The 57671-nt window shown below is 72.0% G+C and carries 50 protein-coding genes and 2 pseudogenes (2 of these 52 cut by a window edge); 30 read left to right on the top strand and 22 right to left on the bottom strand.

Translation table 11 applies throughout. From position 1 onward, the window contains the following. From OG948_RS50435 to OG948_RS50420, 4 genes are all read left to right on the top strand, one after another. Positions 1-765 carry the 3' end of a hypothetical protein gene (locus OG948_RS50435; protein WP_331771792.1) on the top strand. 1674 nt of this gene lie to the left of the window's left edge, so the window shows 765 of its 2439 coding nt (coding positions 1675-2439); its start codon lies off the left edge, out of view; its stop codon occupies positions 763-765. Positions 766-875: 110 nt separating this feature from the next. Further along, complete coding sequence (locus OG948_RS50430) at positions 876-1154, top strand: hypothetical protein (protein ID WP_331771791.1); 279 nt, start codon at positions 876-878, stop codon at positions 1152-1154. 310 nt (positions 1155-1464) lie between these two features. Then, positions 1465-2334 carry a PhzF family phenazine biosynthesis isomerase gene (locus tag OG948_RS50425; protein ID WP_331771790.1) on the top strand — a complete coding sequence of 290 codons (870 nt, stop codon included), beginning with the start codon at positions 1465-1467 and terminating at the stop codon, positions 2332-2334. Positions 2335-2547: 213 nt separating this feature from the next. Continuing rightward, positions 2548-3765, top strand: coding sequence for a serine hydrolase domain-containing protein (locus tag OG948_RS50420; RefSeq protein WP_331771789.1), 1218 nt, complete (start codon positions 2548-2550; stop codon positions 3763-3765). Positions 3766-3800: 35 nt separating this feature from the next. On the opposite strand, the gene OG948_RS50415 is transcribed toward OG948_RS50420, so the two are convergent. Next, complete coding sequence (locus OG948_RS50415; protein WP_331771788.1) at positions 3801-4157, bottom strand: metalloregulator ArsR/SmtB family transcription factor; 357 nt, start codon at positions 4155-4157, stop codon at positions 3801-3803. Positions 4158-4256: 99 nt separating this feature from the next. On the opposite strand from OG948_RS50415, the gene OG948_RS50410 reads away from it, so the two are divergent. Then, positions 4257-5393, top strand: coding sequence for a cation diffusion facilitator family transporter (locus OG948_RS50410; protein ID WP_331771787.1), 1137 nt, complete (start codon positions 4257-4259; stop codon positions 5391-5393). 68 nt (positions 5394-5461) lie between these two features. On the opposite strand, the gene OG948_RS50405 is transcribed toward OG948_RS50410, so the two are convergent. After that, positions 5462-6115 (bottom strand): class I SAM-dependent methyltransferase, encoded by a 654-nt coding sequence (locus tag OG948_RS50405; RefSeq protein WP_331771786.1) that lies wholly within the window; start codon positions 6113-6115, stop codon positions 5462-5464. A gap of 339 nt (positions 6116-6454) precedes the next feature. Then, positions 6455-6796, bottom strand: coding sequence for a hypothetical protein (locus OG948_RS50400; protein WP_331771785.1), 342 nt, complete (start codon positions 6794-6796; stop codon positions 6455-6457). Between the two features lie 308 nt (positions 6797-7104). Between OG948_RS50400 and OG948_RS50395 the strand changes: the two genes are divergently transcribed. The 4 genes from OG948_RS50395 (at position 7105) to OG948_RS50380 (ending at position 12193) form a co-directional block, all read left to right on the top strand. Then, the gene (locus tag OG948_RS50395; RefSeq protein ID WP_331771784.1) at positions 7105-9105 is read left to right on the top strand and encodes a hypothetical protein; all 2001 of its coding nucleotides are present in this window, start codon (positions 7105-7107) and stop codon (positions 9103-9105) included. Between the two features lie 133 nt (positions 9106-9238). Continuing rightward, positions 9239-9646 carry a VOC family protein gene (locus tag OG948_RS50390; protein ID WP_331771783.1) on the top strand — a complete coding sequence of 136 codons (408 nt, stop codon included), beginning with the start codon at positions 9239-9241 and terminating at the stop codon, positions 9644-9646. Positions 9647-9991: 345 nt separating this feature from the next. After that, positions 9992-11680, top strand: a complete 1689-nt coding sequence (locus tag OG948_RS50385; RefSeq protein WP_331771782.1) for a helix-turn-helix domain-containing protein — start codon at positions 9992-9994, stop codon at positions 11678-11680. 75 nt (positions 11681-11755) lie between these two features. After that, a complete protein-coding gene (locus OG948_RS50380) occupies positions 11756-12193 on the top strand; it encodes a DUF6314 family protein (RefSeq protein WP_331771781.1) in 438 nt (145 codons plus the stop codon). Between the two features lie 171 nt (positions 12194-12364). Here the strand turns inward: OG948_RS50380 and OG948_RS50375 are convergent, their stop codons facing one another. Then, positions 12365-12877, bottom strand: coding sequence for an Imm15 family immunity protein (locus OG948_RS50375; protein WP_406300700.1), 513 nt, complete (start codon positions 12875-12877; stop codon positions 12365-12367). A 44-nt stretch (positions 12878-12921) separates the two neighbouring features. Beyond that, entirely contained in the window at positions 12922-13737 is an 816-nt protein-coding gene (locus OG948_RS50370) for a methyltransferase domain-containing protein (RefSeq protein WP_331771779.1), read from the bottom strand. 28 nt (positions 13738-13765) lie between these two features. Here OG948_RS50370 and OG948_RS50365 point away from each other — a divergent pair, with 28 nt between their 5' ends. The 13 genes and pseudogenes from OG948_RS50365 (at position 13766) to OG948_RS50305 (ending at position 28836) form a co-directional block, all read left to right on the top strand. Further along, a complete protein-coding gene (locus OG948_RS50365) occupies positions 13766-14185 on the top strand; it encodes a MerR family transcriptional regulator (protein WP_331771778.1) in 420 nt (139 codons plus the stop codon). A gap of 216 nt (positions 14186-14401) precedes the next feature. Continuing rightward, positions 14402-15344, top strand: a pseudogene (locus OG948_RS50360) (endonuclease/exonuclease/phosphatase family protein). A gap of 208 nt (positions 15345-15552) precedes the next feature. Further along, positions 15553-16761 carry a hydroxymethylcytosylglucuronate/cytosylglucuronate synthase gene (locus OG948_RS50355; RefSeq protein ID WP_331771777.1) on the top strand — a complete coding sequence of 403 codons (1209 nt, stop codon included), beginning with the start codon at positions 15553-15555 and terminating at the stop codon, positions 16759-16761. Positions 16762-16853: 92 nt separating this feature from the next. After that, positions 16854-17843 (top strand): cytosylglucuronate decarboxylase, encoded by a 990-nt coding sequence (gene blsE / locus OG948_RS50350; RefSeq protein WP_331771776.1) that lies wholly within the window; start codon positions 16854-16856, stop codon positions 17841-17843. Next, the gene (gene blsF, locus OG948_RS50345; protein ID WP_331771775.1) at positions 17831-18904 is read left to right on the top strand and encodes a CGA synthase-related protein; all 1074 of its coding nucleotides are present in this window, start codon (positions 17831-17833) and stop codon (positions 18902-18904) included. The genes blsE and blsF overlap by 13 nt, the downstream gene beginning before the upstream one ends. 217 nt (positions 18905-19121) lie before the next feature. Continuing rightward, a complete protein-coding gene (blsG, locus tag OG948_RS50340; protein WP_331771774.1) occupies positions 19122-20288 on the top strand; it encodes an arginine 2,3-aminomutase in 1167 nt (388 codons plus the stop codon). Next, positions 20285-21463: a DegT/DnrJ/EryC1/StrS family aminotransferase gene (locus OG948_RS50335; protein ID WP_331771773.1), complete on the top strand. Its 1179-nt coding sequence runs from the start codon at positions 20285-20287 to the stop codon at positions 21461-21463. The genes blsG and OG948_RS50335 overlap by 4 nt, the downstream gene beginning before the upstream one ends. Continuing rightward, entirely contained in the window at positions 21460-22701 is a 1242-nt protein-coding gene (locus OG948_RS50330; protein ID WP_331771772.1) for an ATP-dependent carboxylate-amine ligase, read from the top strand. The genes OG948_RS50335 and OG948_RS50330 overlap by 4 nt, the downstream gene beginning before the upstream one ends. Further along, positions 22698-24008, top strand: a complete 1311-nt coding sequence (locus tag OG948_RS50325; RefSeq protein ID WP_331771771.1) for an MFS transporter — start codon at positions 22698-22700, stop codon at positions 24006-24008. Before OG948_RS50330 ends, OG948_RS50325 begins: the two co-directional genes overlap by 4 nt. Positions 24009-24098: 90 nt before the next feature. Next, the gene (locus tag OG948_RS50320) at positions 24099-25982 is read left to right on the top strand and encodes a hypothetical protein (protein ID WP_331771770.1); all 1884 of its coding nucleotides are present in this window, start codon (positions 24099-24101) and stop codon (positions 25980-25982) included. A gap of 43 nt (positions 25983-26025) precedes the next feature. After that, entirely contained in the window at positions 26026-26643 is a 618-nt protein-coding gene (locus OG948_RS50315) for a class I SAM-dependent methyltransferase (RefSeq protein ID WP_331771769.1), read from the top strand. Positions 26644-26752: 109 nt separating this feature from the next. Beyond that, positions 26753-27271: a nucleoside 2-deoxyribosyltransferase gene (locus OG948_RS50310; protein ID WP_331771768.1), complete on the top strand. Its 519-nt coding sequence runs from the start codon at positions 26753-26755 to the stop codon at positions 27269-27271. 83 nt (positions 27272-27354) lie between these two features. Next, positions 27355-28836 carry a M1 family metallopeptidase gene (locus OG948_RS50305; RefSeq protein ID WP_331771767.1) on the top strand — a complete coding sequence of 494 codons (1482 nt, stop codon included), beginning with the start codon at positions 27355-27357 and terminating at the stop codon, positions 28834-28836. A 39-nt stretch (positions 28837-28875) separates the two neighbouring features. On the opposite strand, the gene OG948_RS50300 is transcribed toward OG948_RS50305, so the two are convergent. Both OG948_RS50300 and OG948_RS50295 read right to left on the bottom strand, forming a co-directional pair. Beyond that, positions 28876-29295: a MarR family winged helix-turn-helix transcriptional regulator gene (locus OG948_RS50300; protein ID WP_331771766.1), complete on the bottom strand. Its 420-nt coding sequence runs from the start codon at positions 29293-29295 to the stop codon at positions 28876-28878. Between the two features lie 79 nt (positions 29296-29374). Continuing rightward, positions 29375-30217 carry an NAD(P)H-binding protein gene (locus tag OG948_RS50295; protein WP_331771765.1) on the bottom strand — a complete coding sequence of 281 codons (843 nt, stop codon included), beginning with the start codon at positions 30215-30217 and terminating at the stop codon, positions 29375-29377. A gap of 134 nt (positions 30218-30351) precedes the next feature. Here OG948_RS50295 and OG948_RS50290 point away from each other — a divergent pair, with 134 nt between their 5' ends. Together OG948_RS50290 and OG948_RS50285 are read left to right on the top strand one after the other, a co-directional pair. Beyond that, positions 30352-30846, top strand: a complete 495-nt coding sequence (locus tag OG948_RS50290; RefSeq protein WP_331771764.1) for a MarR family winged helix-turn-helix transcriptional regulator — start codon at positions 30352-30354, stop codon at positions 30844-30846. 74 nt (positions 30847-30920) lie between these two features. After that, entirely contained in the window at positions 30921-32678 is a 1758-nt protein-coding gene (locus OG948_RS50285; RefSeq protein WP_331771763.1) for a hypothetical protein, read from the top strand. Positions 32679-32731: 53 nt separating this feature from the next. Here the strand turns inward: OG948_RS50285 and OG948_RS50280 are convergent. Continuing rightward, a pseudogene (locus OG948_RS50280) lies at positions 32732-33136 on the bottom strand (YybH family protein); the annotation flags it as partial. A gap of 686 nt (positions 33137-33822) precedes the next feature. After that, on the bottom strand, positions 33823-37080 hold the full coding sequence (locus OG948_RS50275) for a BTAD domain-containing putative transcriptional regulator (protein ID WP_331771762.1): 3258 nt from the start codon (positions 37078-37080) through the stop codon (positions 33823-33825). A gap of 242 nt (positions 37081-37322) precedes the next feature. On the opposite strand from OG948_RS50275, the gene OG948_RS50270 reads away from it, so the two are divergent. Then, a complete protein-coding gene (locus tag OG948_RS50270) occupies positions 37323-38174 on the top strand; it encodes a polysaccharide deacetylase family protein (RefSeq protein ID WP_331771761.1) in 852 nt (283 codons plus the stop codon). Positions 38175-38735: 561 nt separating this feature from the next. Here the strand turns inward: OG948_RS50270 and OG948_RS50265 are convergent. The 13 genes from OG948_RS50265 to OG948_RS50205 form a co-directional block, all read right to left on the bottom strand. Continuing rightward, entirely contained in the window at positions 38736-39554 is an 819-nt protein-coding gene (locus OG948_RS50265; RefSeq protein ID WP_331771760.1) for a class I SAM-dependent methyltransferase, read from the bottom strand. A gap of 76 nt (positions 39555-39630) precedes the next feature. Beyond that, positions 39631-40467 carry an ABC transporter ATP-binding protein gene (locus OG948_RS50260; RefSeq protein ID WP_406300699.1) on the bottom strand — a complete coding sequence of 279 codons (837 nt, stop codon included), beginning with the start codon at positions 40465-40467 and terminating at the stop codon, positions 39631-39633. Continuing rightward, a complete protein-coding gene (locus tag OG948_RS50255) occupies positions 40446-41501 on the bottom strand; it encodes an iron chelate uptake ABC transporter family permease subunit (protein ID WP_331771758.1) in 1056 nt (351 codons plus the stop codon). Before OG948_RS50255 ends, OG948_RS50260 begins: the two co-directional genes overlap by 22 nt. Then, on the bottom strand, positions 41498-42535 hold the full coding sequence (locus tag OG948_RS50250; protein WP_331771757.1) for an iron ABC transporter permease: 1038 nt from the start codon (positions 42533-42535) through the stop codon (positions 41498-41500). Before OG948_RS50250 ends, OG948_RS50255 begins: the two co-directional genes overlap by 4 nt. A gap of 22 nt (positions 42536-42557) precedes the next feature. Next, positions 42558-43640, bottom strand: coding sequence for an iron-siderophore ABC transporter substrate-binding protein (locus tag OG948_RS50245; protein WP_331771756.1), 1083 nt, complete (start codon positions 43638-43640; stop codon positions 42558-42560). A gap of 213 nt (positions 43641-43853) precedes the next feature. Continuing rightward, complete coding sequence (locus OG948_RS50240) at positions 43854-44918, bottom strand: isocyanide synthase family protein (protein ID WP_331771755.1); 1065 nt, start codon at positions 44916-44918, stop codon at positions 43854-43856. 120 nt (positions 44919-45038) lie between these two features. Beyond that, entirely contained in the window at positions 45039-46304 is a 1266-nt protein-coding gene (locus OG948_RS50235; RefSeq protein WP_331771754.1) for a cytochrome P450, read from the bottom strand. Positions 46305-46416: 112 nt separating this feature from the next. Then, positions 46417-48258 carry an asparagine synthase (glutamine-hydrolyzing) gene (gene asnB, locus OG948_RS50230; protein WP_331771753.1) on the bottom strand — a complete coding sequence of 614 codons (1842 nt, stop codon included), beginning with the start codon at positions 48256-48258 and terminating at the stop codon, positions 46417-46419. An 899-nt stretch (positions 48259-49157) separates the two neighbouring features. Then, positions 49158-50303: a DUF6596 domain-containing protein gene (locus OG948_RS50225; RefSeq protein WP_331771752.1), complete on the bottom strand. Its 1146-nt coding sequence runs from the start codon at positions 50301-50303 to the stop codon at positions 49158-49160. A gap of 8 nt (positions 50304-50311) precedes the next feature. Then, the gene (locus OG948_RS50220) at positions 50312-50719 is read right to left on the bottom strand and encodes a YciI family protein (protein WP_331771751.1); all 408 of its coding nucleotides are present in this window, start codon (positions 50717-50719) and stop codon (positions 50312-50314) included. Positions 50720-50858: 139 nt separating this feature from the next. Further along, complete coding sequence (locus OG948_RS50215; RefSeq protein WP_331771750.1) at positions 50859-51446, bottom strand: fused DSP-PTPase phosphatase/NAD kinase-like protein; 588 nt, start codon at positions 51444-51446, stop codon at positions 50859-50861. 32 nt (positions 51447-51478) lie between these two features. Further along, on the bottom strand, positions 51479-52822 hold the full coding sequence (locus OG948_RS50210) for a PEP/pyruvate-binding domain-containing protein (protein ID WP_331771749.1): 1344 nt from the start codon (positions 52820-52822) through the stop codon (positions 51479-51481). 321 nt (positions 52823-53143) lie between these two features. Next, complete coding sequence (locus OG948_RS50205) at positions 53144-54055, bottom strand: class I SAM-dependent methyltransferase (protein WP_331771748.1); 912 nt, start codon at positions 54053-54055, stop codon at positions 53144-53146. A gap of 48 nt (positions 54056-54103) precedes the next feature. Between OG948_RS50205 and OG948_RS50200 the strand changes: the two genes are divergently transcribed. From OG948_RS50200 to OG948_RS50180, 5 genes are all read left to right on the top strand, one after another. Then, complete coding sequence (locus OG948_RS50200; protein ID WP_406300698.1) at positions 54104-54697, top strand: helix-turn-helix domain-containing protein; 594 nt, start codon at positions 54104-54106, stop codon at positions 54695-54697. A gap of 112 nt (positions 54698-54809) precedes the next feature. Beyond that, positions 54810-55310 (top strand): hypothetical protein, encoded by a 501-nt coding sequence (locus tag OG948_RS50195; protein ID WP_331771746.1) that lies wholly within the window; start codon positions 54810-54812, stop codon positions 55308-55310. Positions 55311-55466: 156 nt separating this feature from the next. Further along, positions 55467-56096 carry an RNA polymerase sigma factor gene (locus tag OG948_RS50190; RefSeq protein WP_331771745.1) on the top strand — a complete coding sequence of 210 codons (630 nt, stop codon included), beginning with the start codon at positions 55467-55469 and terminating at the stop codon, positions 56094-56096. Next, positions 56093-57121, top strand: a complete 1029-nt coding sequence (locus tag OG948_RS50185) for a CU044_5270 family protein (protein WP_331771744.1) — start codon at positions 56093-56095, stop codon at positions 57119-57121. The genes OG948_RS50190 and OG948_RS50185 overlap by 4 nt, the downstream gene beginning before the upstream one ends. A gap of 5 nt (positions 57122-57126) precedes the next feature. Beyond that, on the top strand, positions 57127-57671 hold the 5' portion of the coding sequence (locus OG948_RS50180; RefSeq protein WP_331771743.1) for a hypothetical protein. The gene runs 1354 nt beyond the window's last position; the window shows 545 of its 1899 coding nt (coding positions 1-545); the start codon lies at positions 57127-57129; its stop codon lies off the right edge, out of view.

The raw sequence follows: 57671 nt of genomic DNA, 5'->3' as shown, positions 1-57671 counted from the left end.
GACCCCCGAGTGTCGCGGGCCGTGCTCGCGCGGATCAAGATCCACAGCGAGAACGGGCGACTCCGGCTCCTGGTCGCGCTGTGGGAGCGGCACGGTCCGGTCGCCGTCCGCGAGTTGCTCGACGAGACGCACTTCGAGGGACGACGCGGCGCCAAGCATCCGTTGCCCGCCAAAACCCGGCGGATCGCCTCGGCGGCATTGCAATCCTCCGACGGACTCGGCGAACTCAGGTTCCTTCTGGCCGAGTTGGACTCCCCGGAGGCGATCGTGGGGCTGTTGCGCCGCTACACCGGGAAGGGCGAGGAGCCGATCCGTCACCTGCGGGCGGAGGGCGGCACGCTGCCCTGGCCGGAACTGATCGCGGCGCATCGCACGGAACCGTTCCACCGCGAGATCCTGCACACGCTTGTCGGCCGGCCGGACTGCCCGCGCGAACTGCTCCTGGTCGGACTCGACTCGCTGCGACTTCTCTCGCACGACGGCGATGTGCAGGACTGGTTGGCCCGAGCGCTCGACCGAGGCGTGGTCACGCCGGAGGACGTGGTGCGGGTCGGCAACCCCGCCCGCGACGCGCTCGACGTCCTGGGTCGCCGTCGGCGGCGGGACTCCACCCCGTGGCATGCACCCGTGCGACTTCTCGCGCAACTGTCGCGGGCGCATCTCGGCTCGGACCCCCAGGCGTGGACCGTGGCCCTGCACCTGTTCGCGGACTTCACCGGCACCGTCCCGGAATTGCTCGCGACCGCCGGGGCGGTGGCCCGGTAAGGCCACATTCGCCATGGATGTGACACAGGTCACATTCTTCGTGTCATACCGAAAGGCGCCACCGACCGTGTACGGGATGTCCACACATCGTGCTTCGAAGGGACATCGTCATGCGTCTCCGCAACTTCGTACTCGGTCTCGCCACCGGTGGCGCCATCCTCATCGGCACCGTGCTGGGTGCGGCTCCCGCCCAGGCCGCCCCCGCGACGGTCGCCTGCGACCATCCCTGTCACCCGCCGGCCAGCCCCGGCTACACGTACATCACCGACTACTACTGGGCCAGTGCGTGCAACGACACGGGCAACCAGGGGATCAACGCTCATCGCTGGTCGACCTACCAGTGCACCGGTGGCGGCCAGTTCGAGAACTACGAGTTGTGGGTGAAGTAGCCCTCGAAACCCCGGCAACCCCGGCATCTCGGCACGCACTCCGTACGCATCGAGGCCCCACGGTCTCCTCGGGCCGTGCCGCCACTCGGGCGTCGTCCCCACCGCCGACACATTCGGGCGGGGACGACGCCCGAGTCCGTCGAGGGTCGGGGCGCGAGTCGGCCATCCCCGGGGGTATGGCGGCGGATCCGCACCGGCCCCCCGGCGTACCGAACGGCCGTACGGCCCGCCGGCGCGTCAGGCCAAATGGAAATCGCGCCACCGATACGGTACTTCGTATGACTTTGTTTGCCCGACCGTGCCGCCGCCGGTGAGTGGGCGCGGTCTGCCCGTCGCGATCGTCCGCGCGTGCCTGCGCGAGGGTGACGGCGGCAGTCCCACCGCGGTGCTGGACGAGGCGCCGCTGACCGACGACGAGCGTCGGCGGGTGCCGGGGGTGGCGGGTACGTCGCACGCCGTCTTCGTCGACGTGCACGACGACCATCCCGGCGAACCCGTGGTCTCGCTGCGCTTCTTCACCTCCGCCGGGGAACTGCCCGCGTGCGGACACGGGACGGTTGCCGCCCTGGCCTTCCTGGCCGAGCGTGCCCGAGGCGAGGTGTACCGGGCCACCCTGCGCACGACGGGGCGGGTCTTCACCGGCCGAGCCATATGGGAACGGGGCGCGTTGCACGCGGACTTCGAGTCCGGTCCCGTCGACCTGCGCGAACCCACCGCTTCCGAACGCGAGTTCGTCCTGCCCGCACTCGGCGTCACTGCGGACACCCTCGCTCCGGGCATGCGCGTCGCCTCCGTGGGGCGCTCGCGAATGCTGATTCCGGTCGATTCGCGGTCCGTTCTCGCCGCGCTCGCCCCGGACTTCGAGCGACTCAGGGCCGCCTGTGACCGACTGGGCCTCCTGGGCTGCTACGTGCACTCCCTACCCACGCCCGAGGGCCGCGTGGCCGCCCGGATGTTCGCCCCGTCGATCGGCGTCCCGGAAGACGTCGCCAACGCCAACAGCACCGCCTGTCTCGCCGCCCACCTGGCGGACCGGGGCATCACCACCGTCGCGGTCGATATGGGCGACGCCCTCGGCAGCCCCGCCACGATCACCGCCATCGCCCGGCAAGGCCCGACCGGGCCACTGATCCATGTGGGCGGGCAGGCGGCGGTCACCCACAGCGTGCGTTTGCCGTAACCCCTCGCGGATTCGCATGCGGATGCGGGTGTACGCGGCCGGTCGCTCCCTCGGCCGGGGGATCCGTGTGCCCTTCTTTCCCCCCGAGCGGGGAACCCAGGTTGGCTCGGATGCGGGAAGACGCGCGGTTCGCGGATTCATAGCGTTGTCGGGAACGACGCGGAACGTCCGCGTCCGGACTTCGGGGGAAACGCCATGCTACGGATCTCACGTGTGCGACGACGTCGGTTCGCGTTCCTGGCCGGGGCCTCGGCAACGGCGCTGATGCTGGCGGGCTGCTCGGGCGCCAACGACGACCACGGGCCCTCGGGGTTGCCCGCGCGTACGAGCGGGGCAGCCGGCGCACCCACCGCAACCACGCAAGCCACTGCGGCGGGCACCGCCACGGCCGCCCCGCCGACGTCCGCACGGGCGACCGCCGTCGCCGCGTATCTCGACAAGCACTGGCCGTCCGGTGCGGGTGGGGCGATAGCCACCGCTCGGAACGGCGAACTCGTGAGCTGCCAGGGGCGCGGCCGAGCGAACATCGAGGCGGGCGTCGATGCCGGATGCGACACGGTCTTCGACATCGGTTCGATCACCAAGTCCTTCACCGCCGCGGCGATCCTGAAGCTGGAGACGACCGGTGCGCTGCGGGTGACGGAACCGATCGGCACCTATCTGGGACCCGTCCCCGCCGACAAGCGCGGCATCACCGTGCACCACCTGCTCACCCACACCTCGGGCCTGCCCGAAGGCCTCGGCGACGACTACGATCCGGTGAGCCGCGACGACATGCTCGCCCGCGCGCTCGCGGCTCCACTGGACTCGGCGCCGGGCAAGACGTTCGGGTACTCCAACGTCGGCTACTCGCTGCTGGCCGCGATCCTCGAGAAGGCCTCCGGCACGAGTTACTCCGAGTTCCTCACCCGGAACCTGTTCACCCCGGCTGGGATGACCCGCACCGGCTATCGTCTTGCCGACCCGCGCCGCGACGACATAGCCGTCGAGTACGACGCGGACGGCCACGCCCACGGCACCCCGCTGGACCACCCGTGGGCTCCGGACGGCCCGTACTGGAACCTGCGCGGCAACGGCGGCCTGCTGTCCACCGCGCGCGACATGTACCGCTGGTACCGCGCGCTGGACGGCGAATCGATCCTGCCCGCCGCCGCGAAGGCGAAGATGTTCACGCCGCACGTCCCCGAGGGCCCCGACACACCGCAGTCCTATGGCTACGGCTGGAGCATCCTGCCCTCCGCGTCCGGCCCGATCGCCACCCACGACGGCGGCAACGACTGGTCCTACGCGCGCTTCCTGATCCGTCCGGCCGACCGCACCATGGTCTTCTGGGTCAGCAACCACGTGGCCCGGGAAGGCAAATGGAACCTCGAGGAACAGGACCGCGAACTCTCCCTCGACCTCCTCGCCCTGACCGCGACCACGACCTGACGGGCGTCGGCGCCTCGAGGCGGTGGGCTCCGGGGTCAGTCGTGCGGCGGGAGATCGCCGATGCGGTGATCGGCGACGCGCAGGGCCTCGTCGACCAGGCGGTTGATGTGGCCGTGCGGCACGGCGTACACGACGCGGCGACCCTCCTTGCGGGTGGTGACGAGGCCGGCCAGGCGTAGCCGGGCCAGGTGTTGGCTGACCGAGGTACGGCTCGCGCCGCACGCCTCGGTCAGCGTGCCCACGTCGGCCTCGCTCTCGGCCAGGCGTCGCAGCAGGGCCAGTCGGGTGCGGTCGGCCAGCAGGGTCAGGACCTCCACCGCTACCGCGTATCGCTCGCTTTCGTCGTGCACCTGCGCATCGTACGCACTTGATAGGTGCATGCGTGCGCTCATACGCACATAATTGATGGCGGGGTCGGTGGCCCACCGGCCCGACCCGCCTCACCGAATGCCGCCGATCCGCGCCGAACGCCGACCCCGAGGACACCGACCGTGCCCGAGAACGCCGCGCACCACCATGGACACCACCACCCCCACGGCCATCCGCACCGGCATCCGCACGGCCCGCACGAACGCGGCCACGGCCACGGCCACGAGGAGCGCGACTTCGCTCCCGACCACGACCACGCCGGCGGGCGGTGGTCGCGGCTTCGCCATGCCTTGGCACACACGTTCTCCCCGCACTCGCACGACGCGTCCGATCGGGTCGACTCGACCCTGGAGGCCTCCGCGGACGGCATGCGTACCTTGTGGATCTCCCTTATGGTCCTGGGCGCGACCACCGTCCTACAGGCCTTCGTGGTGCTGATGTCCGGATCGGTCGCGTTGCTGGGCGACACCGTCCACAACGGCGCCGACGCGCTGACCGCGGTGCCGCTGGGCATCGCGTTCCTGCTCGGGCGGCGCGCGGCGACCCGACGCTTCACCTACGGCTACGGCCGCGCCGAGGACATCGCCGGGATCGTCATCCTGCTCACCATCGCCGCTTCCTCGGCGTTCGCCGGGTGGACCGCGATCGAGCGCCTGTTGAATCCCCGGGAGATCTCGCACCTGCCCGTGGTCGCGCTCGCGGCGCTGATCGGCTTCGTCGGGAACGAGTGGGTGGCCCGCCTCCGCATCCGCACCGGGCGCCGGATCGGCTCCGCCGCGCTGGTCGCCGACGGACTGCACGCGCGCACCGACGGCTTCACCTCACTGGCCGTCCTGCTCGGCGCCGCCGGTGCCGCGCTCGGGTGGCCGCCGGCCGATCCGATCGTGGGACTGCTGATCACCCTGGCGATCCTCGCCGTCCTCAAGGACGCCACCCGGGAGGTGTTCCGGCGCCTGATGGACGCCGTGGACCCGGCTCTGGTCGACACCGCCGAGGCCACGGTGCGCGCGGTGCCGGGTGTGCTCGACATCGGAGAGTTGCGGATGCGCTGGATCGGCCATCGCCTGCGCGCCGAGGTGGCCGTCGTCGTCGACGCCGACCTCAACCTGCGCGACGCCCACACCGTGGCCGTCGCCGCCGAACACGCCCTCCTGCACGCCCTCCCCCGCCTGAACGCCGCCTTGGTCCACACCGATCCCGCAGCCCTCGCCGACGGCAACGATCCCCATGCGGCCTTGGCCCACCATGCCCGGACCTGATCGGCCGCGTGCACCGGGAGCGTCGAAGGGTGGGGCCCTGCGCGGGCACGGCCGGGTCCGGGTTGTGGTCAGGTCCGGGCGACCAGGGCGTAGCGCTCGTCGGTCACCGCGCGCCCCCACAGGACGGGGTCTTGGTCCAGGGGTTCGACGTGCAGGTCCGCGACGAGCGGGCGCACGGCGCAGGACAGGTCGTGTGCTCCTACGCCGCCGTGCCAGGGCAACGTCTCGGCGCCGGCCACGTACGGGACCCCGCTCTGGCCGGCCTCACGCCAACGCCCCTCGATCAGCAGCAGGGTGCCTCCCGGGCGGACTCGGGTCACCCATTCCCGCAGCGCGGCGTGCGGGTCGGGCAACGTCCACAACAGGTGGCGCGACACCAGCACGTCGTAACGCTCGTCCCCGGTGGGCGGCGCCGCGGCGTCGCCCACGAGGAATCGGGCCGACAGGCCGCCGGCGGACAACTTGGCCCGAGCCCGTTCGATCATCCGGGGCGACAGATCCACACCCGTGACCCGATGGCCCGCCTCCGCGAGCAGCCGCGCGAGCGACCCCGTCCCACAGCCCACGTCCAACACGTCCACCGGGCCGGCCGGCAGCAGCCCGGCCAGAAGTCGCGACCACGCGGCACGCGTTTCGCCGGCGCGCAGACCGTGGTCCGGCTCGTCGTCGAAGGCGGGAGCGGCGGCGTCCCAATAGGCGGTGATCGCGAGGGGGTCGGTCATCCCTCGATCCTCTCAACCGCCACCGACACCCTGGGCCGGGCCGACCGCGATCGGCCGAAGCTCCTTCCGAGAAGGAAGGCCACCGCCGGCAGAGGAAAGGCCACCGCCGGCAACGGACCCGAAGTCGTCGGGTTCGTACCCCGGGCGATGGCATGCCCCGCGGGCTGCACACGGATCGACGGACACGCGAGCCCGAGTGGATTCGCGGCGATTACATCGATTGCACCGATGACACCGATCGCACCCATCGCACCCCATCCCACCGATGGCACCCGACTCCACGGCCGACGGCGATGAGCGCCCCTCGACCGGGCCCGGCCGCGGTCGAGGGGCACGCGGTCATCGACGAGTGCGGTGCCGGCGCGACACGATGATCGGCGCGACGGTGACGCCGCGGCGGGTGAGGCGGTGGGCGAGTCGGCGGGCGAGGGCTTCCGTGAGCCCGGCCGCCGCCACGCACACCACGTACAGGGGCAGGACGACGGCGATGCCGTCCGGGTCGAACCCGGCCTGGGTCGTCTGGGCGATACCGACGTAGGCGAACCCGTAGACGGCATCGCGCCATTGCGACCGGGAAACGTCGAACTGCGGGGCGCCGTCCGAGGGACGGTCGCGCACCGTGGGGACCTCTGGCTCCGGAACGGGCTTCGGGTTACCGTCGGCGGTGGAGATCTCAGGCATATGCGCTCCTTGGGCAACTATGCCGGGCCCGGGGCGACCGCAGATCGCGCCGAGCCCGTCTTCGAGATGGGTCCTCGAGGTCCGCTCGGATCTCGGGGACCTGTTCGGATCCCGAGGACCTCTTTCGTTCGCATTCCTCATCGTGGTCGGCCCCACCTGCCCCGACAAGCGTGTTCGGGCTGTCCGCGACACTCCGCACGAAGTCGTTTGTGCAGGTCAGGACGCTCTCGATGGGATCGCGTAACGGGCTGGGCACGCATCTCCACGTGTGTGATACGCGGCCTCAACAGCGCTGTTAACGTTCCGGAATGGACCCCGGGGAGCGTATGACCGCCGGCGGCGTCGACCGTGATGCCGCGAGGCCGGGCGAGGACCGCATTCGACATCGCGTCGACGACATCGACGACGTGGGGCAGTTGATGCGCTACGCGCTGGCGGCGCAGCTCGCCCGCCTCGAGCGATACGGCATCTCGCAGAACGCCGTGGCGCGCGGGGCCGGCAGTGCCCCGGCGAAGGTGACAGGCAGCCTGCGCGCCGCGACCACGACCACGACCACGACCACGACCACGACCGCCAAGTCGAACTCGAACGGGAAGGCCGCGAATCGGCCGAACACCCGGGAATCGGTGGCGCTGACGGGCGACTGGCTGCGCAACCTGGACCGGGCGATGGTGGCGCTGGCCCCCGACACCGAGTCCCTGGGCGGCCTGAACTCGCTCGGCATCCGGCTGCGCGGGCTCACCCGCAACGACAGTCTGCCCGCGCACCTTCCGGCCGGTTGGACGTGGGAGATCCTGCAGGACGACGCGGACACCGAATTCGCGGTGCTGATCCAGGCCTCCGCGCTGTTGTCCCTCTTCATGCCCGTCGACCACGCCAGGCGCTCCTCCTCGGAGCTGCGGCAGAAGTACAAGAAGAAGATCCATGCGATCGCCGAGCGGCTGGCGTTGATCGGAGGCGCGCCGCCCACTCCGCGCAACATCGACGCGCTGGTGTTGCTGGGCAGCCTCACCAAGTACGCCTACGATCCCGATCTCGGCGACCTCATCGGTGGCGGGCTGCGCACGTCGCCCCTGGGCTTTCGGCACTGGCGGGTGCTCACCCAACTGGTCCACCTGTGCCAGGACAACCTCGGCTCCACCTCGCATCTCAAGGGTTGGGTCATCCGGCTCCTCAAGGATGCCGAGGAGCTCCGGCGCAGGAGCGTGTGCCCGGGACGTTCGTTGGACCTGGAGTTGGCCGTCGCGATTCCCGAACCGTGGTCGCCGCCCGAGGACGACTGGGTACGGGACCTGCTGCTCACCCGGGCGACCGATCCCCGTTCGACGACCCGGGAACGCGGAACGGCGGCGCTGGGATTGTGGCAACGTACCCTCGCGCACAATCCCCTCCACCGCGAGGACGACGCACAGGCTCGCCGCGTCGGCGAGGTCGAGACCCGACTGCGCGAACTGGTGGCGTGGTTGCGGGACCAGGGCACCGGCCAGGACGCGGGCGGTCTGCGCTGGACGGCGGCGACCCTCGAGGCCGTACTCGATGCCGGGACTCCGGTGTGCAACGTGTGGCCGACTCCCGAGCCCCGGGACGAGTCCTGGTTTCGCGTCGTGCGGGGCGCGGCCGATTCGCTGGATTCCCAGGAGATCCCCGAACGCATTCTGCAGCCGACCAAGGCCCTCCTCCTGCATGTCCTGTTGCAAAATGCCGTGGTCCAACGGCGAAAGGCGATCGACACGCTGATGGCGAGCGGGTGGAGCGGCGCCGTCGTGCACGCGCTGGAGCATGTGCTCGAACACGAGAAGGAACAGTCCTGGCTGCGGGTACGGGCGCTGTTCGCGATCGGATTCCTCCAGCGCCGGGACAACACCGTGGCGCAGATCCTGGTCCAGGCCTGCAAGGAGGCCCACGACAAACTCGCCAATGGGCCGACGGACGCCCAGATCACCGAGATGCACGCGGTCCTGTTCGCCATCGGGGATTGCTTCGGGGCCGGCTTCGGCGCGCGGGATCGCGGAAACCTCAAGACCGTCCGCGCCGGAACCGCCGTGACCATGCGGGAACTTGCCACCGGAGACATCACCAGGGGCGACCCCCGGTTCTATCCGGTGGCCAGAGCACTCGCCTACCAGTTGACCTTCACCGCCCAGGACCGCCGCGCCGGGACCAAGGATTCGTCCGAGGAGTTACTGGAGGCGCTTCGCGCGCACCCCGACGACACGACCCGCGAGTTCTGCGAATGGGCGCTGCAATACCGATTCGGCGACGACGGCAAGGTGCGATCCCTGCTCCACGCGGCCGACACCGACGACTGATGCCGCGCCCGGCGGATCTTGGCGGGCCCGGACGGCGGCGCGAATCGGGTCGCGGAGCATGCGGTGGGTCACTACGGTGTGACGCCACACGGGTTCGAAGCCACCGCCGCCCCATCGTTGTCCCGGAGTTGCCATGCCCTCACAGATGAAGCTGACGGCGATCACCCTCGACTGCGCCGATCCCGAGGCGCTGGCCGAGTTCTACCGGCAGGCCACCGGGCTCGGGCTCCATCCCCGGTCCGACGGTGACTTCGCCGGGCTCACTCGTGCGGACGGGCTCTTCATCGGCTTCCAACGGGTCGACGACTACCAGCCGCCGCGCTGGCCCGAGCAGAGCGTGCCGCAGCAGATCCACCTCGACTTCGCGGTCGAGAATCTCGGCGAAGCCGAGGCTCTGCTCCTGGAGTTGGGCGCGACCAAGCCGGAACAACAACCGGGCGCGGACAAGTGGCGAGTCCTGATCGACCCGGCCGGACATCCCTTCTGCCTCACCGAGGACCGAGTTCGCGGGGCGACGTCGCGAGCAGACCTCGCGGGTTGACCCCGCGAGCCGACTTCGCGATCCGACTTCGCAAGCCGACTTCGCGAGCCGACCTCGCAACACGAACGGCCCGCCGTCGCGCCCGGTGACGACGAGCGCCGTTCGCATACCCGCGGTCTCGCGGTGCGCGGTCTTGAAGCCGCCGCCGACGGCCCCCGTCCGGTCTCCCCCGTCGGCGCGGCGGGATCAACTGTGGTCCCCGGCACGGCCGATGACCAGGGTGATCGCGTCCCATCCCGGCATGGGACGGGCATCCCAGGGCTGACCTGCACAATCGCGGCGGGGCTGGGACGGGCTTGCCATACTGACGCGGAAATGGAGAGCGCCGTCACGGGGGTGGGCCGCATGGACGAGGAACAGGACAGGGCAGCAGCAGTTCGCGAGTTGTCCGCCGTATTGGCGGCGCTGAAGCGGCGCAGTGGTCTCAGCTATCAGGACCTGGGGCGGCGGGTCTTCACGAGCAGTTCCTCCCTGCACCGGTACTGCCGAGGCAAGTCGGTGCCGCCGGACTACGCCCTCGTCGTCCGGATCGCCAAGGAGTGCGGGGCCTGCCCGGACGACCTGAACACGTTGCTCAAGTGCTGGAACGCGGCAACCGGACAGGGACAAGACCCGGTTCCCGCCCCGGTGGTCGCCGAGCCCGATGTGCCGACCGACCCCGAGGTCCCGACCGACCCCGCGACTCCGGCCGGCACGCGGGCGGCAGGCCGCCCGCCGACGCGTCGGCGCCGCTCGGCGGTGCGGGTGGCGGCCGCGGTGGGCGTGGTGCTCGTCGTACTCGCCACCGCCGTCGCGAGCACCCCGCAGGAGCAGGGGCGGCGGGCCGAGCGCGTGCCCGTCGAGGCCACGAGTTGGACGCGGGCTCCGTCACCGGTGCCCGCCCAGCTCTTCGGCGTCACGATGAACAGTTCGAGCGGGGCGATGCCGTCGTTCCGGGTCGGCGCCTTGCGGTTGTGGGACAGCGAGACCCGCTGGGCGCAAGTACAGCCACGGCGGGACGAGTTCGATTGGTCCACGCTCGACCGACTCCTGGACGGCGCGCAACAGCAGGGCCTGCCCGCGCTGTTCGTGTTCGGCGGTACGCCGGCCTGGGCGGCACCGGAGGCCCGCAAGGCCGCCTACCCGGACGGGTCGCGAGCGGCGCCGCCGGACGACCTGGCGGACTGGGACGGCTTCGTACGGTCCCTCGTGCGACATGCGGGCGACCGGATCGACGCGTACGAACTATGGGTGATGGCCAACCACGAACACCACTACAACGGCAGCGTGGAGACCCTGGTCGAGATGACGCGCCGCGCGAGCGCGATCGTCCGGGCGGACGACCCGAGCGCCACCGTGGTGTGCCCGTCCATCACCGAGCTGTGGAAGCGGCAGTCGCACGACTACCTGCTGAGGTTCGCCGAACTGGGTGGCTACCAGTACTGCGACGCCGCCGGGGTCAAGCTCTACCAGCGGCAGGTCACCGACCCGCCGGAGACCATGTTGGCGGCCGTGAACGACGTGGACCGGACCTTCCAGCAGGCCGGTTACCACCTGCCGCTGTGGAATACGGGTACCACCCAATCGTTGCCGCTGAACGACCCGCTGGACCCGGACACCGCCGCGGACTTCGCGGTGCGCTTCTACCTGACGGGCCTGTACGCCCGCAATCGGGGGCTGGAACGCATGTACTTCTATGCGTGGGGCAACGGCAAGATCCCGCTTGTGCTCCAGGCCGAAGGCCGGCAGCCGACCCGCGCCGGGCTGTTCGTCGACCGCCTTCAACAGTGGCTCGCGCACGCACGAATCGTCTCCTGCGGCAGCGGCGACCAGATCGGCCTGCCGGAGAACGTGTGGCAGTGCGAGTTCGTCGTCCCCGACGAGCACGGCACCCCGCGCGGCGCCCGGATCCGCTGGACCGACACCGGCACCGCGGACGTCCGGGTGGGCGCCGGAGCGACACGAGTACGTCGGCTCGACGGGAGCGCCCGCAGCGTGGACTCCCGGGACACCGTGCGGGTCACGGAACGACCGCTCCTGATCGACTACACCTGACCCCGACGGCCGCTCGGGCCGGCCCACGGCACACCGGGTGTGATCCGAGCGGGCCGGCCCGGGCATCATGGGAGGATGCGTCCCGTTCCCGACACCGCCGCCTATCTCGTCGGCCGCTGGTCCATCGACCGCGCCGTGACCGACGAGCGCTCCGGCGCGCGGGGCACCTTCGTGGGGACCGCGGTCTTTCGCCGCACCGACGACGAGCTGCTCGAAATGGAGTCCGGCGAGTTCGTCTGGGCCGGGACGGCCAACCCGGCGAGCCGCACCCACCGCCTCGTGCCACGGGCCGACGGCACGGTCGACGTGCTCTTCGCCGACGGGCGACCGTTCCACCACCTCGACCTGCGCACCGGCCGATGGCATACCCGACACCCCTGCGCCGCCGATCGCTACGACGGTGAGTTCACCGTCGTGTCGCAGGACGAGTGGCACCTGCTGTGGCGCGTGGAGGGCCCCACGAAGACCCAGACACTGACGTCCGTGTACCGACGCATACACACCGTGTCCTGAACGACACACCCGAGCCCGGGCCCGACCGCTCCCGCCGACGCCGACACCGAGTGCATGTCCTCGCACCGGCGAACCGTCGATCCGGTGACCGGGTGATCCCCGACCCCCGCCGGCACCTCACCGGAACCGTAGGCGACACGCGAAGTGCCTTTCAGTCACCGGCGGTTGCGGTCACGGCCAGGCAGCAGGGCGCACGTAGACCCGCCAAATCGCGGCGTCCACCCCCGCCTCGTCCTCCGTGACCGGGAGGTTCGGGTCGTGATCGAGGGCCTCCGCCACGAACCGGCCGCGGTCGCTGGTGACCGGCGCGAAGCGGAGGTAGTCCAGGATGCCTCGCGGGTCCGCGGGGTCGGGCCGGGTGCGCGGATCGGCATACCAGAAGGCCGGCCGGAGCAGCCCGCCTTCGTCGAACTCGTCCCAGCCCAGCACGGTCGACATGCAGACGAAATGGTGTCCGCGGCCGTGCTCGACGATCCGGGGCAGGTGGGCCGCGGCGGCTCGAATGAGCAGGCGGTTCTTCTCCTCGACGGGCAGGCCGTCCAGGAAGGTCAACCGATCGTAGCGGGACCACAGCGGCGGCTCGTCGAAGAGTTCGACCGGTCGCAGGAAACCGTCGAAATCGTCGAGCCGTTCCTGCCGGATCAAACGCGCGAATCCGTCGGCGTACTTCGGATCGACCTCCATCCGGCGAGAATACGGGAGTCGCGCCCGGCCCGGTTGCCGAGCGGTCACCGAGGCCCCGCGCCTCGATACGCGGCGATGGGATCGCTGCCGGCACGACGCGGCGCGGTGCCTGCGGCCACGAACATCGGCAGGGCGACGAACATTCGGTCGGCTTCGGCGCGTTCGCGCTGCTCGGCAATCCACGCGTCGGGCCGTACGCGAGTCACCGCGCCGGTCGCGCAGGCCTTCTCCGCGAGCCCCGCCACCATGGGAAGCATCGGGGCATCGGTGAAGATCTCCATCCGCGCCTCCACCGTGACATCCCCGAATCCGGCGTCCAGGAGCAGATTTCGATAGCGCCGCGCGTTCCTCGGCCCGGCGATCGGGTCGGCGCGCGCCCACACGATCGTGCGGGTGAGCGCCGGGTCGTCGGAGTCGATCACGAAGGCGTCCCAGTCCTGACCGACCAGCACGATCCGCCCACCCGGGGCCAACACGCGCCGGGCCTCCACCAACGCCTGCTCGGGCGCACGCAGTTCGTGGAACACCTTGTCCGCCAGGTACCCGTCGACACAGGCGTCCGGCAGCGGCAGCCGCCGCGCGTCGGCACGCCTGAAGTCCCGCTCCGGCCACCGACTTCGCGCCACCTCGATCATGCGCTCGTCCGGATCCACCCCGACGACCTCGACGCCGCGCCGGACCGACTCGTCGACCGCGCGGCCCGCGCCACACCCCACGTCCAGCACCCTCGATCCCGGCCCGGCACCCAGCAACTCGTAGGCGCGCTTGCGCAGTTGCCGGGCACCCGACAACTCCTCGGCCGCGTCGAGCAAGGCGACGAGAGCAGGCGTCGCGCGTTCTTCGTTCCGTTCCTTGGACATGTCCTCAAGGCTCCGGCTTAATGTCGGCATGAAGTCAAGCGGGTCGAACGAGACCCTGAGCATCGGCGCCGTCGCGGGGCGTTTCGGTCTGCCCACACACGTCCTGCGCCACTGGGAGACGATGGGTCTGCTCAGCCCGGCGCGCGACACGGCCGGTCGGCGCCGATACGGCACCGACGCCCTCACCCGTGTCGCCGTGATCCTGCGGGCCAAGGAAGCGGGCCTGAGTCTGGCGGGCATCCGATCCCTGACCACGGCCGACTCCGCGGCGCGCCGGGAAATCCTGCGCCGGGAAGCCGAGGCCGCGCGCTCCGCGATCGCCGCCGCCCGATCCAGACTCGATCTCATCGAATGCGCCTTGGGCTGCGACCACGAGGATGTCGCCCGGTGCCCGCATTTCCGCCGCGTGCTCGCCGAGCGGATCGATACCGGGAGCCCGTCCCCGTGAACGGTGATCGATGAAGGGTGATCGGTGAACCGTGATCGGTGATCGGTGATCGGTGATCGGTGGCCCATCCTCGGTTGCGCGCAATTGCGCGGCGCCACCTGCGCGTTCGCCGCGGCGTGGGCGTGAATTTCGCCGAGCGCCTTACGTGCGGTCCGCACGGGCCGAAACACTGGGAACTCCGGTCCTCGGCATCACCGTCGGGAGCAGCTCGTGAGGGTGACCATCGGCACGTGGAATCTGGAGAACCTCTTCCGCCCCGGCGACCCGGATGGCCCCAAGGACGACGCGACCCATCAGGCGAAGTTGGCCGCGCCGGCGTCCACGATCGGCCGGCTCGAACCCCACCTGCTCGGCATCCAGGAGGTCGGCAATCCGGACGCACTCGCCGACCTGGTCGGCCTGTTGCCCGGCCGTTGGCACACCGCGCTGTCCGCCCACCCGGACAGGCGCGGCACCGGGTCGGCTTCATCTCCCGTACGCCGCTCACCACCGTCGCCGACGTCACCGCGTTCCCCGCCCCGTTCGCGCCCGTGCAGACCCAGGACACCGGCGCCCCGGCGAGCGGCATGGGCCGAGGCGGCCTCGCCGTCACCACGGAACCCGCGGCCGGCCACCCCTGACCGCGGCCGTCTGCCACCTCAAGTCCAAGCTGCTCACCTACCCCGGCAACCGCCATGCCCCGCGCGACGAAGGCGAACGCGCCCGCTACGCCGCCTACGCCCTGTCCCGGCGCGGCGCCGAGGCGGCCACCATGCGCGCCCTCGCCGACCGACTCCTCGCGGGCGACGGCCGCACCCACGACGTCGTGCTGATGGGCGATCTCAACGACCAGCCGCACGCCGCCACGACCCAGATCCTGTACGGCCCGCCCGGCTCGCAGATGGGCACACCCGGCTTCACCCACCCCGACCGGGGCGACGCCTCCCGGCTGTGGAACCTCGCCCCGCGCATACCCGAGGACCAACGCTTCTCGCGCGTGTTCGAGGGCCAGGGCGAACTCATCGACCACATTCTGGTCAGTCACGCCCTCCTCGCCCGCGTCGAGTCCGCCGGTACCGGAGCCGACCACCCGCTGCCATCGGTGAGCGCCCGGCCCGCCGAACGACAAGGCAAGCCCGGCTCGGACCACGCACCGGTGTTCGCCCGACTCGCCTACTGACCGGGCGGTCGCCGCCGACACAACCGCTCCAGGAAATCCCCATCGACGCTATTCGTCGTATAAACAATCCTTCGCATCGAATAATTGAATGCGTTTTCGGAATCCATCGCGCACCTCGACAACGACCGACAAACCGGTTGCATGGATCCGGAATATCGACCTATATTGATTCCGCCAACTCGCCCGCCCGGAAGTCGAGACGGATTCAATGCGCACCGATTCCAATGCACGAACCGTGGTCGTCTCCGGTGTGGAATTCGGCTGGGGCAGTACGGGAAAACTCGGCGCGATCCTGTCTGCCGCACGAGAACGATCGACCGAGCCGCTGCGCTTCGTCGGCCTGGCCTCCGAACTCGGCCGCCCCGTGTTGTCCGAACACGCCATCGACCGCTGGTACGACCTGCCGGACGCCGAGGAGGACGTACCCGCCACCATCGACGCCATCGCCCGATCGGAACGGGCGGCGGCCGCGGTGGTCGTGCTGGACGGCGCGCTCGCGAAGACGCTGGAGGCGTCCGGCGTACCCACCGTGTTCGTGGACAGCCTGCCCTTCATGTGGACCGAGGGCGACCGGGATGCGCTGCCGCTGGACGCCACGGCCTACTGCGCGCAGAAGTGCGTCGACCTTCCCCCCGAGTGCCGGGACGTGCTGACGTCCGTCCGGGCCCTGCGCTGGGTGGAGGCCGTCGTCGGCGCACCGTCGGTCGCCGAGCCGAGCACACCCGCCGCCGGCCCGTACCGCACGGCTGTGGTCAGTCTGGGCGGTCTGCGCGCACCTCGACTCCCCGACTGGACGGCCTACCCGCGCATCGTGGTTCCGGCCGTCCTGGAGGCGCTCGCCGCGTACGGGATCCACGAGGTGCACGTGGCCGGGAACCTGCCCGCGGACCTCGCCGGGCAGCTCGTGGACGCGTCGATCACACCCCCGCACGTGAGCACGGGAGCGCTCGCGCACGGCGAGTTCCTGGACCGGGTGGCCGGCTGCGACGTCCTGCTCACCTCCCCGGGCCTGACCACCCTGCTCGAAGCCGGTCGGCTGCGCGTGCCCACCATCTGCCTGCCGCCGCAAAACCTCAGCCAGATCTTCAACGGACGATTCCACAGCCGTGCGATCGGCGCCGAGACCCGAATCGCCTGGCCCAAGGGGGTGTTCACCGAGGAGGAGGCGCTGTCGCTGCGCTCTCGCGGCGAGGACCACGCCTTGGAACTGATCTACGCGGCGATCGCCGCGGTGGCCGCCGACCCGGACGGCCGGAGAACGACCGTCGCACTTCGCGACGACATCCTGACCGCGCTGCGCGGCCCCGCCGACGGCACCGACTGGGGCGCGTTGACCGCGACCGTCGGTGTCGACGGAGCCGCCCAGGTGGCCGACGCCCTGCTCGCGATCCTGCCGGGCCCGCCCGGACCCGCCTGATCATCGCCTCGACCCAGCCTGACCATCGCCTCGACCCGCCCTGCCGTCACCTCGACCCGTCCTGCCCGCGACCGGCCCGAAGGGGTCCCCCTGTGCGTGAGCGTCACCGATATCTCTTCGTCAGGATCCTGGAAGCCTGCAACGCCGACTGCTTCATGTGCGACTTCGCGCTGTCGCGCGACACGTTCCGCTTCTCCCGGGAGGACTTCGAAGACCTGTTGCCGAAGGCCCGAGACGCCGGCGTGGCCTATGTGCGGTTCACCGGCGGCGAACCGCTCATGCATCCGGACGTGGTCGAGTTGGTGCGCTCCGGCACGGCCGCGGGAATGCGGATGTCCCTGATCACCAACGGCTCGATGTTGCCGAGGATGGCCGAGAGCCTCGCCGAGGCGGGCCTGGCCCAGGTGATCGTCAGCCTGGACGGCGCGTCCGCCGAGACCCACGACGTGTACCGCCGCTCCCCCGGCATGTTCGACAACGGACTGCGCGGGCTGCGCGCCGCCGCGGACCTCGGGGTCCTGCCCAGGGTCAACACCGTGGTCGGGCCGCACAACTACGCCGAAATGCCGCTGCTCCAGGAGGTGTTGACCCGCGCCGGGGTCCGACAGTGGGAACTGTCCGCGCTCAAGCTGGATCGCAGCATCACCTACCCCGACCCCGACGACGTGCGCCGGGTGTGCGACCGCGTCTACGACGCCGATCCGAACTCCTCCCTGGTGCCGATGGGCAAGCGCTTCTACGGCGACGACCCGGAGGAACAGGCACGCTACTTCGCCGAATCGGTCACCCCGCGTGCGTCGCTGCCACAGTGCCACGTCACCGACGACGTGATCTACATCGACGGCAAGTACGGGCGGATGTACGCGTGCAGTTGCATTCCGCACCGTGAGGGCGAGGACGGCCCGGGCGGGGCGCCGCTGCGCCAGGCGGGCGTGATCGGCCTGGACACACCGGCGTTCCGCGAGCACGCCGACTTCTACCGCGAACGCGGACCCCTGGTGTGCAACGGCTGTTCCACCACGGCCGCCGGCTACAGCGACGACGTCGCCCGGCTGGGGTCGGTGAGCCCATGGCAGTACTGACTCCCCGGGAGGGGCCGGACACACGACGGCCGGACCCGCGACGGACAGCCACCGACGGGTCCGAACTCGGGCCCACCGAGCCGGCTCGCCGAATCCTGCTGGTCTCGCGCGACGACCACCTGGACTCGCTGCTCGCCCGGCGACGCGTCGCCGCCCACCTCGGCGACCTGCGACCCGTGCGCGACCCGACCGGGCAACCACTCCCGGACGTTGCGCTGGTCTGCGACGACGAGGACACCACGAACCGGCTGTTGGAATCGGGCGTGCCGGTGGTGCATCTGTCCTCGGGTCACGAGGGCACGACCGGAACAACCGGCGTGACCGGGACGAGCGGCACGACCGGGACGAGCGGCACGACCGGGGCAAGCGGGTCGAGCGCGGCGACCGGGGCCGCCGGCAGGGCGCTGCATCGCGTCCACCGGCCCGGCTGGCTGCCCGGCCCCGCACCCGCGTCGACAGGCTTTCGCCCCACCGGCGTTCGCCCCACCGGGCTGCTCGCCCCCGCCCGCTCCGCCCGCAAGCGCGAACGCGCGGGAACCCTGCTGTTGTTGTCCGCGTGGGACGTGCCGGACGCCGAGGCGGACACGTTCATCGCCGGGACGCTGCCCGCGCTGGTCCGGGAGGCGCTGCGTCGCACCGGCCGATGCGACGTGGTCGGGGACACGCGGCTGACGCCGATCCGCGCCGCGCTGGCGGGACTTGCCGGTCGCCGGGAGGTACGGGTGAGCCGCGCGGTCGACGTGGACGTGGACGCGCTGCACGCCGGGGCCGAGGTGTTCCTGGCCGCGCCGACCCTGGGCGCCCTGGCGCTGGCCCAAGCGCGGCGCGCACCCCTGGTGTTCCTGCCCGCGCTGGGCGACACCCAGCGCGACCTGGCCGCGTGCGTACGGCACCTGGTCCCGGTTCCGCCCGCCGACGATCCCGAGGACGACGCGATGTGGCTACCGCCCGAGCGGAAGGCCACCGCGCTGTGGAGCGTGCTCGACCCCGACCTGGACGACCTGCGTGGCGCGCAGCGCGTCGCCCGTACGCTCCGCCAACTCTCGCTCGCCCCACTGTGAACAGCCCGCCGTGAACAGCCAACAGCCCACTGTGAACAGCACGCCGTGAACATCTCGCCGTAGGCATCCCGCGCAGACATCTCGCCGTGGACGCCCCCTCCGAACGGCCCGCGACACCGCGACCCACCCACCGCCCCCACGACGCCGGCACGGCAGCCACGTGCGCCCCGACCGAACGCCTCGCGTCGCCGAAGGCCCGTCAACCCTGGAGTCCGCCATGTCCGCCACGCCCCTCGAAGCCACCACCTCGGTCGATCCCAAGATCGCGCGACCCCGCGTCCCCGACACGGACTGGGACGACTGGCGTTGGCACATGCGGCGACGCATCACCAACGTCGACAAGGCCCGACAATGGATCAACCTCAGCCCCGACGAGGAGAAGGCGATCGCCGGGGTGGCGGGCAAGTACCGCTGGAGCGTCACGCCGTACTACGCCTCGCTGATGGATCCGGACGACCCCCTGTGTCCGGTGCGGCAGCAAGCGGTGCCCGCCGCCGGGGAGTTGGCGGAGTTCTCCGGTGCGGAGGTCGACCCGGTCGGCGACACGTACTACCGCAAGACCAATCGTGTCGTGCACAAGTACCCCGACCGGGTGATCATGCTGATCACCGAGGCGTGCCCGGTCTACTGCCGGCACTGCACCCGCAAGTTCCACACCACCGACGTCACCGGCACGTACTTCCGGGACGACGAGGGCGAGTCGTTCGACGAGGATCTGCGCTACATCGCCGACCACCCGGAGATCCGGGACGTGTTGCTGACCGGCGGGGACCCGCTCTCCTATCAGGACGGCAAGCTCGAGGAGATCATCTCGGGGCTGCGGGCGATCCCGAGCGTGGAGATCATCCGGATCGGCAGCCGTTTCCCGGTGTTGTTGCCGCAACGCATCACCGACGATCTGTGCGCGATGCTCGCACGCCACCACCCGGTGTGGGTGAACACCCATTTCAACCACCCGAAGGAGATCACCCCGGAGGCGACCGCGGCGGTGGACCGCATGTTGCGCCACGGAATCCCGGTGGGCAACCAGACCGTGCTGCTGCGGGGCATCAACGACGACGTCGCCACCATGCGCACCCTGATGACGGACCTCCTGCGCATCCGGGTGCGGCCGTACTACCTCTACCACTGCGACAACGTCACCGGCGTCTCGCACTTCATGACCTCCGTGGCCAAGGGCTGGGAGATCATGGAGGGCCTGCAGGGTCACATCACCGGCTTCGGCGTGCCGCAGTACGTGCTGACCACCAGGATCGGCAAGATCCCGATCGCGCAGCCGTACTTCACGATCACCCCGGAGGGCCTGCGCCTGCGCAACTTCCGGGGCGAGGAGATGCTCCTCGACACCACGGCATGCCCGATCACGGAGGCGGACGCACGATGACCCTGGACAAGCGTCTCGGACAACGTTTCCTGCCCTACGGTGCGAACTACCTCGACTGGTCCGACATGGCGGAACTGCGCGAGGCGATCGACCATCGGGTGCTGTTCCGCTACCAGACGGAAACCGAGAGCATGGCCTCGCGGTTGGAACGTGAGACCTGCCGACACCTGGGCGCGGCCCACGCGTTGGCCGTGCACAACTGCACCGAGGCGCTGCGGCTCGCGCTGATCGCCACCCGCCCGTCCATCGGCGACCGGGTGTACATCCCCGCCGTGACCTTCGTCGCCGTGGCCGGCGCGGTGTTGTCCTGCGGCCTGATCCCGGTGCTGGTCGACACCGACGACTCGTTGTCCTTGGACCCCACGCTGCTGCCGCCGGACGCCGAGCGGGTGATCGTGGCCCACATGGAGGGCACGGTGGCGCCGCTGCCCCAGGGCGTGCGGTACGTGATCGAGGACTGCGCGCAGTCGCTCGGCGCCCGCTTCCCGGACGGACGCGCGGTGGGAACCGCCGGCTACGCGGGGACCTTCAGCTTCCACCACAACAAGGTGCTCACCTCGGGTGAGGGCGGCCTGGTGGTCACCAACGACGAGCAGGCGTGGGCGACGATGCGCTGCTATCACGACCACGGCTCGGCGCGCGTACCCGGCCGCTACCCCACCTGGAACGAGGACGCCTACTACGGCGAGAACTTCGTCACCAGCGAGCAGGTCGCCGCGGTCCAGTGCCAACAGTTCCGTCATCTCGGCGAACTCCTCGACGGGCTGGAGCGCATGTACGCCATCGCGATGCGCGAACTCCCCGACCGCGCGGACCTGAAGGTACGGCCGCGCGCGGCCGGTGACGTGAAGGTCAGTCTGCGCTTTCGCTGCCGCGACCGCGCCCTGCGCGACGCCGCCGTGGCCGCGCTGACCGCCGAGGGCATCGCCAACTGGACGCTGAACAAGTACCTGTTGCCCGAGCATCCGGTGCTCACCGGCCGGCGGTCGCTCTACGCCGACGGCTTCCCCTGGAACCACGCCCCCGAAGGCTCGCTCGCGCTCAGCCACGACGGATTCGCACGCACCCGGGACCGGTTGGACCGCACCCTGTGCGTCCCGCTGTCCCCGGAGTTGCCCGAGTCCGAACAGGTCGGCGCGGTCAAGGCGATCCGGCGCGTGCTGGAGGCGGTGTGAGCCCGCGTCCCGTGCTGCTGATGGTGGACGACCGGGCCTCCTCGTTCACCCGCTACGCGGCCCGGGCGCCGGGCGAGGACCTGGTGCTGCTGCGCTTCGCCGAACTTCGCGGCGACCTGAGCGAGGACTACCTGCGCGAGACCGCGCACCTGCCGGCGTTCTGGGTCCGCGAAGGAGTGGCCCTGGCGGAGGAGGCGCAACGCTACCGGGAATGGGCGACCGAACTGCCGCAGCCACCCACCCGCTTCTGCAATCCCTCCGAACCACGCCAGCACGTCGCGCATCGTTTCGCCGCCCTGGTCGGGCTACCCCATCTGGACGAACGCCAGGTGGCCTGGGTGCGCGACAAGGTCGCCATGAAGGAGCGGTTCCGCGAACTGGGCCTGCGTACTGCCGCGTTCACCCGGGTGCGGTCGGCCTCGGAGGTGGAGCGGTTCGCCGCGCGCCATGGCTGGCCGCTCGTCCTCAAGCCGGTGGACTCGTTCGCCTGCGTGGACACCTATCTGCTCCCGGGACCGACCGCCGCGGCCGAGATCGACTACGACATTCGGGACTTCATGGTCGAGGAGCATCTCGGCGGCACCGAGTGGGAGGTGTGCGCGCTCATCCACGACGGCGAGGTGCTGACCGCCTGGCCCAGTGCGATGCCCTGTCGTCCGCTGGACATCGTGGACGGCGCGATGAACGCCAACATCAGCGTCGGCACCGACGAGGGTCCTCCCGTGGACCTGCGCGAGTTGCTCCAACGCATCGTCACCGGCATGGACATCGACCACGGGTACGCGCACATGGAGTTCTTCGTGGTCGACGGGCGGGTGTTCGCGGGCGAGATCGGGATCCGGTTGGCGGGCTGCGAGATCCCCGCCAACCACGGACACGCCTACGGATTCGACGTGTTCGCGGCCACGCTGGACGTCTACCTGGGTCGCCGCCCGCGCCTGGACTACCGCGAACGCCGCTGCGCGGGCGACCTGCTGTTGCCCCTGCCCGGATCGGGAACCGTGCGCCGCGTCACCTCGGCGGACGAACTCCTGCGCCTGCCGGGCGTCGTCGAGGCCGTCCTACGCACCGGCGTCGGCGACACGGTGGCGGCCCGCCGGGCCTCGCACAACGCCTCGGGCCACGTCCATGTCGTCGGGGACTCGATCGCGCGGGTCGAACAACGCATGCGGGCCGTCCTGGACGCCTTCACGATCGAAGTGACCCCGGCCCGCGAGCCCGATCCGGTGGCCCGATGACCGCCGGTCCGCGCCGCGAGGGCGAACCCGCGTCCGCGCAGAGCCCACCGGAACCGGCGGCGCCCTCCGGGACCGGCGGCCTGCTCGGGCGCTTCCGCGCCCTGCTCACCCGCCCGCAGGTCGCCCCGGCGGCCGGGTGGAGCGTCGTGGCCAGGCTGCCCGTCTACCTGATGTCCCTGGCCATGGTGCTGACCATCCGCGAACAGGGCGGCAGTTACGCACAGGCCGGCCTGATCGCCGCGCTGTACACGCTCGGCATGGCCCTGGGCAGCCCGCTGATCGCCCGTCACCTCGACCGCAGCGGCCGCCGAGGCGTCCTGGTGGTCGCCGGCCTGGCCTACCCGGCGGCGCTCGCGACGCTGGTGTGGGCCACCCGGCCGGGCTCGTGGGCGCAGCCCGTCCTGGCCGTCGCCGCGGGTGTCGCGCTCCCGCCGACGAACGCGTGCATGCGCTCGTTGTGGGCGCGCATGCCGCTCGCGGACGAGGAACGCGAGACCGCCTATCTGTGGGAGGCGCTGCTCACCGAGGTCCTGGTCATCGGCGCGCCGCTGATGCTCGCGGCCCTGATGTGGTCCGGATCCGCCGGGGCGGCGCTGACCACGGTCGCCGTCGTCGGCGGCGCGGGAGCCCTCGGCCTGGCCTGTGTCCGGCTGCCGGCGAGCAGCGAAGCCGCGGCCCCGACCGGCCCGCAAACCGCCGACGCCCTGGGCATACCGCGCCACCCGCTGCGCGATCCCTCGATGCTGGTGCTCCTGGGCGTGATGACCGCGTGCGCCGTCCCGATCGGACTGATGACGCTCGCCATCCCGGCCTTCGTGTCGGCCCACGGATCACCGGACGGCACGGGTGTGGTCTACGCGTGCTGGGGCGTCGGCAGCGCCGTGGGCGCCCTGTGGTTGGGGCGTGCCCCCTCGCGGGTCCCGATGCGGGTGCGTTTCCCGCGCCTGGTGCTGGCCTTCGCGGCCGGCACGGGACTGGCCGTGCTGAGCACATCCCCGCTGACCCTGGCGGTCGCCCTGGCCGTCGGCAGCATACCGATCGCCCTGGTGTCGGCGGCCGAGATGACCCTGGTCGGCGCGCTCGCGGACAAGCGTCTGCTGGCCCAGGCGTTCACCTGGGCGTCGCTGGCCACCGTCCTGGGGGACGCGGTGGGTCAGCAGGTCGGCGGTCTGCTGATCGAACCGATCGGCCCACGCGGCGTGTTCACCCTCGCGTTCGGCGTGGCCCTGGCGGGAGCGGGACTGGCCTTCGCGGGCCGCCGGTTGCCGGCGCCCGATGCCGCCGCCCCCGCGCGGTGCGCGACCTGATCGCCGCCGGCGGTGCGTGAAGCCCGTCTGCCCCACCCCGGTCGACCCGTTCCCGGCCGGGTCAGCCCACAGAACGCGAGGTCACCCGTCATGAACGCCCCCGTCGTCACCGAAGCACACGACCGCTCGGATCCAACCCCGGCCCCTGCGCTGTTCGGTGTGGTCGGCTTCGAGCAACTGCCCGAGGCCGTGGCGCGGTTCCTCGCCGCGCCCGCGCGCACTCCGGTACCCGTGCCGGGCGTGGGACGCCCGGATCTGACGCACGCCGTCGACCTGGCCGCCCGCCTGTACGCCGGCGTCGAACTCCCGCGACCGCTGGACGTCGGCGTCCTGCTCGGCCCGCGGGACCTACCCGACGGCGTACCGGCGCTCGCCCGCCCGCTCGCCCGTACCTGGGTGGCCGAGGAGGAACTGGCGGACGCCGCCGAGTTCCGGCGTCGACACCCCGGGACGCTGCTGATGGTCGGCTGCTACGACCGGCTCAACCTGGATCCGGTCCGGGCGTTGCTGCTGACCACCTACCGTGACCGGGAGCCGGGACTGACCCTGCTGAGCGGACGCGACGCGGCCTCGGTGGCCTGGAACGTGGCCAAGCAGTACGCGACCGCGGCGACCGGCGTCGACGCGATCGGACTGTTCACCGACACCGACCGGCCGCCGCACCCGGACGGTGTCCGGGTCTTCGACGACCGCGACTTCGAACGCGTCGACATCCAGGCCGAGATCCTCGGCACGCGCTGGCGCCGGGTGGCGTTCCAGGGCCACGGCAAGGACGACAGCGTCAACCTCGGCGAGTTCACCATCTGCGGCCTGAACCCCGCCGCCCCCGCCCGCGCGGGACTGCTCGGCCCGCGCTGCGCGTACGGACTGCCCTGCTACAAGCCCGAGGACAAACTGGTCCCGCTCAACCGGGTGGAGGCCGTCGAGGTGGTGCTCAGCGCCTGCAACAGCGGCCCGCTCGCCGATCTCGCGCTGTACGACCCCAGGTACCAACTGCTGCTCAACGCCCTGGACGGCCCGGCCCGCACCGTCGTCTCCGCCGTCTCGGTGCACGATTCCGACCGGCCCGAGAACGTCGCGTGGATGCGCGCGGCCCTGTCCGGCGCGGACTCCGTGGACACCCTCAACGCCAGCCTCGCCGGGTCGCACCCCTACCCCGCGTTCATGCGCTTCGGCCTCCCGCAGGGCGACGCACCCGCGCCACGGCCCCCCGCCGAGCACCGCCCCGACCCGCTCGTACTGACCGTGGGACGACGCCTGACCACCCTGCTCACCTCGGAACTGCTGCCGCACAACCACGCGTTGCGCCCGAGGCTGGTCAAGCTCGCGCGCAAGGTGGACCTGTGGGTGTCCCGCCCGACCCATCTCGCCGACCAGTCGCCCGACGAGATCCGTTCCTCGCTCACGGCGGACCTGCAGTCGCTCGACCACGTGATCACCGAACAGGTCGCGGCGAACCCCGAGAACGAGATCATGAGTTACCCCGCGCACTTCGGCGACCGCAGTTCGCTGGACCCGCAGGTGCGCGAGGTGACCTGCCATTGCGGCCGTCCCGCCCAGGAGTTCATCCGGCGGGGCCTGCTCCCGCACGTGTCGGACACGATCTGCGCGGTCTGCATGCGCTGCGGCGACGTCACCTTCCGGGTCCCCGAGGCCCCTTCCCTGCTGGCCTACGCCTGCGACGAGGTCGAGCAGGGCGGCGTGCTGGAGGTGCGCGCCACCCTCACGGTCACCCGTACCGGACCCGTGCGGCTGGGGCTGTTCGTGCCCACCTACCTGCGCGAGGACACCACGGTGGAACCGGGCGTGGTCAAGATCCGGGCCGGGCACGACCGGCCTCGGGACGTGGCCTTCCGGGTGCGCTTCGCCGCCGACACCGCCCCACAGGCGTACTACTTCACCGTCTTCGCCGTCCAGGACCTCGCCGTCTCCACGGCCCGCCGGCACTTCGGCGTCGTGCCGCGCCGTAGCTGAGCCGAACCCGACCCCCACCCCGCCACAACAAAGGACGAATGTGATGGAAACCCGTTCCAAGCCCGAGATCGAACTCGTCGAGACCGATGGCGAAGTGACCCTGAACATCGGCGGCGAGCAGGCGATGCAGGCCTGGGAGCGCGATCTGATGTGGGCGAGCGCCGACATGTTGTGCGAGTACGGCCGGGACTTCTACGAAGTCGGCCTGGGCCTGGGGCTGTCCGCACTGCGGATCGCGGGCAACCCGGCCACCCGCAGCCACACCGTGCTCGAACTCTTCGGCGAGGTCGAGGACCTCTTCCGGAGCCGGTACCCTTCGCTGCCCGACAATCTCGCCATCGAGCGCGGCGACTTCTTCGAGCGGGTCTTCGAACTGCCCTCGGAGAGCCTCGACGGGATGTTCTTCGACCCGGCCCTGGACATGGACGTCTGGAAGAACGAGGCCCTGTGGGCCAAGACCATGCCGGAGGTCGTCCGGGCGTTGCGCCCCGGCGGGGTGTTCATCCCCTTCTTCAGCACCAAGCCGGAACTGCGTTGGCAGTACCTGCCGCACTTCCGGAGCATCCGGGTCGAGTCCCACCCGTACCGGGCGTACGACACCACCGAGTACACCTACGGCACGAGCGGCCAGGCCTACATCCAGTGTTTCCGCAAGACCTGACCACGAGCCGGTGCCGCCCGCCGGCCCGGCATCCGCGGCCGGCGGCGCGCGCCACCGCGTCGCACCTCGTCCCACGCCATCCCCACGGCCCCAATCCGGAGGCAGCCGTATGACCACCGCCCCCTCTACCGACTACCTGTGCGGCCTCGACGTGGCTTCGCTGTTCCTGGCCGGGCCCTTCATCCAACTCTTGGACCCGGCCACGGGGGAGATGCCCGAGCACGCACGGGCCCCCTTCGACATCCTGATCAAGCACTTCGAGGCGCGTGGGCTCGCCGTCCACAACGCGCACCGCCGCGAGGCGTGGGGTGCGGAGCTGATGCGACCGGACCAGTGCACCCGGCTGGACCAGGACGAGATCCGCAAGGCCGACGTCTTCGTCGCGCTCCCGGGCTTCCCCGCCTCGCCGGGCACCCACATCGAGGTGGGTTGGGCCAGCGCCTTCGACAAACCCATCGTGCTGATGCTGGAGCGGGGACGGGAGTACACGTTCCTGGTCCAGGGGCTGCACACGGTGGCCACCGTGGAGTACGTGGAGTACACGGACGTCGCGGAAGCCCTGCCCGAACTCGACCTGGCACTGCACCGGGCGGTGTCCCGCCACCGCGAGACGACCCGCACGGGCTGACCCGCGCCGCCCATACCGGCAGGCGGCCGGTCACGCCCGGCCGCCTGCCCCTCGAACGCCGCCGACCCGACGGGGATCATCCGATGAGAATCGCCACGGCCGTGCTCACCGCCGTCGCCGTGTTGCTCGGCGGGGTCGGCGCGAGCTCCGGAGCGGGCTCCGGCTCCGGCCCCGGCTCCGGCGTGGGCGTCGCGTCGGTGCGCGACGAGGCGCCGGCCGCGGACGCGGGGCGGATGCCTGCGGAGAGGGTGTGGATGCCTGCGGACCGGGTGCCGACGCCTGCGGACCGGGTGTCGACGCCTGCGGACCGGGTGCGCACACCCGCGGCGCCCTCGTACACGGTCGACCTCGCCGCCGACACCACGGGCCGTGTGTGGACCGGCCACGAGCGGGTGGGCTTCACCAACGCCTCGGCCGATCCGCTCCCCGAGGTGTACCTGCGGTTGTGGGACAACGCGCACGGCACGTGTGCGGCGCCGCCGATCACGGTCTCCGAGGTCACCGGCGGCACCCCGGTGGCCCTGTCCGTCGACTGCACGGCCCTGCGGGTCGTCCTGCCCAAGCCGCTCGGCCGCGGCGAGCGCACCTCGATCGCCTTCGATCTGCGGATCGAAGTCCCGGACCGCGTCGACCGGTTCGGCCACGACGGCGAGTACACCGTACTCGGCAACGCGTTGCCGCTGCTGGCGATTCGGGACGCCGCGGGCCCGCATCTGGACCCCTATACCGACCACGGCGAGTCCTTCTACTCCCTCGCTGCGGACTTCGACGTCACCCTCGACCATCCCGCGCGGCTCCGGGTGCCCGCCACCGGCGCCTCGGTCGAGTCCCCGGGCGCGCCCGGTCGTACGGTCACCACCGCGACCGCGCGCAAGGTGCGTGACTTCGCGTGGGCCGCGGGGCCGTTCACCGGCGTCTCCGGCACCTCCGCCGGCGGGGTCCGGATCAACGTCCACGCGGACGCCGGCATCGACCCGTCCGACGCCCGGGCCATGCTCGACGTCGCACTGACGAGCGTGAACGCCCACGCCGGGCGCTACGGTGCCTACCCGTACGGCGAACTGGACGTCGTCCTGGACGACGATCTGTGGTTCAGCGGCATGGAGTACCCGGGTTTCGTCCTGGACCGGGTCCGGTCCACGGCACTCGTCCACGAAATCGCGCACCAGTGGTGGTACGGGATCGTCGGCAACGACGAGTACAACGATCCCTGGCTCGACGAGTCGTTCTCCGAGTACGCCACCGACCTCGCCCTGGACAGGACCGGCGACAGCTGCCGAGACGGCTTCTCCTGGGCCGCGCCGACGGAACGGATCACCGGCTCGATGCGGTACTGGGACGATCATCCGTCCCGCTACGAGGCCGTCGTCTACGACTACGGCAAGTGCGCCCTGCACGAGCTTCGGCGACTGATCGGCGATGCCCCGATGGAGACGCTGCTGCGCCGCTATGCCGCGGACCACTGGTACGGGATCTCCACCACGGCCGAGTTCAAGCGCGCGGCCCAGGCGGCCACCACCCACGACCTGACGCCGTTCTGGACACGGCACCGCATCGACGGTTGAACGCGGCCCGCACGTCCGGCCCGGCACGAACCGGGTTCGTCAGTCGCGGTGTTCCGCTCCGGTCTCCAGGTTGCGGGTCATGCGTTCGAGGACGCTCACCGCGATCCGATAGTCCTCGTCGGTGATGCCGGCCGTCGACAACTGGCGGAAGGCGCCGACACGTTCGGTGACCTCCGCGAGCCGAGCGCGGCCTTCGTCGGTCAGGGCCAGCCGGCTCGGTGCCGGGCGGCAGACCCAGCCGTCGGCCAGGACCGTCTCGACCGCGGCAGTCAGGTCGGTGACGTCGGCGTTGGCGGCCAACACGGTGCGCACGTCGGTGTCGGTGGCCCGCGGGTTGCCCTGGACGACGTTGAGGACCTGCCACGCGAGGCGGGTGAGGCCGAACTCGGCCACCATCGAGTCCATGGCGGCGGTGATGGCCTTGTCGGTGCGGTTGAGCCAGTAACCGATGGGCTTCATGTCCTGCTCCCGAGTAAATCGGCGATGCCGGGGTCGAGCGGCGACGGGACGAACGGGCGTGCTGCGCGGACTCGTTCGATCAGCGGCCGGTGAAGGCGGCGGCGTTCTCGCGGGCCCACTGCTCGAACGTGCGGGCGGGGCGGCCGAGGAGGGACTCGGTGGTGTCGGCGATGGCCGCGGGGCTGTGGTCGGCGGCTTCCCACAGGTCGAGCAGCGAGGAGACCATCGGCACGGGCATGTGGTGGCCCATCTGCTGCTCGGCCTCGGCGCGGGTGATCCGCTCGACGGGGATCTCACGGCCGATGGTGCCCGCGAGGACGGCGAGTTGCTCGCGGAAGGAGAGCGATTCCGAGCCGGTCAGGGTGACTCGGCGGCCGGTGAGGGCGTCGCCGGTGAGCGCCTCCACGGCGATGTCGGCGATGTCCTCGGGGTGGATCGGGGCGATCCGCGCGTCCGGGTAGGCGAGTTGGATCGGCATCGCCTGGCCGATGAAGTACGCCCAGCCCAGCGCGTTGCTCGCGAAGGCGTCGGGGCGCAGGAACGTACAGGCGAGGTTCGAGTCGGCGAGCGCGCGCTCGACCCGGAGGCTGTGGCTCGCGAGCGGGTCGTTCTCGGCGTCCGGGCCCAGGACCGAGGACGAGGACAACAGGACGACGTGCTCGACGCCGGCCGTGCCGGCGGCCTTGATCAACTCGTCGATGCCGGCGGGCTCGGGATACAGAAAGACCCGGCGAACGCCGCGAAGCGCGGCTTCGAAGGTCTCGGGACGGTCGAGGGCGAGCTCGGCAACCTCGACGCCGGCCGGGACGGTCAGCTCGGCGGGGTTGGCACTGGCGGCGCGCAACGCGTGTCCGGCGGAGTGCAGGCGCTCGATGATCGCCTGACCGACCTTGCCGCGGGCGCCGGTGATGAGGATGGTCATGGAAAAAGCCCCGTTCGTTCGCTCTCGGATGATCCGCACGTCGTTTCGCTTGTGCCGACATATGCATGCTGTCATGCATACGTTTTCACGTCAACACATGTCTTCGGTTGGTCACGTATGTGTACGATGAGGACATGACGAAGCACGAGCCGCGCACAGCCGACGAGCTGCTCGACGCCGTGGGCCCGGCCTTCGGGAAGCTGCGGCGCTCCTCCCTCCTGGACGTCGAAAACCCGATCTCGCAAAAGGACTTGAGCCGCACCCTGGTACTCAACATCGTCCTGGAGGCCGAACAGGACGACGCCCGCGAGGTCACCGTCGGCGCGGTGGCCGACTACCTGAGCGTGGATCCGTCGGTGGCCAGCCGCATGGTGTCCGACTGCATCTCCGCCGGCTACCTGATCCGTGCCGCCTCCCAACAGGACGGCCGCCGCACGGTCCTCCACCTCAGCCCCGACGGCATCGACCTGATGAAACGCTTCCGCCGCCACCAACGCTCGGCCTACGAATACATCACCGCCGACTGGCCCGACCAGGAACGCCTCGACTTCGCCCGCCTCATGCTCAAATACGTAACCTCCCAAAACACCCTCCGCCACAACCCCCCAACCCCCAAGCCCCACACCTGATCCCACACCGAAGAGCGTGTGCGTCGGCGTGGTTGGGCTAGGGTCTCCCGGATGCCGGAAGCTTGGGGGAACGCATGCCGCGAATACCGTGGGACGACCCGATCGCACTTCCGGTGGGCGCCGCCGCCGACCGGTGGCTGACCGTACGGCCCGAGCGGACCGTTCTCGGCGTCATCCACAACGTCACCTCGGCGACCCGCCTGCTCGATCTTCTGCGGCTCTTCGAGGGCGACACCCGCATACAGACGGTCTTCACGTGCACGGGCTCCTCGGCCTTCGAACACGGGATTCCGGAATTCGTTCGCGACCACGGGCTCGTGTGTCTTCCGTGGGCTCAGGCAATCACCACGAAGTTCGACCTGGCCGTCACGACGAGTCGCGGCGGGGAGTTGTATCGGATCAATGCGCCGATCATCGGTACGACGCATGGAATGGGCTACAACAAGATCCTGCGGCGAGAAGCCGGAAGCAGCCCACGGCCGCGCGAAACCGCGAGGCCGGGAAGTTTCGGCCTGACGGCGGAGTGGCTCACGCACGACGGTGCGGTCGTACCGTCGGCCGTGGTCCTGTCCCACGACGAGCAATTGTCGCGGCTCGCCGAAGGTTGCCCGGAGGCATTGCCCTCGGCCGTTGTCGCGGGCGACCCCTGCCTGGACGAATTACGGGCCGGCCTGCCGTTTCGGAACGACTATCGGGCCGCCTGGGGGATACTTCCGGGCCAAAAGCTCGTGGTCGTCTCGTCCACCTGGAGCCGGGAATCGCAGCTCGGAAAGTCCCCAGACGTCCTGCGGCACGCGCTGGCGACGCTCCCACGCGACGAGTTCCGCGTGATGGCGGTGATCCATCCCAACGTCTGGTACGCCCACAGCCCCTGGCAGGTGCGTTCCTGGCTCGCTCCCCTGCAATCCGCCGGTTTGACGCTCGTGCGACCCGAGGGTGACGGCTGGAAGGCCGCACTGGTGGCGGCCGACGCGCTCATCGGCGATTACGGCTCGGTGACCTTCTACGGCGCCGCTCTCGGACTGCCGACCCTCCTGTCCGGAATTCCCGCCGACGGCACCCTGGCCGAAACCTCCCCCATCGCCCGGCTGCTCCCACTGCTGCCGCGCGTCGACGCGGAGCTACCCCTGCCGCGCCAACTCGACGCGGCCGAGCGCCGCCTGCGCACCGATCCGGCCGTCGCCGAGGTCACCGCCAACGCGACGTCCCTGCCCGGCGGATCCGCACGCACGCTGCGCACGTTGTTCTACGACCGACTGGGCCTGAACGAACCGGCGGAACCGGTGGTGGTGCGGCCCGTCGAGGTGCCCGACGCCCGCTCCGTGGTCGAGTCGCGGCGATCACCCGTGGCGCCCGCGTCGATGTCGGCCGTCACCGTCGAGGGGGATGTCGTGGCGTTGCGCCGCTACCCCGCGCACCTTGCCGGCGGAACCGACGCGCACCTGACCGACGCTCATCTCGTGGTCGACGAGGCGGAGCCCGACGACCGCCTCCGACAGCGGGCCGATGTCGTCGTGGGTCGGCCGCCGGCCTCCGCGGGACACCTCGCGAAACTGCTCCGCGCCCACCCGGGGTGCCGGGTCGCCGCGCTCCCGGACGGGGTGCGCGCGTGTGTCGTGGGCACGTCGTCCGGTTGGCACGCGACCGTGCGCTGGGAATCCGCCGACCCCAGGATGTCGGCCGCGGTCGTCGCCTCCGCCGTCTACGGCCGGTCCGCGGGCGGAGCCGATCCCACCACGCTCTCCGTACGTTTGGGCGACCTTGTCGTACCCCTCGACCTGACCGAAGGTGGCGGCCCGACCGAGGACTTCGGTCCGATCCGACAACGCTGATCGCGACGCGGGCCCCGGGTGTGGGGCGGTGTGGGTCGGGGTGGCTAGTCGGGTGGGGTGGGGGTGGGTGGGGTGGTGAAGGAGTGGTGTTCGTGGGTGATGGTCCAGTGGGTGTTCGGCTTGGTGAGGCCGAGGGTCAGGCGGAGGCGGCGGTCGGGGTGGTGTTGGAGGTCGGTGGGGTCGCCGCAGCGGAGTAGGGCGATCGCGAAGGCGACGTCCGTGCCGGCGGTGATCTCCAGCGACTCGATCTCGAAGACGGCGCCGGACGCCTGCCACTCGAAGAAGCCGGGCCAGGTTTCGCGGTACGCCTCGATGCCGCGCACGCCCTGCTCGGGGGGCGGGACGTCGAACATGACGATGTCGGCCGCGTGGTCGGCCAACACCGTGGGCAGGTCGCCGTCGTGCACGGCACCGGCCCAGCGTTCGATGAGATCGCGGATCTGCTGCTCGTCGGTCATGGGTGGGCTCCTCCTCGGCGGCGCTGTTACGGGTGGGACTCGCGGGACGGCGAGAACTCATCGCGGCGGCGCGAGCCCGGACCGAGGGGTGTTCGTGCGGCGCCGGGCGTCCCGGGAGCCCGGCGCCGCTTCCTCAGGGGTGTTCGACGCCGCGAGCCGGGTCGGCTCCGAGGGGGAGTCCCGGGCGTGCGGCGGAAAGTTCGCCGATCGCGTGCGTACAGCGTTCCGTCACGCCCATGCATCGCGGACAGAACATCTCCCGTCGGCGTCGGCCGTCGCCGTCGCCGTCGTGCCCGTGCGGCGGCGTGGCGCCGCCGCTCCGCTTCGTACCCGCACGACCCGTCGCCCGCCTGCCGGCACCCGGCGTGTTCCCGGTCGCTCTCGTCCCGCGCATGTGCACTCCTGTTCGATGAGGTGTATCGCCGTCGCCCTCACCAGATAAGCCGCCGGCGCCGTGCCGCGCACGCTCGGACCCGAGGCCGGCGCCCCCGAAAGCCCACCCGAACGGGGAAGAACCCGGTGCCGGCCTTGGGGCCGCTCGGGTGAACGCGCCCCTCGCCGGGATGACACCCGAATCCCGCCGCACGCGATGTCGCCGCAGGGGTTTCCCCTGACGCCGCGTCAATCCGGTCCGGGCACCGGGGCCGGGACCGGTCGAGTGCTCGCGGCGAGGGGATCGCGGGCGTTCATCGACCGGGCGAGGCCGACCGCGTCTCCTCGGCGACCCGGGCCGCGTCGTACGGGTCCATCGCGGCGCCTCGGGCGAAGGAGGCCGCGAAGCCCGCCGGCCCCAGCGTCGCCGTCGCGGTCGCCGTGATCCGGTCCACGTCGAGGCGCTCGGCGGGCGGCAACGGGGCGCCGACGCCGCGCCGCGCCGCGTCCGCCGCACCCAGCAACAGCGCCGCCCGCTCGGCCGCGGGAGCCGTACGCTCCAGCGCGGCCTCGCCCGCCAGGCCCTCCAAGGACAGCGCCACCGCGCGCGGTTCGCCCAGCGAGCGGGCGATGCGCAGGCCGTGCAGGTGCCGCTCCAGCGCGCCGGCCGGGTCCCCGCGCAGTTCGTCGACGAAGCCCAGTTCCGCCGCGATCAGGTGCCTTCCGGCCGTTGAGGACGCCTCGACGTCCCGCATGTGCAGCAGGTACGCCTCGGCCGCGTCGAGGTCGCCGGAGCGCCGAGCCCCCAGCGCCAGGCCCATCAACGCGTGCACCTCGCCGTACTTCCAACCCTGCTCGACCGCCGACCGCCTCGCCCGTTCGTGCAGATCGCGGGCGCGTTCCCAGGCGTGTTCGAGCAGCGCCAGCCGGCCCAGTCCGGACAGCCGGGCACTTACCTCGACGTCCAGGCCGAGCTCGCGGGCGAGCCGCAGGCCCTCGTGGTGGCGGCGCGTCGCCTCGGCGTGGTCGCCCCTGATCTCGGCGAGCGCGGCGAGCGGCTGCACGGTCTGCGCCTCCCCCCACCGATCACCGAGGGCCCGGAAGATCTCGGCGCCGCGCAGCCCGTCCGCCCCCACCGCGACGAGGTCGCCGCGGATCAGCGCGCACATCGCACGCAGCGCGAGTGCCGCCGCCGTACCCCACCGATCGCCGTCGGCGTCGAACCGGGCGAGCGCCCGGTCGTTGGCCGCCTCGGCGGCGGGCACATCGCCCGCGTTGAACAGCCCGTACGCGTACAACCACAACGCCGGCGCGGGCACTCCCGAGGCGGCGGTGTCCGGACCGGGGTCCGGCGAGCCGGTCGCCCGCCCGCCGGTCAACAGCGTGAACGCGTCGTGCAACACCCTCAGTTCGCGTGAGGCGGGCGCGGCGTCCAGGAGCCGGCCCAGGCAGCGGCGGGCCTCGATCGGCCGACCGCGCAGGAGCCACCACCACGTCGACGCCGCCGCGAGCCGCTCGGCCCGGTCCACGCCGATTCCGGCGTCGGCACCCGAGCGGCCGTCGGCGTCGATCGACGCGTGGTCCACCGCCGTGTCGATCGCCGCGTGCAGGTTGGCGGACTCGGCGTCCAGGCGGTCGAGCCACTCGCGCTGTCCGCCGTCGCGCAGCCGCGGTCGCGCCCGTTCGGCGAGGTCGAGGTAGTACGCCAGGTGTCGATCCCGGACGGCCTCGACGTCCTCGGTCTCGGCCAGCCGCTCCCTCGCGTAGGCGGCGACCGATTCCAACAGGCGATAGCGCGGGGGCGTGCCGCCGGTGCCGTCGACCACGACGACCAGGGATTTCTCGACCAGGCGGGTCAGCAGGTCGACGACCTCCTCCGAGGTCACGCCCTCGCCGGCGCACACCACCTCGGCGGCCTCCAGGGTGCAGCCGTCCCGGTGCGCGGCCAGCCGGCCCAGCACGACGCGTTCGCGGGCGCGGAGCAGGTCCCAACTCCAGTCGATCATCGCGCGCAGGGTCTGCTGCCGAGCCGGGGTGCCGCGTCGTTCCGAGGTCAACAGCCGAAAGCGGTCGTCCAGCCGGGCCGCCAACTGGGCCATGCCCAGGGCCCGCACGCGGGTGGCCGCCAGTTCCAGGGCGAGCGGGATGCCGTCGAGGCGCAGGCAGACCTCGGCCACCAGGGCCGAGATCTCGCCGGGCGCCGGCGCGACCGGGAAGCCCGGTGCCGACGCGGCGGCGCGTTCGGTGAACAGCCGCACGGCGTGATCGTGGCGCAGCGGCTCGACCTGGAACACGCTCTCGCCGGCCAGGGCCAGCGGCTCGCGACTGGTGGCCAGGATCCGCAGGCCGGGCGCGCCGGCCAGGAGTCGGTCGGCGAGTTCGGCGGCGGCCTCGACGACGTGTTCGCAGTTGTCCAGGACCACGAGGACGCGCCGGTCGCGCAGGGCCGCCACGAGCCGGTCCACCGTCGGGCGCCCGGCAGCGCCGGGCCCGTCGCCGCGCACGCCGAACACGTCACTGATCACCTGTGCGAGGTCGGCGGCCTCCCCGTCGCGCCCGGCGAGTTCGATCAGGCGCACGCCGTCGGGCACGAGCGCCCCGGCCTCCCGGGCGAATCGGCCCGCCGTCTCCACCGCGAGTCGGGTCTTGCCGACGCCGCCGGACCCGGTCAGGGTGACCAGGCGCGCGCGCTCCAGCAGCGGACCGAGGTCGGCCACGGCCTCCTCGCGCCCGATCAGCGGGGTCAGCGCGACGGGCAGGTGGGCCTCGGGCAGGTCGGCGGGCGTCCGCACGGTCGGCGAGGCGGGCAGCGCGGCAACGGACCCCGGCGGTGATTCGTCCTGGCGCAGGATCGCGCCGTGCAGGGCGACGAGATCGGGGCCGGGATCCAGTCCCAGCTCGTCGGCCAGCCGCTCGCGCAGGTCCGCGTACGAGGCCAGCGCCTCGCTCTGCCGCCCGGCGCGGTAGAGCGCTCGCAGGTACACCCCGCGCAGCCGTTCGCGCAGCGGGTGACGGGCGACCAGGTCCGCGAGTTCCGCGGCGAGCACCGCGTGCTCGCCGGTGGCCAGCCGGGCGCTCGCGTGCTCCTCGACGGCGACCAGGCGCAGTTCCTCCAGGCGCTGCGCGGTGGGGCGGGCGAACTCCTCGTCCGCGAAGTCGGCGTACGCCGGCCCGCGCCACAGTCCCAGGGCCCCGGCGAGCGTCGCGGCCCGCACGCGCGGATCGTTCTCGGTCCGTGCACGATCCACCAGGGCCGCGAAGCGATGCGCGTCCAGGTCGGCCCCGTCTGCGTCGGTCCGGTCCAGGAGCAGTCGGTAGCCGGGGGCCTGGTGCAGCACGCGGTCGCGGCCCAGCGTCCGGCGCAGCACGGAGATCCTGGTCTGGAGCGCGTTGCCGGGCTTGCCGGGCGGGTCGTCGCCCCACAGGTCGTCGACGAGCCGGTCGACGGAGACCGTACGCCCCTCGTGCGTCAGCAGGTCGGCCAGCAGCGCGCGAACCCCCGCCTCGGGGACCTTGATCGGTTCACCGTCGACACCCCACACCGCCAGTGGACCCAACACCCCGAACCGCATCGGGCCACCGTACACAGCGAATCCGCGCGGACTCCCGGGTGGCCCCTCAGCCCTCCCTCGTCCCGTCCCTCAGCGGACCCTCAGCGACTCCCCAGCCCACCGGAGCACAGTGATGTTCGTCGCCGCAGGGCGCACCGAAACAAGCCGAACGAGCCGAACGAGCCGAACGAACCAAGCAACCGAAACGAACCCGGCGAAGCCCGATGGGCTCCACCCGAGCCCCGATCCCAGGAGTCACCGCCATGGACAACGCACTCTACGACTACAGCCCCATCGTCGACCGCGAGCCGATCCACTGGCCGAACGGCGCCCGCGTCGCCTTCTATGTGGGCCTGAACGTCGAGCACTTCCTCGTCGGCACCCCGTCGACGAGCATCAATCAGGCGACCGCGGGCCTGCTGCCGGACCCGCTGAACCACGGCTGGCGCGACTACGGACCGCGCGTGGGCATCTGGCGGATGATCGAGGCGTTCGATCGCTACGGGATCCGGCCCAGCGTGTTGCTCAACTCCGACGTCGTCGACCACTACCCGCAGATCATCGAGGCGGGGTTGGCCCGGGACTGGGCCTGGTTGGCGCACGGGCGCAACAACTCGACCCTGCAGGCCGACGTGGCCGACGACGAGCGCGCCTACCTGAAGCACGTCGTGGAGACGATCGAGAAGGCGACCGGCAGGCGCCCGCGCGGGTGGCTGGGTCCCGCGCTCAGCGAGACCTTCCGCACGCCGTCGCTGCTGGCCGAACTCGGCCTGGAGTACACGCTGGACTGGACCGCCGACGACCAGCCGTTCCGGCTGAACGTGCCCGGGATGCTGAGCGTGCCCTACACGCTCGAACTCAACGACCTGGGCCTGTTCACGGCGCACGCGCTCAGCGGGCCGGACTTCGTGCAGGTGGTCAAGGACCAGGTGGACCAGTTGCACGCCGATGCGGCCGACGGCGGCCGGGTCATGTCGCTGGCCCTGCACCCGTTCGTCTCCGGTCAGGCGTTCCGGCGCAAGTATCTGGACCAGGCGCTGGAGTACGTGGTGAACCACCCCGGGGTGTGGGTCACCACGAGCGACGAGATCGCCGAGCACTACACCACTACCTGATTGGGCGACTTCGTCGCCGGCTCGCGAGGCGCCGGGGTTGGGGGCGCTGACGGGCCGGGGGTGGGGCGAGGGGGGTCGTCTGGGGCGGGTGCGTCCGGGGCGGGGCGGCGGCGGGTTGGGTTGGTCGGAGTCGTGGGTGCGGCGTTGCTGTTTGTTGGGCGACTTCGTCGCCGGCTCGCGAGGCACCGCTTTTTCTTTCCCCCGCTTCGCTCCTCCAAGAAAAAGCGGCGCCTCGCTCGGGACGGCGTGTCCCTCCGCTTCGCTCCGGGTCACACCGTCCACGCTTGCGGCTCCGCCGCTCTCCGCGCTTCGCGCGTCGATCACTGGGGTGGGCGGGGGGCGGGGGCGCTGACGCGCCGAGGGAGGCGGGGGTGTCGTCGTGCGGCGTGCGGGCGGCTGGGCCCTGTCCGGCGGATCTTGGTGGATCGGGCCGCGTCGTCCGGTGCCGTGCATCGGCGTGGCGGAGACGCAGCCGCGTAGTGGTTCCATTCGGCTGTTTCTCCGGTGTGGCGAGGTGCGGTGCCAGGCGGCGCAGATCCACCGAGATCCGGCGGACAGGGCCTAGGCTGCCTTCGTCGCGCGCAGCGAGTAGATCAGCGGGACACGCGGCTGGCCGGCGGGGAAACGGTAGCGACCGTCGTCGTGTTCCAGGATCGGGAAGCGGGCGAACAGCGAGTAGTCGTGCTCGTGCAGGAACTCCAGGCGCAGTCCGGCGGCGATCAGGGCGCTGACCACGTCGCCGATGCCGTGTTGCCACTCGACCGTCACGTTCGCGGAGGTCTCCGTGTCCGCGTCGGTGTAGGTGCCCGGCTCGTCCCAGACGGTCGGCTCGCGATGGAAGTAGTCCAGTTCGACGGTGCGGCCGTCTTCGGCCAGGACGTCGGTGAACGGGTGGAACTCGGCCAGGTAGAGGAAGCCGCCCGGCGCGACGAGCGCCGCCGCCGTACGGGCCCAGCGGTCGATGTCCGGGAGCCAGCACAGCGCGCCCAGGCCGGTGTAGACGATGTCGAAGGTCGCCCCGTCGAGCGCGGCCTCGGCGTCGTAGACGTCGGAGGTGACGAATCGGGCCGTGCTCGCGCCGATCCGCGCGGCGATGGCGCCGGCCTCGGCCACGGCCGGTTCGGAGAAGTCCAGGCCGGTGACGGTTGCTCCGCGCCGGGCCCAGGAGAGCGTGTCCAGGCCGATGTGGCACTGGAGGTGGACCAGCGTACGGCCGTCGACGTCGCCCACCTCGGCGAGTTCGAAGTCCCGGAGCGCGTCCTTGCCCGCGACGAAGCCGGGAACGTCGTAGAAGCGGCTGGCGCTGTGGATCGGGACCCGCTCGTCCCAATTGGCCCGATTGACGTCCCGCCAGTCGGCCGCGGCCTCGATCTTCGTCATGACCGACCACGCTAGCCGGCCCCGGCCGCACGGCTCAACCGATATAGGGCGGGCCGGCCCGCGCGCACCGCCGCGCTCATCCCACCGCCGCGCCGCGCCGCGCGTGCGGGATCACCATGGGGGTGCCGGTGATCGGGTCGGGCGCGATGTCGCACGCCAGGCCGAAGACGTCGTGGACGCGGGCGGCGGTCAGCACCTCGCCCGGCGCGCCCTCGGCGACGACTCGGCCGGCCTTCATCACCACCAGGTGGGAGGCGAAGCGGGCGGCCTGGTTGAGGTCGTGCAGCACCGCGACGATCGTGCGGCCCTCGGCGTTCAACTCGGCGCACAGTTCCAGGAGCTCGTACTGGTGGGCGATGTCGAGGAACGTGGTCGGCTCGTCCAGCAGGACGATCGGGGTCTCCTGGGCGAGGACCATCGCGATCCAGGCCCGCCGGGCCTGCCCGCCGGACAGGTCGCCCGCCGGGGTGTCCGCGAGGTCGACCAGGCCGGTCCGCTCCAGCGCGAAGGCGATCGCGCGGTCGTCGTCGGGCGACCACTGGCGCAGCAGGGTGTGGTGCGGGTGCCGGCCGCGCCGCACCAGGCCGCGCACGCTGATGCCCTCGGGCGCGATCGGGCTCTGCGGCAGCAGCGCGACCCGGCGGGCGAACTCGCGTCCGCGGTGCGCGTGTACGTCCCTCCCGTCGAGGGTGATCGTGCCGCGCACGGGCTTGAGCACCCGGGCGAACGACTTGAGCAGGGTGGATTTGCCGCACCCGTTGGGACCGACGATGACGGTGAGGCCGCCGTGCGGGAGGTCGAGGTCGACGCCTTCGACAACCGGCTCGCGGCCGTACGACAGGGTCACGTCGCGGGCGCTCAGCCCGGCCGGTGCGGGCGCCGGTTGGTCGTTCACAGTCGTCCACTCCTCCATTCGCGGGTCAGCAGGAATCCGAGGTAGGCCCCGCCGAAGGCGAGGGTGTAGATGCCCACCGGCAGCGGCTCGACCCAGGGCAGTTGTTGCGCGGCGAGGTCGGCCACGGTCAGCAGCAGCGCGCCCGTCAGCGTGGACAACACCAGGTGCGGGCCGGTGCCGCGGGTGAGCCGGCGGGCGATCTGCGGCGCGGTCAGCGCGATGAACGCGATCGGACCGGCCACGGTGACCGCGCCCGCGGACAACACGACGGCCAGTACGACGGCCAGGCTGCGGGCCCGGCCGGGGTTGCCGCCGAGCGCGCGGGCCACCTCGTCGCCCATCTCGCCCAGGTCCAGATGCCGGGACAGGGCCACCGCCGGGCCGGCGACCACGAGCAGGACCAGCCCGATGGTGGTCGCGTCGTCCCAGGACCGGGCCGCGACGCTGCCGTTGACGTACGCGCTCAGCGCGCTCGCCTTGTCGCGTTCGACGACATAGACGACGTATTGGGTCAGCGCCGTGCCGATCGCGGCGACGCCGATCCCGGCGACGACCAGGCGTCCGGGATCGCGGAATCCGGTACCGGTGGCCAGGTACACGATGGCCATCGCGCCGATCGCGCCGAGCAGGGCGCCGATCCACACCGGGGTGTCGCCGGGCACCACGAGCGCGAAGATCGCCGCGCCCGCGCCCGCGCCGCTGCTGAGCCCGATCACGTCCGGGCCGGCCAACGGGTTGCGGGTGGCCGTCTGGAAGAGGGCGCCGGAGAGGCCGAACGCGGCACCCGCGCCCAGGCACACCACCAGGCGCGGCCCGCGCAGCCGGTTGAGCACGAACTTCTCCTTGCCCTCCGCGCCGCCGAACACCGCGGGCAGCAGGTCGCCCGGGGCGATGCCGAGCCGGCCCATGGTCAGCGTGGCGAACGCGGCCGCGACGGTCAGCGCGAGCATCACGATCGCCACGAGCACCGTCGCCCCGCGCACGGGCAGCGCGATCGTGTTCCCGATCCGCAGGTAGCCGCGTGGGCGTCGGGTCCGCGGTGTGGTGCTCATGTGCTCACCCGCATCCGGCGCACCGCGAACAGCAGGGCGGGCGCGCCCACGAACGCGGTGACGACGCCCACCATCAACTCCTGGGGGCGCAGCAGGATCCGGCCCACCACGTCGGCGGCCAGCAGCAGGGTCGGACCGAGCAGCGCCGCGAAGCCGATCTGCACGCGGAAGTCGCCGCCCACGAGGGCGCGGGCGATGTGCGGGACGCCCAGGCCGACGAAGGCGATCGGCCCCACGGCGGCGGTCGCGGCGGCGCTGGTGACGGTGGCGGTCACCAGGCCGGCCGCGCGCAGCACGGCGGGATCGGCGCCCAACGAGGTGGCCGATTCCTCGCCCAGGGCGAGCGCGTTCAGGCCTGGCCCGAGCAACAGCGCGACACACACGCCGAGTACGCCGAACGGCAACATCGACCAGAAGACGTCCCAGCCGCGCCCACCCAGCGCGCCCACGACCCAGTAGCGATAGCTGTCGAAGACCTTGGGCTTGCCGAGCGTGACCGCCTGGATGTACGCGCCGAGCACGGCGGACAGGACCGCGCCGGCCAGCACGAGCCGCACCGGGCCGCCGCCCGCGCCCAGGACGTGCACGAACACGCCGACGAGCAGCGCCCCGGGCAGGGCCCACCACAGGGCCGCCCAGGAGCCCGTGGCACCGGCGAACGCGGTGCCGGTGACGATGCCGGCCGCGGCCCCGGCGTTGATGCCCAGCAGGCCGGGGTCGGCCAGCGGGTTGCGGGTGACGCCCTGCATGAGGGTGCCGGCCACGGCCAGACACATGCCGGCCAGCACGCCGAGCGCGGTGCGCGGGTAGCGGCTCTCCACCACGGTGGTCAGGTACGGGTCGCCGTGCCCGGTCAGAACGTCCACGACGTCGCCGAACGACGTCGTCCTGCTGCCGAACATCACGCTCGCGAAGAGCGCGACGACCAGCAGCACGAGGCATCCGGCGAAGAGAGCGGCGATGCGACCGGCGGGACCGGTGCGCGAGGCACCGGTCCCGGTTCCGGCCGGACGCACGCGCGTGTCGGCGGTCATCCGAATCGTTTCTCGGCCGCGGCTACTTGCCGGCCTTGGCGACCGCCGCGTCGATCTGCGGCAGATAGCGCTCGATGCTCCACGGCACGGTCAGCGGGTTGATCATCGACGACGCGGTCACGAACGGGTTGTCGTTGCTCGCGACCACAGCGCCGCGCTTGACCGCGGGTATCGAGGCGTACAGCGGCTGGGCCTCGATCTCCTGGCGGGTCTTGGCGTCGGTGTAGAAGGTGAAAACCACGTCGCCGGCGGCCAGCTTGTCGGCGTTCTCCAGGCCGATGAGCGCCGAGTCGGTGCCGTCGGTCTCCGGGAAGGTGTTCACGATCGGGTCGACCTTGAGGCCGAGCGAGGACACCACGGACACGCGCTGCTCCTCGGGCTTGAAGACGCCGAGGGTGCCGGGGCCGGTCGTGTAGATGTAGGAGAACGTGACGTTCTTGTAGTTGGGCCGGGTGGCCGCCGCGTCGGCGAGCTGCTGCTTGATCTTGCCGGTCAGCTCCCGGGCCTTGTCGGGCTGACCGAGGGCCTTGCTGACGATGTCGATCTGCTGGTCCCAGTTGGTGCTCCACGCCTTGTCCGGGTAGGCGACCGTGGGCGCGATGTCCTTCAGCAGGTCGTACTGCTTCTGCGTGATGCCCGACCAGGGGGCGAGGATGACGTCCGGGTCGAGCGCGGCGATCGCCTCGATGTCGAGTTCCTCGCCGCCCTTGAACTGCTTGGGCAGCTTGCCGCCGGCCTTGGTGACCGCGTCGTGCACCCACGGCAGATAGCCGGACTTGTCGCTGCCCCACTCGTAGCTCTCGATGCCCACCGGCACCTGGCCCAGGGCGATGGCGGTCTCGGTCGATCCCTGACCCAGGGTCACGATGCGCTCGGGCTTCTTGGTGATCTTCGCCTCGCCGAGCGCGCTCTTGATGGTCACCGGGAAGGCCGACGCGGCCGGCGCGCCCGAGCCGGCGGGTGCCGGGGTCGCGACGCCATCGGTGCCGGCCGACTTCTTGTCGTCGTCCTTCGAGCCGCAGGCGCCCAGCGCGAGGGCGAGTACGGCGGCGGCGACCGGCACCGCGAATCGGCGGCGGATCATGCCCTTGGGCAGCGGGGACATCGATGACCTCTTTCTTGCCAACCGAACAGTCGGCTATCGGTCCACTACAGTGAGTAGCCGAACATGGGCGGTGTTTTACAGCCCGAGAATGTCGCGCTTGTTAGGCCAGCCTAAGCTAAATGCCCATCGCGCCTCAATCGGCCCCTCCGCGGACACATCGACCGCGCGCGGGAGCGGGCCGGCGATCACCGTGTGTCACCGACGCGCGAGGCGTCACACGACCCGGCTGCCCGCGCCGGCGGGTCCCGCGCCGGTGGTCGTCCCGGGTGCGGGCGCGGGGCTCGGTGTCTCCCGGCGGAAGTGGCTGGGGCGGCCCTCCCGGTGGACCAGGACGCCCGATCGTGCCGCGTCGGCGTGGTGGAGCAGGTGCGGGCGGCCGTCGGGGTGGTGCAGGACGGTGGCGTGCCAGGGAGTGGCCCACACGTCGGGGGCGTCCAGGAGGCGGATGCCGAACTTCTCCGCGCCGCGTCGCTGCGGGTGGATGGACAGCCGCAGCGCGTGCGGGTGGTGCTCGGCGACCAGGTCGCTCCAGGCGCGGCTGCGTTGGATGACGCCGTACGCGCGGGCGCGGCAGTCGCGTTGCAGCGCGGATCGGCTGCCGGGGAAGTCGACGGCGTCCTCGAAGAGGAACCGGGTGATGCCCCGGTACAGGCGCAGGGTGTCCTCGTCGGCACGCACCTGGGCCCGCAGTTGCGCGATCGTGGGCGCGTGGCGCGTGTGCAGCCAGGCGCGCTTGTCGTCGTGCGAGTCCTCGCCGCGCACGTCGCGCAGGTCGAAGACGCTCAGGTGGTGCAGGTCCTCGCGGGCGATGATCGCGCGCAGTTCGTCGGCATAGGCGTCGATGTGCCCGTCGGGTACGTGGATCAGGTCGGCGAAGACGTGGCCGTCGGAGCAGATCACCATCCGCGCACCGGGCGGGTGTACGGCGGCGATCGCCGCGCACAGGCGGTGCAGGAAGGCCAGGCTCAGGCGTTCGCCCTCGTCGGGCAACGTGCCCAGGACCTTGGCGGGGTTGGGCGACTTGCACGGGAAGCCGGGCAGGGTGAACACGACGGGTTCGTCGCACCCGACGAAGCGGGCGAGTCGGGCGAGTTGGATGGGGAAGTCCGCGACCGATTCGCCCACCGTCCCGCCCGCGTCCGCGGCGCCGGCGCCGGTCTCGGTGCGGTGTTCCTCCTCCGTCGCGCGGCGGTGCGGCAGCAGGAGGTTCAGGATCGCGGCACAGGTCGCGGACGTGTTCGCGCGGTCCGCGGGATCGTGGGGGTGGGTGGCGTGCATGGGTCGGCTTCTCCACGGGGGCAGGGCGGCAGGACGCCTCGGCGCGGGCGGCGGGCGGTGTGGGGACGGCGGCGTGGGCGGGTCGACCCGGGCGGCGCGTGGCGCGTTCGGGTCCTCGGGTCAGACGCGTTCGGTGTACGTGACCGGGAGGGAGTCGACACCGCGGGCGAGGACGGCGGGAATCCACGCGATGTCCTCGACCGGTACCGCCGGCGCCAGGTCGGGCAGGCGCGCGAGGAGGGTGCCGAGGGCGACCTGGAGTTCGACCCGGGCCAGGGCGGCGGCCGGGCAGAAGTGGATGCCGTGCCCGAACGCCAGATGCGGGTTGGGGCTGCGGTCGAAGTCGAGGGTGTCGGCGTCCGGGAAACGCGCGGGATCGCGGTTGGCCGCGCACAGCGACACGATCACCGAGTCGCCGGCGGGCACCGTCGTGCCGTGCAGGTCGTCGTCCGCGCCGAGGAAGCGCCACGTGGTGAGCTCGAACGCGCTGTCGTACCGCAGCAGTTCCTCGACCGCGGCGGGGAGCAGAGTGGGGTCCTCGCGGAGCCGGGCCAGGTGCCGGGGGTGGCGCAGCAGGGTCATCAGCGCGGTGCTGATCTGATTGGTGACCGGTTCCTGTCCGGCGACCAGGAGTTGGAAGACCATCGAGTCCAGCTCGTGGTCGGTGAGCTCGCCGGCTGTGTGCGCGGCGACCAGCCGCGCGAGCAGCCCGTCGTCCGGGTTCGCGCGCCGGTCGGCGACCACGTCGGCGATGTAGGCCTGGAGCGCGCGCAACCGGCCCTCGTAGGCGGCGCGTCCGGGGTCCTTGGGACCCACCGGCTGGACCACCTTGCACCACTCGCGACGAAATCCGGCGGCCGACTCGGCCGGGAGACCGATGACTTCGGCCAGCACCAGGAACGGGAAGCGGGCGGCGAAGCACGCGACGACGTCCGCGCCCCGGTCCGCGGGCATGGCGTCGACCAGGGTGTCGGCCAGCTCTTGGATGCGCGGTCGCAGCGCGTCGATCCGACGCGGCGCGAACGCGTTGGTGACCAGGCGCCGCATCACGGTGTGCTTGGGCGGATCCTGATGCAGCAAGTGCACCTGCAATTGGGCGTGTTGCGGCTCCGGCATGATCGAGGCCAGCGCCCGCCACCGGTCGTTGCCCAGGTCGTGGTTCTTGCCCAGGCGCGGGTCGTTGAGCGTCGCGTGCGCCGCGTCGTATCCGGTGACCAGCCAGGCCCCGACCCCGCTCGAAAACCGCACCCGGTGAACGGGGCCGGCGTCGCGGAGCTTGGTGTACAGGGGGTAGGGGTCACGCTTGTACTCGGGGCCGTACAGGTCCACGGGGTCCACGGGGTCCACGGGTTCGAGGCGGTTCGCGCCGGATTCGGCCTGGGTCACGGGTGTTCGCCTTCCTGACGAGGTCGTGGGGCGGGTCGGGTGCGCGGCGGGTGTGCGGGGCGCGGTGGGTGCGGGGTGCGCGCGGGGCGCGGCCGCGGCGCGGCGGGGTCGGTCAGAGCGTGACGCGCGGGTGGTACTCGTCGAGCCACAGGGCCAAGTCGACGACACGTTCCAGCCGCAGCCGATGGCCCCACGGGAGCCGGTCGGCGGGGGCGTCGAGGCAGGCTTTGATCGCCGTCTCGTCGGCGATGCCGCGTATCTCGCCGCCGCGCGCGTCGAGCGCCTCGCGGGCCAGGTCCTGGAGGCCGCGGTTGTAGTCGGGGTGGTGGGTGGCCGGGTAGTGGTTCTTGGCCCGGTGCAGCACCGAGGGCGGGGCCAGGGTGTCGCCGGCGGCGGCCCGCAGCAGGCTCTTCTCCCGGCCGTCGAAGGTGTGCAGCGACCACGGCGCGTTGTAGGCGTATTCGACGAGGCGGTGGTCGCAGTAGGGCACCCGCACCTCGAGTCCCTGGGCCATGCTCAACCGGTCCTTGCGGTGCAGGAGTTGACGCAGCCAGCGGGTCAGCGACAGGTGCCGCAGTTCGCGCAGCCGATGTTCGCCGGCGTCCTCGTGGTCCGCGTGCGGGACGGCGGCGAGGGCCGTGCGGTAGGTGTCCGCCCGGAACTCGCCGATCCGCAGGGTCCGGGACAGATCCGGGTGCAGCGGCATGGCGGCCTCGTCGCCGGTGACCCGCAACCAGGGGAAGGTGTCGGCGGCGAGCGCGGCCGGATCGTGGAACCACGGGTAGCCGCCGAAGACTTCGTCCGCCGCCTCGCCGGAGAGCGCGACGGTGCAGTGCCGACGGATCTCGCCGAACAGCAGGTACAGCGAGGTGTCCATGTCGCCGACGCCGATCGGCGAATCACGGCAGGCGACGACCGCACGGCGGTGGTCGAGGTCGAGCAGGGCGAGCGGGTCCAGGACGACGGTGTCGTGGTCGGTGCCGATGAACCGGCCCGCCTCCGCCGCGTACGGGGTGTCGTGCCCGGTGCGCAGCACGTCGGCGGTGAACGAGCGGGCCTGGTCGGTGTAGTCGACCGCATAGGAGCGGATGCGCGCGTCGGGGCTTTCCCGCAGGCGTAGTTCGTCGGCGAGCAGCGCGGTGACGACGGTGGAGTCCAGGCCGCCGGAGAGCAGGCTGCACACCGGTACGTCCGCCTCCAGTTGGCTGCGGCAGGCGTGTTCGACCAGGTCGCGCACCCGCTCGACGGTGCTGTCGCGATCGTCGTGGTGGGGTTGTATCGCCAGTTGCCAGTAGGCACGCTCGCGGATGCCGTCGCGGTCGAGGGTCAACATCGAGCCGGGCGCGATCTCGCGGATCCCGGTCCAGACGGTGGGCCCGGTGTCGAACAGCAGGCCGTACGCGGCGCGCAGCCCGTCCGCGTCCACACACGGGTCGATCTCGGGGTGTGCGAACAACGCCTTGGGCTCGGAGGCGAAGGCGATCCCACCCTCGACCTTCGCCCAGTACAGCGGTTTTACGCCGAGCCGGTCGCGGACCAGTACCAGTCGTGTCCGACGGACGTCCCAGATCGCGAACGCGTACATGCCCTCCAGGTGGTCGACGCAGCCCTCGCCCCACTCCCGGTAGGCGCGCAGTACCGTCTCGGTGTCGCTGCGTGTGCGGAACTCGTGCCCGGCGCAGCGAAGTTCGGCGCGCAGTTCGTGATGGTTGTACACCTCGCCGCTGAAGTCGAGGACCACTTCGGGATCGTCGCGCCGGTCGGTCATGGGTTGCCGGCCGCCCGCGATGTCGAGTACGGCCAACCGCCGGTGTCCCAGGGCCGCTTGGGCGTCCAGCCACGCACCATCGGCGTCCGGTCCGCGCCGGGCGAGCGTCGCGGTCATCGCGTCGAGGGTCGAGCGCCGTGGCCGCGCGTCGTGCAGGAAGGACACCCAGCCGGTGATACCGCACATACGTGGTCTGTCCTTCGGTCGGGAGGCGGGGCGACGCCGTCACGTCGGTTCGGGAAGGGGCGGGCGTGCCCGTGTGGTCGATCTCGGTCTCGATCTCGGCGGCGATCAGCCCGCACGGGCGGCGACGAGGGTGCCGCCCCACCACCGACACGCGCACACGTCCGCACACGCATCCGAGTAGTCGGGCGGCGATCGCCTCCGGTTCCGGACTCGGCACCGTTTTCCCGCGCGCCTCGATCCGGCCCGCGGCGACGACGTCGCGAAGGCGCACGTCTCGACGCACCACGCGACGGGCACGGGACGGGGCGGAGGCGGCGCGGCACGGGACGCGGCGACGCGACGCGAGGCGCGGCGGCGCGAGACGCGGCGCGGCGCTGCGGAGCGCTGCACGGCGCAGCGCTGCACAAGGCGCGAGGCGGCGCGGGGGCGGGGACACGGGCGCGAGACGAACACCGGGCCGTTGCGCAGCGCTGCGCGGCGCGGCGCGGCGCAGCGCGGCGCAGCACGGCACGGCACGGCACGGCGCCGAGGGGCACGAGGCGCGAGGCGGCGCGGGGCGCGGGCACGGGCGCGAGGCGGCACGGGCACGAGGCGCGAGGCGGCGCGCCGCAGGGCGTGCCGGTCGGGCATCGCGCTCGGGCAACCGGGCCGGTCCGGCCCGCCTGGACGTGCGGTGTCGGAGCGGGCCGCTACATTCTTCAGGCTGCCGGAGACTTGCCCCCCAACCAGGTCCGGTGGCGAGACGAACGGCCCGCCGCCCCCAGGCGCACCCCTCGCGGGGCGGCGGGCCGTTCAAGCCCGCGGGCTTCGACCGTGCGACGACGGTTCCGGCCGCGAGGCCGCGCCGAATACCACGGGACGATCCCGACGCGGTCCCGGCGCGACCCCGGTTCGACCCGTCAGCGACCTCGGCGGGAGTTGAGCCGGGCGGCCTGGCGCGTCAGGTGGTCGCGTTCGGCGAGGTTGGACGCCTTGTGGGCCGCCTCGGCGTACAGCCGTGCCGCCGTCGCCGGGTCGCCGTCGCGCTCGTGCAGGTACGCCGCCACCGCGGTGTGGCGGGGCAGCGAGTCGTCCAGCGCCGCGAGCGCCGCCAGGCCCGCGCGCGGTCCGTCGGCCTCGCCGACGGCGACCGCGCGGTTGAGCCGGACCACGGGGCTGTCGGTCAGACGCACGAGTTCGTCGTACCACTCGAGGATTTGCACCCAGTCGGTCTCCTCGGCGGTGGGCGCGTCGGCGTGCAGCGCCGCGATCGCGGCTTGGGCCTGGAACTCCCCCAGCCGGTCCCGGGCCAGCGCCGCCTGGAGGATCACGACGCCCTCGGCGATCGACGTGGTGTCCCACCGGCCGCGGTCCTGCTCGGCGAGCGGCACCAGGCTCCCGTCCGGCGCGGTCCGGCCGGCCCGCCTGGCGTGGTGGAGCAGCATCAGGGCGAGCAGCCCCGCGACCTCGGGGTGGTCGATCGCGGCGGTGAGTTGCCGGGTGATCCGGATGGCCTCGGCGGCGAGGTCGACGTCGCCGGAGTAGCCCTCGTTGAAGACCAGGTAGAGCACACGCAGCACGGTGGCGACGTCGCCGGGTCGGTCGAACCGCACGCCGGAGACGGTGCGCTTGGCTCGGCTGATGCGCTGCGCCATGGTCGCCTCGGGCACCAGGTATGCCTGGGCGATCTGGCGGGTGGTCAGCCCGCCGACCGCGCGCAGCGTGAGCGCGACCGCGGAGGAGGGCGTCAGCGAGGGGTGGGCGCACAGGAAGTAGAGCTGGAGGGTGTCGTCCGCCGCGGGCGCGGGCCCGGGTGTCGGCTCCTCGTCGACGCGGTCCTCACGCCGACGGCGGGCGGCATCCGAGCGGGTGGCGTCCAGGAACTTGCGCCAGGCCACCGTGACCAGCCAGCCCTTGGCATCCCGCGGCCGGTCGGCCGGCCAGACGCGGAGTGCCTCGACCAGGGCGTCCTGGACGGCGTCCTCGGCCGCCGCGAAATCGGCTCCGCGGCGCACGAGGACGGCGAGTACGCCCGGCGTGAGGCTCCGGAGCAGGGCTTCGTCCATCGGTGGGGTCACTCCGTGACGGTGGGGTGCGAACCCAGGAACGGGCGCAGTTCCAGCCACTCGTGGATCGGTCGCCCGCCCGCCCCGGGTGCGGCCGACAACTCCCCGGCCAGTTCGACGGCGCGCTCGTAGCTCTCGACGTCGATCACCATCCACCCGGCGATCAGGTCCTTGGTCTCGGCGAACGGACCGTCGGTCACCGGCGGGCGCCCCTCGCCGTCGTACCGCACGAACGTCCCCTCCGGGGCGAGTGCCCGACTGTCCACGAACTCGCCGGTCTCCTCCAGCCGGGCCGCGAAGTCGTTCATGTACTTCACATGGGCCGAGATCTCCTCCGGCGTCCACTTCTCCATCGGCACGTCGTTGACCGAAGCCGGAGCGCCGCGGTAGTGCTTGAGCAACAGGTACTTGGCCATCGTGGTTCTCCTCGGTGTGATGCGACCCATTGTGGTCGCCTGCACACCGGGGACGGAGCCGGTCACGCGTTCTCGACATCATCGGCCGAACTTTTTTCGGCCCTTCCGGAACGCGTTGCCGTCCGGGGGCGCCGTGCGGCTACATCGACGCGTGGATCCGCCGCGGGGCGTCCAGGACGCGGCTGATGATCTGGATCACGAGCGGCGGCTGTTCGCTGTCGTTCCGGTCGTTGCCGAGGATGTGGTAGACCTGCTCGACCGAGGGGGGTCCGACGGCCGGCGCCTGGCGCGCGGCCTGCTGGGAGGTGGCCTCGCCGGTCCGCACGGAGTAGGCGGCCGTCATCGCGCCGGTCCGGCCGACACCCGCACCACAGTGCACGAACACCGGTCCGTCGGAGGTCTGCACGATCCGCAGGAACTCGTCGACCTGGGCCTGGGTGGGCGTCTGACCGTCCCGGATCGGCAGCCGCTCCAGCTTCAGTCCGGCCTGCGCCGGGCGCTCCAGGTCGGCCTGGCTCATCTTCTCCGCGCGCAGGTCCACGACGGTCCGCACGCCGCGGTCGGCGAGTTCCCGGTATCCGGGGACACCCGGAGCGGAACCGCGCCACACCTTGTCGTCCACCTGCTTGAAGTGGTTCATCCCGGCGATCGAACTGCCCGAGGACTCGCCCTGTTGGGCGACCGCGTGCGCCCCCAGCATGCCCAGGACCGACACCAGCCAGATCACGCCGTAACCGAGCGCGGCAACGAGTACGTACTTCAGAACCCGTCGAACCGTGCGCCGCCGGGGACCGGCGGGCGCGGCCGAAGGGGCTCCGGCGGCAGGTCTGGCAGGCGTCCAGGAGCGCCCCGGCCAGCGCCTCCTGCGCGTGCAGCGCCGACAGGGCCCGGCGACCCCACGACGCGGCGGACACCAGCCGCCCGCCGAGCATCTCGCCGGGCGCCGGGAACTCGGCGAGCCGGCGATCGACGTCGGCCATCAGGTCCAGCGCGAGCAGGGGCAGCGCGGATCGCAGGCGTCCCACCCGCCACGCCGCTCCGGCCGCACGGGCACCGGGTGCGGGGTTGAGGATGTCGAGGACGGGGTGCGGCGAGGGGACGGTGCCCAGCAGGGCGCAGGTCGGCCACCGCCAGGCCGTCGACGGTGCGCACGACCGGGACGGTGCGCGGCCGGCGCCTGGGGGCGGTGCCCGTGACGTCGAGGGCGACGGCCAGGCCGTGCGCCATCGGCGCCACCCACAGGTCCTCCTCCAGCGGTTGCAGGACGTCCGGCAGGGTCTCGGCCACCGGCCCGGGGCCCAGCAGTCGCGCGCCCCGCGCGGGCCGCGCGCTCATCGCGGTGATCGGGCGGGACTGGAACAGCCACAGGCGGTCGTCGGCGTCGAAGCCGAACTCCATGTCCTGTGGCGCGCCGAACAGGCGCCGGGTCTGCCCGGCGAGCACGACGAGCCGATGCAGCCGGCGCCGACCCAGTACGTGCCGACCCGGCGGCTCGGCGGGACGGGTGGGCAGCCGACGGCCGCGGCGGGTGAGCCGGTAGTGCACGCCGTCGCTACGCCCGTCCACGAGCCGGGCGGGGCTGCCCGGCACCGCGCTGATCAGGATGTGGTCCTCGCGCCCTTCGACGGGATCGGCCCCGAACATCACCCCTCCCGCGACCGGGTACGACATCCGCTGGACCAGAACGGCCATGCCGTCGACCCCGGCGCCGTCTCCGGGCAGGTCCGGGTCGGCGGCCCGCGCCGAATCGAGGACCGTGTCCACCGCCGCGGTGAAGGCGTCCCAGCCGCGCACGTCCGCGACCGTCGCGAAGCGCCCGGCCATGGAGGAGGTCGCGGTGTCCTCGTGCACCGAGGAGGACCGCACGATCAGCGACCGGGAACCGCCCTCGGCCAGCGTGTGCCAGGCGCGACGCAACGACTCCTCGCCGTGCGGGGCATCGGGGGCGCGGGTGGCCGGGACGAGCACGAATCCCGGCAGGACGGGCAGGCCGGCGGCCGCGGCGCGGGCCAGTTGGGCGGCCTTGCCGCCGGTCAGCCGCGGATCGTGGGCCCGCTCGACCTCCAACGGCACGACGACCATCCGGTTCGCCTCGACCGCCATGGCGGGCTCCTTCCGCCGCCGGTGCCTGTACCGGTTCCGCTTGCGGTGCTCGTACCGGGTTCCGCTTGCGGTGCTCGTATCGAACTCCGCTTCCGGTGCTCGTGCCGACCGGTTCCGGCGCTCCCGAGCGGAACGGAGCGTCCCGGGCACACGGCCGACGGGCGTACCGACATCTCGACATTCAAGCTTCCCTCTCCGTCCGCGCATCGGGCAATCCGACGGGTGGGAACCGGCCAGGGCACCGAGGCGCGACGAAACCGCGGCACCGTCACCGCGTCCCCCGCGTCCGCGTCGGCGCCCGGATCGGCGCCCGGATCGGGCTCAGGGGCGGCGGGCCGCCCAGACCGTGCGGCTGCTCCGTAGCGTCAGATCGCGGCGGTTCGCGAGCGCGTCGGGGTGGTCGTCCGCCAACAGGAGGTCGAGCACGTCCAGGTCGTCGGCGGCCAACCGGCCCTCGACGGCGACCCGGAAGGCGCCGAACTGGCGCCGCGCGTACCGCCGCGCGGCGGGCGGCGCCGGGCTCGCCTCGACGGTGAAGGTGCGCTGCGCGACCGGCTCGAAACCGGCCCGTTCCAGGTGTGGCCGCCAATCGGGGTGCGCGTTCCAGCCCGCTCGCGCCGCCGCCTCGTGGCAGCGGGTCTCCAGCCCCGGGCGGCCGACGCCGATGTCGTCCGGCAGGAAACGCGGCAGCGCGTCCATCTCGACGACGGCCAGCACGCCGCCGGGGTTCAACGCGCCGTGGATGTCGCGGAGCACCCGGTCCGGGTCGGCGACGTGGTGCATCGAGGAGGCCGCCCACGCGACGTCGACGGCGTCGACGGACGGCCAGGCGACGTCCAGGTCGGCCGACACGACGCGCAGCCGATCCGCGAGTCCCGCGCCCTGTGCCGCCGCGCGCAGGCGGTCGCGCAGCGCGGGCGACCGGTCGATCGCGACGATCTCGGCCGCCTCGAATCGCCGGGCCAGCGCCAGGGTCCCGGTACCGGTGCCGGCACCCACGTCGGCGACCCGCTTCGGTGCGTCGGGGCCGTGGCGCCCGACCCAGTCGGTCATCTCGTCGAGCAGCGACCCGAGCATCTCGGCGTCCAGGTCCAGCATGTCCGCCGACGCCGACTCGTCGTGCCCCGTGGGCCCGTCGCCGTGGCCGTGCTCGTGGTCGTGCCGGTGCCGGTCCTGCTGCCGGTGGTGCTCGTGGTGCGGGTGATGGCCGTGCCGATCCGAGTGCGTTTCCATGGCCTCACGATAGGCAGATTCATGCGCATGGCACATATACTCTTGCCTATGGCGCAAGAAGAAGTAGGCCTGGACAACATCGTCCGCCACCGCATTCGCGGTCTGCGACTGGCCCGTGGCTGGTCGCTGGACGCTCTCGCCGCCCGCTGCCACCTGAGCCCGTCCAACCTGAGCCGGATCGAGACCGGGCACCGCCGGATCGCCCTGGACCAATTGGTGGGCATCGCCCGCGCGCTGGACACCACGCTCGACCAACTCGTCGAATCCGCGGACGACGAGGACGTGGTGATCCGCCCCGAGCCGTGTCACACCCAGGGCATGACCAGTTGGCTGTTGTCCAACGAACGCTCGCTGCACGGGGTCACCGTGGCCAAGCTGCGGATCACCCCCGACCGGCCGACCGGAACCGAACACCTCAAGGTGCATCCGGGCCGCGAGTGGTTCACCGTCCTGTCCGGCACGGCCCTGCTGCAACTGGGCGAGCGCACCATCATGATCCAGGCCGGCAACGCGGCCGAGTTCTCCACCATGACGCCGCATTCCATCGGCGCGCACGGCGGTCCCGTCGAACTGCTGATCATCCTCGACCACAACGGGGAACGCACCCACCTGCCGTCCGCCGGCCACACGCCGAAACCCTGACACCGACCGCGCGACACCTCGGCGTCCCGGCCACCGGGCGCCGTCCGCCGCCGGATCCCACCCGCCCGCCGGCAGCACAGCGACCTGTCGCGTGGTCGCTCGTTCACCGGGCATGAGCAACCACGCGCCACCGCCCGGCGACTCCCCCATCACCGACGCCCGCATCTCGCCCGAGCAGCACGCCGCCCTGGAGCGGGTCACCGCCGCCGGCGAGCGGGCCGGCGCGTGGCTGTGCGCGCACGGTCGCCCGGGCGGCCCCGCGTGGGCACTCGCCGGCGCGATCGAGCACGTCCTGCGCAGCCTGCACGTCGGCGAGCCCACCGGCCCCGGGCCGGACCGGCCGCCCCGCCCCGACGTCGACGCCGACCTGCTCCTGTACCTGGATCCCTACGCGAGCCCGGCCGGCCCCGTGGTCGGCGCCGTCCCGCTGACCGCCGCCGAGACCGTCGCCGTCATCACCGCGGCCGGCTGCGCCCGGATCGCTCCCGAGGCGATGTCCCGCGCCGACTGGGCGGCCCAACTGCACGTCCTGGCCGACGCGATCGACGACGCCCTGGAGCACGCCGACCGGCCCGCCCACCCGTCGGCCCCCGGACCTCGACACGCGGAGTGAAACCCCGGGCGGCGCGGCGCGGGCCGCCGACTCCGATCTCCCGCACGCCCCGGAGCCCGCGAGCGCGCGCCGGCGCCGACCGACGCCGGCCCGCACCGTGGCTGTACCGTGATCCGGATCACGGGAACCCGACCCTTCGCGCGGACAACTCGGCATGTGAACCATTCGACACACGCGGCGATCCGCGCCGGCGACCCGGTCGCCTTTCGCGAGTTGTACCAGGACCACCACCGGGTGGTGTACGCGCACGCCTACCGCGTCACCGGGGACTGGACGGCGTCCGAGGACGTCGTCTCGCTCACGTTCCTGGAGGCGTGGCGGCTGCGTGAGCGCTTGCGGGACGAGGGCGAGACCCCGCGTCCCTGGTTGATGGGCATCGCGATCAACGTGCTGCGCAACCGTAGTCGAGCCGCGCGAAGACATCGGCACGCGATGGCAAGGTCGCCCGCGCATACGGTCGTTCCCGACATCGCCGACGCGGTCGTCACCCGCATCGACGACGGCGAACGACTGGCCGCCGCGCGTGCCGCGCTGGGCCGGCTCCGGCGCACCGACCGCGAGGTCTTCCTGTTGTGCGTGTGTTCGGAGCTGACCTACGCCGAGGCCGCGCACGCGTTGGGCCTGCCGGTGGGGACCGTACGCTCCCGCCTGTCCCGGGCCCGGGTCCGGTTGCGCGCCTTGGCCGACGAGGAACTGCGGTCCGTGCGGGCCCCGTTCCTCCCCCGCGTCGCCATCGCCGCACGTCCCGCGCCCGTTCCGACGATCCTCCGGGAGCCGACCCGATGAAGTACGACGTACCCGCGCCCGAAGAACCCACCATGTCCGGCGAGTCCGTGTCGAGCGACCGCGCCCGACCGGGTGGCGACCCGACCGAGCGTGCCCTGGCCGCGGATGCCCGGCCGACGCCTGCTCGGCAACGGCTGCTCGAGGAACACCTGATGCGCGAGATCACCGCCGACGCCGCGCGCACGGCCGCGCCCCGCCGACGTGCCCGGCGGCTGTTGGCACCGATCGGCGCCATGGTCGCGGTCGGCGCCGTGGCCGCCGCCGTGGTCCTGGTCGCGGCGCCGGACCCCACGACCCGGGGACCCGCGCACAGCGCCGCCGCCGCGCCCGACGCGTCCGCGGTGCCACGACCCGGGCAGGTCCTGTACGTCGAACTCGAAACGTCCTCGTGGTCCGGCGTCGACGGGGTTCCGGTGCAGATCCCGCCGCATGCCCGCAAGGAGTGGTTCGCCCAGGACGGTCGGCGGTGGTTCCTGGACGAACCCGGGTCCCCCGTCTCCGGGTTGGTCCTCAACGATCCGCCGATGCGGTGGAACTACGCGGAGTTGGCCGCGCTGCCCGCGACCCCGGAGGCGGTGTCGGCGGCGCTTCGCGGGCGCGACGCGTGGCCCGGCGGCGGCAAGGTCGATCCGGATCAGGCCGTCTTCGACGAGATCCGGAACATCCTCGACCAAGGTGTGCTGCCACCGGGAATCGCCGAGGCGCTGTACGAGGTGGCGGCCCGCACGCCGGGCGTGGTGGCCGTCGCCGACGCGGTGGACGGACGCGGCCGCCGTGGGATCGGGCTGAACCGTACCGATCCGGTCACCAACATACGCGGGGAACTGGTCTTCGAACGGGGCAGCCGGATCTTCCTGGGCACGCGGGGCGTGCTCGCGGCGCCCGGCGAAAATCACCCGAACGGAACGGTGATGTGGGAAACGACCGTGCTGAAGCGCGACATAGTCGACACCATGCCCGGCGACCCGGTGGCCGAGGTCGCCGACTCGCGCTCACCCTCGACCACTTCCCACCGGCGACCGTAAGCGGCATGGCCCGCACCCTCGGCGGGCGCGACACCGCCCCGCCGGCCGCCCCGCCCACCGCACCGGAACGCAAGGACGACATGAACCGCGCCACCATGCCCATCCATCCGTCCGACACCGCCCGGGCCGCCGCCGTGCCGACCGAGCCCGCGCGCGAGGACCCGCCCGCGCATACCGGGCGCCGGCTCCGGATCGCGGACCGACTCGCCATCGCCCTGCCCCTGCTGGTGGTGGCGGTGATGGGGTGGCACCGTCGGTGGATCACCGACGACGGTCTGATCTACGTGCGCGCGGCCCGGGAGATCGCGGCCGGCAACGGTCCCGTGTACAACCCCGGCGAGCGGGTGGAGACCTCGACGGGCACCCTGTGGCAGTGGCTACTGGCGCTGCCGGCCCTGCTCACGCCGGGCGACCCGGCCCGGACCGCCGTGTACGCCGGGCTCGTGTTGTCGATCGCCGGGATCTGGCTCGCCCTCGCGGGCACCCGCCGGTTCCTGCGCGCCGAGACCGGGCGGTACCTGGTCCCGGCCGGTGCGCTGGTGCTCGTCGC

This window comes from Embleya sp. NBC_00888 (genome assembly GCF_045207655.1).
Taxonomy (GTDB): domain Bacteria; phylum Actinomycetota; class Actinomycetes; order Streptomycetales; family Streptomycetaceae; genus Embleya.
This window is presented reverse-complemented; position numbering and strand designations above follow the sequence as displayed.

Coding starts and splice junctions, on each gene's coding strand:
- OG948_RS50260 (WP_406300699.1), bottom strand. CDS start 40,467: ATGGAGGAGTGGACGACTGTGAACGACCAACCGGCGCCCGCACCGGCC.
- OG948_RS50285 (WP_331771763.1), top strand. CDS start 30,921: ATGCCGCGAATACCGTGGGACGACCCGATCGCACTTCCGGTGGGCGCC.
- OG948_RS50200 (WP_406300698.1), top strand. CDS start 54,104: ATGGCGCAAGAAGAAGTAGGCCTGGACAACATCGTCCGCCACCGCATT.
- OG948_RS50270 (WP_331771761.1), top strand. CDS start 37,323: ATGGACAACGCACTCTACGACTACAGCCCCATCGTCGACCGCGAGCCG.
- OG948_RS50240 (WP_331771755.1), bottom strand. CDS start 44,918: ATGCACGCCACCCACCCCCACGATCCCGCGGACCGCGCGAACACGTCC.
- OG948_RS50365 (WP_331771778.1), top strand. CDS start 13,766: ATGAAGTCAAGCGGGTCGAACGAGACCCTGAGCATCGGCGCCGTCGCG.
- OG948_RS50385 (WP_331771782.1), top strand. CDS start 9,992: ATGGACGAGGAACAGGACAGGGCAGCAGCAGTTCGCGAGTTGTCCGCC.
- OG948_RS50290 (WP_331771764.1), top strand. CDS start 30,352: ATGACGAAGCACGAGCCGCGCACAGCCGACGAGCTGCTCGACGCCGTG.
- OG948_RS50205 (WP_331771748.1), bottom strand. CDS start 54,055: ATGGAAACGCACTCGGATCGGCACGGCCATCACCCGCACCACGAGCAC.
- OG948_RS50320 (WP_331771770.1), top strand. CDS start 24,099: ATGAACGCCCCCGTCGTCACCGAAGCACACGACCGCTCGGATCCAACC.
- OG948_RS50370 (WP_331771779.1), bottom strand. CDS start 13,737: ATGTCCAAGGAACGGAACGAAGAACGCGCGACGCCTGCTCTCGTCGCC.
- OG948_RS50355 (WP_331771777.1), top strand. CDS start 15,553: ATGCGCACCGATTCCAATGCACGAACCGTGGTCGTCTCCGGTGTGGAA.
- OG948_RS50295 (WP_331771765.1), bottom strand. CDS start 30,217: ATGACCATCCTCATCACCGGCGCCCGCGGCAAGGTCGGTCAGGCGATC.
- OG948_RS50415 (WP_331771788.1), bottom strand. CDS start 4,157: ATGAGCGCACGCATGCACCTATCAAGTGCGTACGATGCGCAGGTGCAC.
- OG948_RS50220 (WP_331771751.1), bottom strand. CDS start 50,719: ATGGCCAAGTACCTGTTGCTCAAGCACTACCGCGGCGCTCCGGCTTCG.
- OG948_RS50315 (WP_331771769.1), top strand. CDS start 26,026: ATGGAAACCCGTTCCAAGCCCGAGATCGAACTCGTCGAGACCGATGGC.
- blsG (WP_331771774.1), top strand. CDS start 19,122: ATGTCCGCCACGCCCCTCGAAGCCACCACCTCGGTCGATCCCAAGATC.
- OG948_RS50430 (WP_331771791.1), top strand. CDS start 876: ATGCGTCTCCGCAACTTCGTACTCGGTCTCGCCACCGGTGGCGCCATC.
- OG948_RS50305 (WP_331771767.1), top strand. CDS start 27,355: ATGAGAATCGCCACGGCCGTGCTCACCGCCGTCGCCGTGTTGCTCGGC.
- OG948_RS50395 (WP_331771784.1), top strand. CDS start 7,105: ATGGACCCCGGGGAGCGTATGACCGCCGGCGGCGTCGACCGTGATGCC.
- OG948_RS50335 (WP_331771773.1), top strand. CDS start 20,285: ATGACCCTGGACAAGCGTCTCGGACAACGTTTCCTGCCCTACGGTGCG.
- OG948_RS50185 (WP_331771744.1), top strand. CDS start 56,093: ATGAAGTACGACGTACCCGCGCCCGAAGAACCCACCATGTCCGGCGAG.
- OG948_RS50380 (WP_331771781.1), top strand. CDS start 11,756: ATGCGTCCCGTTCCCGACACCGCCGCCTATCTCGTCGGCCGCTGGTCC.
- OG948_RS50390 (WP_331771783.1), top strand. CDS start 9,239: ATGCCCTCACAGATGAAGCTGACGGCGATCACCCTCGACTGCGCCGAT.
- OG948_RS50225 (WP_331771752.1), bottom strand. CDS start 50,303: ATGGACGAAGCCCTGCTCCGGAGCCTCACGCCGGGCGTACTCGCCGTC.
- OG948_RS50210 (WP_331771749.1), bottom strand. CDS start 52,822: ATGGCGGTCGAGGCGAACCGGATGGTCGTCGTGCCGTTGGAGGTCGAG.
- OG948_RS50250 (WP_331771757.1), bottom strand. CDS start 42,535: ATGACCGCCGACACGCGCGTGCGTCCGGCCGGAACCGGGACCGGTGCC.
- OG948_RS50310 (WP_331771768.1), top strand. CDS start 26,753: ATGACCACCGCCCCCTCTACCGACTACCTGTGCGGCCTCGACGTGGCT.
- OG948_RS50300 (WP_331771766.1), bottom strand. CDS start 29,295: ATGAAGCCCATCGGTTACTGGCTCAACCGCACCGACAAGGCCATCACC.
- OG948_RS50405 (WP_331771786.1), bottom strand. CDS start 6,115: ATGACCGACCCCCTCGCGATCACCGCCTATTGGGACGCCGCCGCTCCC.
- OG948_RS50245 (WP_331771756.1), bottom strand. CDS start 43,640: ATGTCCCCGCTGCCCAAGGGCATGATCCGCCGCCGATTCGCGGTGCCG.
- OG948_RS50265 (WP_331771760.1), bottom strand. CDS start 39,554: ATGACGAAGATCGAGGCCGCGGCCGACTGGCGGGACGTCAATCGGGCC.
- OG948_RS50400 (WP_331771785.1), bottom strand. CDS start 6,796: ATGCCTGAGATCTCCACCGCCGACGGTAACCCGAAGCCCGTTCCGGAG.
- asnB (WP_331771753.1), bottom strand. CDS start 48,258: ATGTGCGGTATCACCGGCTGGGTGTCCTTCCTGCACGACGCGCGGCCA.
- blsF (WP_331771775.1), top strand. CDS start 17,831: ATGGCAGTACTGACTCCCCGGGAGGGGCCGGACACACGACGGCCGGAC.
- OG948_RS50195 (WP_331771746.1), top strand. CDS start 54,810: ATGAGCAACCACGCGCCACCGCCCGGCGACTCCCCCATCACCGACGCC.
- OG948_RS50255 (WP_331771758.1), bottom strand. CDS start 41,501: ATGAGCACCACACCGCGGACCCGACGCCCACGCGGCTACCTGCGGATC.
- OG948_RS50275 (WP_331771762.1), bottom strand. CDS start 37,080: ATGCGGTTCGGGGTGTTGGGTCCACTGGCGGTGTGGGGTGTCGACGGT.
- OG948_RS50375 (WP_406300700.1), bottom strand. CDS start 12,877: ATGGAGGTCGATCCGAAGTACGCCGACGGATTCGCGCGTTTGATCCGG.
- OG948_RS50325 (WP_331771771.1), top strand. CDS start 22,698: ATGACCGCCGGTCCGCGCCGCGAGGGCGAACCCGCGTCCGCGCAGAGC.